General features: G+C 55.4%; 55 protein-coding genes, 1 tRNA gene and 2 pseudogenes (1 of these 58 cut by a window edge). 29 read left to right on the top strand and 29 right to left on the bottom strand.

Annotated features, from left to right (window positions below):
• Positions 1–3: 3 nt before the first annotated feature.
• Positions 4–498 (bottom strand): peptidylprolyl isomerase B, encoded by a 495-nt coding sequence (ppiB, locus tag AC236I_RS18740; RefSeq protein WP_004858873.1) that lies wholly within the window; start codon positions 496–498, stop codon positions 4–6.
• A gap of 174 nt (positions 499–672) precedes the next feature.
• On the opposite strand from ppiB, the gene cysS reads away from it, so the two are divergent.
• Positions 673–2,058 carry a cysteine--tRNA ligase gene (gene cysS, locus AC236I_RS18735; RefSeq protein WP_004858875.1) on the top strand — a complete coding sequence of 462 codons (1,386 nt, stop codon included), beginning with the start codon at positions 673–675 and terminating at the stop codon, positions 2,056–2,058.
• 89 nt (positions 2,059–2,147) lie between these two features.
• Here cysS and ybcJ read toward each other — a convergent pair whose 3' ends face one another.
• Positions 2,148–2,360 carry a ribosome-associated protein YbcJ gene (ybcJ, locus tag AC236I_RS18730; RefSeq protein WP_004858878.1) on the bottom strand — a complete coding sequence of 71 codons (213 nt, stop codon included), beginning with the start codon at positions 2,358–2,360 and terminating at the stop codon, positions 2,148–2,150.
• Position 2,361: 1 nt separating this feature from the next.
• Entirely contained in the window at positions 2,362–3,228 is an 867-nt protein-coding gene (folD, locus tag AC236I_RS18725) for a bifunctional methylenetetrahydrofolate dehydrogenase/methenyltetrahydrofolate cyclohydrolase FolD (RefSeq protein WP_004858880.1), read from the bottom strand.
• Positions 3,229–3,584: 356 nt separating this feature from the next.
• On the opposite strand from folD, the gene AC236I_RS18720 reads away from it, so the two are divergent.
• Positions 3,585–3,661, top strand: a tRNA-Arg gene (locus AC236I_RS18720).
• A 17-nt stretch (positions 3,662–3,678) separates the two neighbouring features.
• Here AC236I_RS18720 and AC236I_RS18715 read toward each other — a convergent pair.
• Positions 3,679–3,869 (bottom strand): annotated as a pseudogene (locus tag AC236I_RS18715) (integrase); the annotation flags it as partial.
• 42 nt (positions 3,870–3,911) lie between these two features.
• Between AC236I_RS18715 and AC236I_RS18710 the strand changes: the two are divergent.
• On the top strand, positions 3,912–4,097 hold the full coding sequence (locus AC236I_RS18710; protein ID WP_015585000.1) for a hypothetical protein: 186 nt from the start codon (positions 3,912–3,914) through the stop codon (positions 4,095–4,097).
• A gap of 152 nt (positions 4,098–4,249) precedes the next feature.
• Here the strand turns inward: AC236I_RS18710 and AC236I_RS18705 are convergent, their stop codons facing one another.
• A complete protein-coding gene (locus tag AC236I_RS18705) occupies positions 4,250–4,528 on the bottom strand; it encodes a hypothetical protein (protein WP_050545420.1) in 279 nt (92 codons plus the stop codon).
• A gap of 294 nt (positions 4,529–4,822) precedes the next feature.
• Positions 4,823–5,173 carry a DUF1304 domain-containing protein gene (locus AC236I_RS18700; protein ID WP_004858886.1) on the bottom strand — a complete coding sequence of 117 codons (351 nt, stop codon included), beginning with the start codon at positions 5,171–5,173 and terminating at the stop codon, positions 4,823–4,825.
• 172 nt (positions 5,174–5,345) lie between these two features.
• Here AC236I_RS18700 and AC236I_RS18695 point away from each other — a divergent pair, with 172 nt between their 5' ends.
• Positions 5,346–6,632 (top strand): citrate synthase, encoded by a 1,287-nt coding sequence (locus AC236I_RS18695; RefSeq protein ID WP_064359652.1) that lies wholly within the window; start codon positions 5,346–5,348, stop codon positions 6,630–6,632.
• 189 nt (positions 6,633–6,821) lie between these two features.
• Here AC236I_RS18695 and AC236I_RS18690 read toward each other — a convergent pair whose 3' ends face one another.
• From AC236I_RS18690 to AC236I_RS18680, 3 genes are all read right to left on the bottom strand, one after another.
• Positions 6,822–6,935, bottom strand: a complete 114-nt coding sequence (locus tag AC236I_RS18690) for a YnaM/YnfT family protein (protein WP_350340430.1) — start codon at positions 6,933–6,935, stop codon at positions 6,822–6,824.
• 39 nt (positions 6,936–6,974) lie between these two features.
• Positions 6,975–7,211, bottom strand: coding sequence for a hypothetical protein (locus AC236I_RS18685; RefSeq protein WP_004858894.1), 237 nt, complete (start codon positions 7,209–7,211; stop codon positions 6,975–6,977).
• Between the two features lie 210 nt (positions 7,212–7,421).
• The gene (locus AC236I_RS18680; protein ID WP_032716782.1) at positions 7,422–7,655 is read right to left on the bottom strand and encodes a hypothetical protein; all 234 of its coding nucleotides are present in this window, start codon (positions 7,653–7,655) and stop codon (positions 7,422–7,424) included.
• Between the two features lie 553 nt (positions 7,656–8,208).
• Between AC236I_RS18680 and ymcF the strand changes: the two genes are divergently transcribed.
• From ymcF to AC236I_RS18665, 3 genes are all read left to right on the top strand, one after another.
• Positions 8,209–8,397, top strand: a complete 189-nt coding sequence (gene ymcF, locus AC236I_RS18675) for a cold shock small protein YmcF (RefSeq protein WP_071824640.1) — start codon at positions 8,209–8,211, stop codon at positions 8,395–8,397.
• 87 nt (positions 8,398–8,484) lie between these two features.
• The gene (locus AC236I_RS18670; protein ID WP_004858901.1) at positions 8,485–8,715 is read left to right on the top strand and encodes a hypothetical protein; all 231 of its coding nucleotides are present in this window, start codon (positions 8,485–8,487) and stop codon (positions 8,713–8,715) included.
• A 141-nt stretch (positions 8,716–8,856) separates the two neighbouring features.
• Positions 8,857–9,069: a hypothetical protein gene (locus AC236I_RS18665; RefSeq protein WP_004858906.1), complete on the top strand. Its 213-nt coding sequence runs from the start codon at positions 8,857–8,859 to the stop codon at positions 9,067–9,069.
• A gap of 9 nt (positions 9,070–9,078) precedes the next feature.
• On the opposite strand, the gene AC236I_RS18660 is transcribed toward AC236I_RS18665, so the two are convergent.
• Positions 9,079–9,351, bottom strand: coding sequence for a hypothetical protein (locus tag AC236I_RS18660; RefSeq protein WP_004858909.1), 273 nt, complete (start codon positions 9,349–9,351; stop codon positions 9,079–9,081).
• A 471-nt stretch (positions 9,352–9,822) separates the two neighbouring features.
• Here AC236I_RS18660 and AC236I_RS18655 point away from each other — a divergent pair, with 471 nt between their 5' ends.
• Positions 9,823–9,987 (top strand): YnfU family zinc-binding protein, encoded by a 165-nt coding sequence (locus AC236I_RS18655; protein ID WP_213672526.1) that lies wholly within the window; start codon positions 9,823–9,825, stop codon positions 9,985–9,987.
• 110 nt (positions 9,988–10,097) lie between these two features.
• Here AC236I_RS18655 and AC236I_RS18650 read toward each other — a convergent pair whose 3' ends face one another.
• Positions 10,098–10,964, bottom strand: coding sequence for a GNAT family N-acetyltransferase (locus AC236I_RS18650; protein ID WP_004858913.1), 867 nt, complete (start codon positions 10,962–10,964; stop codon positions 10,098–10,100).
• A 396-nt stretch (positions 10,965–11,360) separates the two neighbouring features.
• Between AC236I_RS18650 and AC236I_RS18645 the strand changes: the two genes are divergently transcribed.
• Genes AC236I_RS18645 through AC236I_RS18630 form a run of 4 tightly spaced genes read left to right on the top strand, consistent with a single transcriptional unit; the run spans position 11,361 to position 15,192 of the window.
• On the top strand, positions 11,361–12,164 hold the full coding sequence (locus tag AC236I_RS18645; RefSeq protein ID WP_004858915.1) for an alpha/beta hydrolase: 804 nt from the start codon (positions 11,361–11,363) through the stop codon (positions 12,162–12,164).
• Positions 12,152–12,523 carry a RidA family protein gene (locus AC236I_RS18640; RefSeq protein ID WP_004858918.1) on the top strand — a complete coding sequence of 124 codons (372 nt, stop codon included), beginning with the start codon at positions 12,152–12,154 and terminating at the stop codon, positions 12,521–12,523. The genes AC236I_RS18645 and AC236I_RS18640 overlap by 13 nt, the downstream gene beginning before the upstream one ends.
• Before the next feature lie 54 nt (positions 12,524–12,577).
• The gene (locus AC236I_RS18635) at positions 12,578–13,771 is read left to right on the top strand and encodes an amino acid aminotransferase (RefSeq protein ID WP_487608585.1); all 1,194 of its coding nucleotides are present in this window, start codon (positions 12,578–12,580) and stop codon (positions 13,769–13,771) included.
• Between the two features lie 11 nt (positions 13,772–13,782).
• Positions 13,783–15,192 carry an amino acid permease gene (locus AC236I_RS18630; RefSeq protein ID WP_015584989.1) on the top strand — a complete coding sequence of 470 codons (1,410 nt, stop codon included), beginning with the start codon at positions 13,783–13,785 and terminating at the stop codon, positions 15,190–15,192.
• 40 nt (positions 15,193–15,232) lie between these two features.
• Here the strand turns inward: AC236I_RS18630 and AC236I_RS18625 are convergent, their stop codons facing one another.
• The gene (locus AC236I_RS18625; RefSeq protein ID WP_155075085.1) at positions 15,233–15,400 is read right to left on the bottom strand and encodes a hypothetical protein; all 168 of its coding nucleotides are present in this window, start codon (positions 15,398–15,400) and stop codon (positions 15,233–15,235) included.
• Between the two features lie 261 nt (positions 15,401–15,661).
• On the opposite strand from AC236I_RS18625, the gene AC236I_RS18620 reads away from it, so the two are divergent.
• The 7 genes and pseudogenes from AC236I_RS18620 (at position 15,662) to lysS (ending at position 25,754) form a co-directional block, all read left to right on the top strand.
• Entirely contained in the window at positions 15,662–16,300 is a 639-nt protein-coding gene (locus AC236I_RS18620) for a CatB-related O-acetyltransferase (protein WP_015584988.1), read from the top strand.
• 546 nt (positions 16,301–16,846) lie between these two features.
• On the top strand, positions 16,847–18,379 hold the full coding sequence (gene cadC, locus AC236I_RS18615) for a lysine decarboxylation/transport transcriptional activator CadC (protein ID WP_015584987.1): 1,533 nt from the start codon (positions 16,847–16,849) through the stop codon (positions 18,377–18,379).
• A 365-nt stretch (positions 18,380–18,744) separates the two neighbouring features.
• Entirely contained in the window at positions 18,745–20,082 is a 1,338-nt protein-coding gene (gene cadB / locus AC236I_RS18610; RefSeq protein ID WP_004858934.1) for a cadaverine/lysine antiporter, read from the top strand.
• Between the two features lie 82 nt (positions 20,083–20,164).
• A complete protein-coding gene (cadA, locus tag AC236I_RS18605; protein ID WP_004858936.1) occupies positions 20,165–22,312 on the top strand; it encodes a lysine decarboxylase CadA in 2,148 nt (715 codons plus the stop codon).
• A gap of 57 nt (positions 22,313–22,369) precedes the next feature.
• Positions 22,370–23,845 carry a dipeptide permease DtpD gene (dtpD, locus tag AC236I_RS18600; RefSeq protein ID WP_487608584.1) on the top strand — a complete coding sequence of 492 codons (1,476 nt, stop codon included), beginning with the start codon at positions 22,370–22,372 and terminating at the stop codon, positions 23,843–23,845.
• Positions 23,846–24,137: 292 nt separating this feature from the next.
• A pseudogene (locus AC236I_RS18595) lies at positions 24,138–24,227 on the top strand (hypothetical protein); the annotation flags it as partial.
• 9 nt (positions 24,228–24,236) lie between these two features.
• Positions 24,237–25,754 (top strand): lysine--tRNA ligase, encoded by a 1,518-nt coding sequence (gene lysS / locus AC236I_RS18590; protein ID WP_004858943.1) that lies wholly within the window; start codon positions 24,237–24,239, stop codon positions 25,752–25,754.
• A gap of 173 nt (positions 25,755–25,927) precedes the next feature.
• Here the strand turns inward: lysS and AC236I_RS18585 are convergent, their stop codons facing one another.
• The 6 genes from AC236I_RS18585 to AC236I_RS18560 form a co-directional block, all read right to left on the bottom strand.
• Positions 25,928–27,316 carry an amidohydrolase family protein gene (locus tag AC236I_RS18585; RefSeq protein ID WP_341799268.1) on the bottom strand — a complete coding sequence of 463 codons (1,389 nt, stop codon included), beginning with the start codon at positions 27,314–27,316 and terminating at the stop codon, positions 25,928–25,930.
• Between the two features lie 30 nt (positions 27,317–27,346).
• Entirely contained in the window at positions 27,347–28,297 is a 951-nt protein-coding gene (locus tag AC236I_RS18580) for a carbamate kinase family protein (RefSeq protein ID WP_032716789.1), read from the bottom strand.
• Positions 28,298–28,388: 91 nt separating this feature from the next.
• Positions 28,389–29,807, bottom strand: coding sequence for a YlbE family protein (locus tag AC236I_RS18575; protein WP_004858953.1), 1,419 nt, complete (start codon positions 29,805–29,807; stop codon positions 28,389–28,391).
• Positions 29,807–31,354 carry an acyl-CoA synthetase FdrA gene (gene fdrA / locus AC236I_RS18570; protein WP_487608583.1) on the bottom strand — a complete coding sequence of 516 codons (1,548 nt, stop codon included), beginning with the start codon at positions 31,352–31,354 and terminating at the stop codon, positions 29,807–29,809. Before fdrA ends, AC236I_RS18575 begins: the two co-directional genes overlap by 1 nt.
• Positions 31,344–32,207 (bottom strand): oxamate carbamoyltransferase subunit AllH family protein, encoded by an 864-nt coding sequence (locus tag AC236I_RS18565; RefSeq protein WP_487608582.1) that lies wholly within the window; start codon positions 32,205–32,207, stop codon positions 31,344–31,346. Before AC236I_RS18565 ends, fdrA begins: the two co-directional genes overlap by 11 nt.
• 39 nt (positions 32,208–32,246) lie before the next feature.
• Entirely contained in the window at positions 32,247–32,852 is a 606-nt protein-coding gene (locus AC236I_RS18560; RefSeq protein ID WP_004858963.1) for an ankyrin repeat domain-containing protein, read from the bottom strand.
• Between the two features lie 257 nt (positions 32,853–33,109).
• On the opposite strand from AC236I_RS18560, the gene AC236I_RS18555 reads away from it, so the two are divergent.
• The 3 genes from AC236I_RS18555 to AC236I_RS18545 all read left to right on the top strand — a co-directional run bounded on the left by AC236I_RS18555 (position 33,110) and on the right by AC236I_RS18545 (position 35,195).
• Positions 33,110–33,604: a DUF1097 domain-containing protein gene (locus AC236I_RS18555; protein ID WP_487608581.1), complete on the top strand. Its 495-nt coding sequence runs from the start codon at positions 33,110–33,112 to the stop codon at positions 33,602–33,604.
• Positions 33,605–33,759: 155 nt separating this feature from the next.
• Positions 33,760–34,719, top strand: coding sequence for a LysR substrate-binding domain-containing protein (locus AC236I_RS18550; RefSeq protein WP_004858969.1), 960 nt, complete (start codon positions 33,760–33,762; stop codon positions 34,717–34,719).
• Between the two features lie 62 nt (positions 34,720–34,781).
• Positions 34,782–35,195: a hypothetical protein gene (locus AC236I_RS18545; RefSeq protein WP_004858972.1), complete on the top strand. Its 414-nt coding sequence runs from the start codon at positions 34,782–34,784 to the stop codon at positions 35,193–35,195.
• A 72-nt stretch (positions 35,196–35,267) separates the two neighbouring features.
• Here the strand turns inward: AC236I_RS18545 and AC236I_RS18540 are convergent, their stop codons facing one another.
• Complete coding sequence (locus AC236I_RS18540) at positions 35,268–35,798, bottom strand: phospholipase D family nuclease (protein WP_004858974.1); 531 nt, start codon at positions 35,796–35,798, stop codon at positions 35,268–35,270.
• Positions 35,799–36,498: 700 nt separating this feature from the next.
• On the opposite strand from AC236I_RS18540, the gene AC236I_RS18535 reads away from it, so the two are divergent.
• The 3 genes from AC236I_RS18535 to AC236I_RS18525 are packed head-to-tail and all read left to right on the top strand — an operon-like array spanning position 36,499 to position 39,982.
• A complete protein-coding gene (locus tag AC236I_RS18535) occupies positions 36,499–37,422 on the top strand; it encodes a sugar ABC transporter substrate-binding protein (RefSeq protein WP_004858977.1) in 924 nt (307 codons plus the stop codon).
• A gap of 33 nt (positions 37,423–37,455) precedes the next feature.
• The gene (locus AC236I_RS18530) at positions 37,456–38,940 is read left to right on the top strand and encodes a sugar ABC transporter ATP-binding protein (protein ID WP_004858981.1); all 1,485 of its coding nucleotides are present in this window, start codon (positions 37,456–37,458) and stop codon (positions 38,938–38,940) included.
• 19 nt (positions 38,941–38,959) lie between these two features.
• Positions 38,960–39,982 carry an ABC transporter permease gene (locus AC236I_RS18525; protein WP_172418225.1) on the top strand — a complete coding sequence of 341 codons (1,023 nt, stop codon included), beginning with the start codon at positions 38,960–38,962 and terminating at the stop codon, positions 39,980–39,982.
• 100 nt (positions 39,983–40,082) lie between these two features.
• Here the strand turns inward: AC236I_RS18525 and AC236I_RS18520 are convergent, their stop codons facing one another.
• From AC236I_RS18520 to AC236I_RS18485, 8 genes are all read right to left on the bottom strand, one after another.
• Complete coding sequence (locus tag AC236I_RS18520) at positions 40,083–41,780, bottom strand: GGDEF domain-containing protein (protein WP_064357317.1); 1,698 nt, start codon at positions 41,778–41,780, stop codon at positions 40,083–40,085.
• A gap of 304 nt (positions 41,781–42,084) precedes the next feature.
• Complete coding sequence (locus AC236I_RS18515) at positions 42,085–43,311, bottom strand: Zn-dependent hydrolase (RefSeq protein ID WP_487608580.1); 1,227 nt, start codon at positions 43,309–43,311, stop codon at positions 42,085–42,087.
• Positions 43,308–43,790 (bottom strand): L-2-amino-thiazoline-4-carboxylic acid hydrolase, encoded by a 483-nt coding sequence (locus AC236I_RS18510; protein ID WP_004858992.1) that lies wholly within the window; start codon positions 43,788–43,790, stop codon positions 43,308–43,310. Before AC236I_RS18510 ends, AC236I_RS18515 begins: the two co-directional genes overlap by 4 nt.
• 17 nt (positions 43,791–43,807) lie before the next feature.
• Positions 43,808–44,965, bottom strand: coding sequence for a branched-chain amino acid ABC transporter substrate-binding protein (locus tag AC236I_RS18505; protein WP_064357315.1), 1,158 nt, complete (start codon positions 44,963–44,965; stop codon positions 43,808–43,810).
• 25 nt (positions 44,966–44,990) lie between these two features.
• On the bottom strand, positions 44,991–45,710 hold the full coding sequence (locus AC236I_RS18500) for an ABC transporter ATP-binding protein (protein ID WP_015584977.1): 720 nt from the start codon (positions 45,708–45,710) through the stop codon (positions 44,991–44,993).
• Positions 45,703–46,470, bottom strand: coding sequence for an ABC transporter ATP-binding protein (locus AC236I_RS18495; protein WP_015584976.1), 768 nt, complete (start codon positions 46,468–46,470; stop codon positions 45,703–45,705). The genes AC236I_RS18500 and AC236I_RS18495 overlap by 8 nt, the downstream gene beginning before the upstream one ends.
• Complete coding sequence (locus tag AC236I_RS18490) at positions 46,467–47,573, bottom strand: branched-chain amino acid ABC transporter permease (RefSeq protein WP_064357314.1); 1,107 nt, start codon at positions 47,571–47,573, stop codon at positions 46,467–46,469. Before AC236I_RS18490 ends, AC236I_RS18495 begins: the two co-directional genes overlap by 4 nt.
• 10 nt (positions 47,574–47,583) lie before the next feature.
• Positions 47,584–48,534, bottom strand: a complete 951-nt coding sequence (locus AC236I_RS18485) for a branched-chain amino acid ABC transporter permease (protein WP_048022953.1) — start codon at positions 48,532–48,534, stop codon at positions 47,584–47,586.
• Between the two features lie 171 nt (positions 48,535–48,705).
• Here AC236I_RS18485 and AC236I_RS18480 point away from each other — a divergent pair, with 171 nt between their 5' ends.
• The 4 genes from AC236I_RS18480 to licT all read left to right on the top strand — a co-directional run bounded on the left by AC236I_RS18480 (position 48,706) and on the right by licT (position 53,984).
• Positions 48,706–49,635, top strand: coding sequence for a LysR substrate-binding domain-containing protein (locus AC236I_RS18480; protein ID WP_004859015.1), 930 nt, complete (start codon positions 48,706–48,708; stop codon positions 49,633–49,635).
• Positions 49,636–49,846: 211 nt separating this feature from the next.
• Positions 49,847–51,727 carry a beta-glucoside-specific PTS transporter subunit IIABC gene (locus AC236I_RS18475; protein ID WP_015584973.1) on the top strand — a complete coding sequence of 627 codons (1,881 nt, stop codon included), beginning with the start codon at positions 49,847–49,849 and terminating at the stop codon, positions 51,725–51,727.
• Positions 51,724–53,148, top strand: coding sequence for a glycoside hydrolase family 1 protein (locus tag AC236I_RS18470; protein ID WP_004859020.1), 1,425 nt, complete (start codon positions 51,724–51,726; stop codon positions 53,146–53,148). Before AC236I_RS18475 ends, AC236I_RS18470 begins: the two co-directional genes overlap by 4 nt.
• Complete coding sequence (gene licT, locus AC236I_RS18465; RefSeq protein ID WP_487608579.1) at positions 53,145–53,984, top strand: BglG family transcription antiterminator LicT; 840 nt, start codon at positions 53,145–53,147, stop codon at positions 53,982–53,984. Before AC236I_RS18470 ends, licT begins: the two co-directional genes overlap by 4 nt.
• Before the next feature lie 195 nt (positions 53,985–54,179).
• On the opposite strand, the gene AC236I_RS18460 is transcribed toward licT, so the two are convergent.
• Together AC236I_RS18460 and AC236I_RS18455 are read right to left on the bottom strand one after the other, a co-directional pair.
• Complete coding sequence (locus AC236I_RS18460; RefSeq protein ID WP_004859026.1) at positions 54,180–55,184, bottom strand: LacI family DNA-binding transcriptional regulator; 1,005 nt, start codon at positions 55,182–55,184, stop codon at positions 54,180–54,182.
• Between the two features lie 30 nt (positions 55,185–55,214).
• Positions 55,215–55,549, bottom strand: the end of a protein-coding gene (locus AC236I_RS18455; RefSeq protein WP_032716808.1) for a sucrose-6-phosphate hydrolase. The gene runs 1,066 nt beyond the window's last position; 335 of the gene's 1,401 nt are visible here — the last part of the coding sequence; its start codon lies off the right edge, out of view; the stop codon is at positions 55,215–55,217.

The raw sequence follows: 55,549 nt of genomic DNA, 5'->3' as shown, positions 1-55,549 counted from the left end.
GAATTACTCGCTGACGGTGACGCTTTTGATCACCACATCTTCTTTCGGCACATCCTGATGCATGCCGCTGCGGCCGGTAGCCACCGCTTTGATTTTGTCGACCACGTCCATACCTTCAACCACTTCGGCAAAGACGCAGTAGCCCCAACCCTGCAGGTTTTCACCGGAGAAGTTCAGGAAGTCGTTATCGACAACGTTAATGAAGAACTGCGCGGTGGCGGAGTGAGGTGCCTGAGTACGGGCCATGGCCAGAGTACCGCGGGTGTTTTTCAGACCGTTGTTGGCTTCGTTCTGGATCGGGGATTTGGTGGTTTTCTGCTCCATGCCTGGCTCAAAGCCGCCGCCCTGGATCATGAAACCGTTGATAACACGGTGGAAAATGGTGTTGTTGTAGAAACCTTCGCGGCAGTAATCCAGGAAGTTTTTAACTGTTTCCGGCGCTTTGTCGTCAAAGGTTTTGATGACGATATCGCCATGATTAGTGTGGAAAGTAACCATTTTTGCATCCTGTTCCGATGATTGTGGTGCTTAAACCCAAAGTTGGGCGTGACATAGGGGGCTGTTATAGCATAACCGCCGGGTTCGATCACCTTGCATTGTGTGCTGCTTCGGGGTTGAATTAAGGTTAGAATACGCGACCTGATATTCACACACGTCTACACGGAATCTTCGATGTTAAAAATTTTTAATACACTGACGCGCCAAAAAGAAGAGTTTAAGCCTATCCATGCCGGGGAAGTGGGCATGTACGTGTGTGGAATTACCGTTTACGATCTCTGTCACATCGGCCATGGCCGTACTTTCGTCTCTTTTGACGTGGTTGCCCGCTACCTGCGTTTTCTCGGCTATAAGCTGAAGTACGTGCGCAACATTACCGATATCGACGATAAAATCATTAAGCGTGCTAATGAGAACGGCGAAAGCTTTGTCGCGCTGGTCGATCGCATGATTGCCGAAATGCACAATGATTTCGATGCGCTGAATATTCTGCGTCCGGATATGGAGCCTCGCGCCACCCATCATATTCCCGAGATCATTGAAATCACTGAACAACTGATCGCCCGCGGTCATGCGTACGTGGCGGACAACGGGGATGTGATGTTCTCGGTACCGACCGATCCGAATTACGGGCAGCTGTCGCGCCAGGATCTGGACCAGCTGCAGGCCGGCGCCCGCGTGGATGTCGTTGACGTCAAGCGTAACCCGATGGACTTCGTGCTGTGGAAAATGTCGAAAGAGGGCGAGCCAAGCTGGCCGTCGCCGTGGGGCAACGGTCGTCCTGGCTGGCACATTGAATGTTCGGCGATGAACTGCAAACAGCTGGGCAACCATTTTGATATCCATGGCGGCGGTTCGGATCTGATGTTCCCGCATCATGAAAACGAAATAGCCCAGTCCACCTGTGCTCACGACGGGGAATACGTTAACTACTGGATGCACTCCGGGATGGTGATGGTTGACCGCGAGAAAATGTCAAAATCGCTGGGCAATTTCTTTACCGTACGCGACGTGCTGAAGTACTACGATGCGGAGACCATTCGCTATTTCCTGATGTCCGGCCACTATCGTAGCCAGCTGAACTACAGCGAAGAAAACCTCAAGCAGGCTCGTTCTGCGCTGGAGCGTCTGTATACCGCGCTGCGCGGTACCGACAAATCGGTAGAGCCGGCCGGCGGCGACGCCTTCGAAGCGCGCTTTATTGAAGCGATGGATGACGATTTCAATACCCCGGAAGCCTATTCCGTGCTGTTCGATATGGCGCGTGAGGTCAACCGCCTGAAGACGGAAGATGTCGCCGCGGCTAACGCCATGGCCGCACATATGCGCAAGCTCTCCGGCGTGCTGGGGCTGCTTGAGCAGGAGCCGGATGTCTTCCTGCAAAGCGGTGCGCAGGCTGACGACGGTGAAGTTGCGGAAATCGAGCGGCTGATTCAGCAGCGTCTGGATGCGCGTAAAGCGAAAGACTGGGCCGCTGCGGATGCGGCGCGTGACCGTCTCAATGAGATGGGGATCGTGCTGGAGGACGGCCCGCAGGGAACCACCTGGCGCCGGAAGTAAGCAATAAAAAAACGCCCGGCTTGCCGGGCGTTTTTATGATCAATCTTAAACCACCTCCTGTGGAGGTGGCGATCGTTCATTAAGCAGGATCAGGCGGTAACGGTGACGCTCTGGCCTTCAAAACTCACCGTCTGACCGGCGACGATTTTGCAGCGTTTACGGGTTTCTACCGCGCCATCCACCTTCACCAGGCCATCGGCAATCGCTATTTTTGCCTGCGCGCCGCTCTCACTCCAGCCTTCCAGCTTCAGCAGATCGCACAGTTCAACGTGTGGGTGTTTGCCCAGAGAAAAATTCGCCATCTCAGGCCTCCTGAATGTCGTGATATTCTTCGCACGCCTGTAGCGTGTTTTGAATCAGTGTAGCAACGGTCATCGGGCCAACGCCGCCCGGGACTGGCGTAATGTATGACGCGCGTTCTGCGGCATCTTCAAAGACGACGTCTCCGACCACTTTGCCGCTTTCCAGACGGTTAATACCGACATCCACAACGATGGCGCCTTCTTTGATCCACTCGCCCGGAATAAAGCCCGGTTTACCGACCGCAACAATCAGCAGGTCAGCATTTTCGACATGCTGACGTAAATTCCGGGTGAAGCGGTGGGTCACGGTAGTCGTGCAGCCCGCCAGCAGCAGTTCCATGCTCATCGGACGGCCGACGATGTTCGATGCGCCAATCACCACGGCGTTCAGGCCATAGGTGTCGATATTGTAACGCTCAAGCAGAGTGACGATTCCGCGCGGTGTGCACGGGCGCAGACGCGGGGCGCGCTGGCACAGGCGGCCGACGTTGTAGGGGTGGAAACCGTCAACATCTTTGTCCGGGGCGATACGCTCCAGTACTTTCACGTTATCAATTCCGGCAGGCAGCGGCAGCTGTACCAGAATACCGTCGATAGTGGTATCGGCATTCAGCGTATCAATAAGCTCCAGTAATTCCGCCTCGCTGGTGGTTTCCGGGAGATCGTATGAGCGGGAGACAAATCCCACCTCTTCACACGCTTTGCGCTTGCTGCCGACATAAATCTGCGACGCCGGGTTACTGCCGACCAGTACAACGGCTAACCCTGGGGCGCGTTTTCCGGCCGCAGTGCGGGCCTTCACTTTTTCCGCAACCTCAGAGCGTACCTGCTGCGCAATCGTTTTACCGTCAATAATTTTTGCTGCCATCAGAGAGAGGATTCCATCTGTATCGTATCGAAAGGGGGATGCGGATATTTTGTCAGAAGCCAGCCTCGCTGTCAGTCCTCGTTTGAGTTTTTATCCCTCTTTGAGCAAACTCAGGGCTAAAAACACCGCTGTTTAAAGGGCTATTGGGGGCATTTTGGGGGCGTTAGGACTCTTTATTGTTATCGCCGATGTATCAGTACTGAAAACCGGCGCCGGGCGATCTTTGCACAACCTTTGTTTTATATGTAGGCAAGTTAGTTATGCTGCCGCAGTTTGATGGCAAAATGCATTGACTCACTGAGCGTTGACCGTATAATTCCAGGCGGTTTCACTCGTCGAAGCATCCGCATTTCAGTGCGCCCTTAGCTCAGCTGGATAGAGCAACGGCCTTCTAAGCCGTAGGTCACAGGTTCGAACCCTGTAGGGCGTACCATTCAAAATCAACAGTTATCAACTTCCTCCAGTCGCTGATTTTTCCCCGTGGGACATATTTGGGACATCTTCTGCAAAAATGGCGTCAATTTGTCGCTCAGATCCGTGAAATGGTGAGGTGTCAGGTGGCATCTTTGCGTATCATCTCTACGTGTTCCCACTGCCTGTAGAACAGAAAGCGGAACGCCAGACTGAATTAGCCAACTGGCGGCCATCGGTTCGACCAGACAATCTAGTTAGAGGAAAGTGAATTGATAAAGGACTACCTGATTGTGGCCTACCTGACGGCAATTGCTGGCTGGCCCGTCACGCTGACATTACTTGGTCTTTCTGCAGGGGTGGCTCTCTGTTTGAGACGCAGGGTGCTGGGCGTTGTCCTCATCGTTTTGTGCATGCTGGTGGCCATCGCAGCGTGGCAGTTTGAACGTTATATGTAGAATCATACCCCCCTCATCAGTAGGCCAGTAGATGAGGTCGGACGGATTGGCATCAACCTTGTTCTCCAGCAATCCAGAGCCTGGCTGTGTTCAGATTCCTTACCTTCAGCACTGTACATGAAATTGATTATCTGAATGAGCTCACCCCAGATTTAATCCGTAATGAATTTTTCCTGATTAAATGCCATCCGGGTAAAGTTATTTGCACTGGTCCATGAGGAAAAATCCCGGAAATCAGAGAATGTTTGTGGGTGGATAACCCGGCTGTTCCAGTCGCCGATCATCGGTTTTAGCCCTTCATCGCCTTCTTCAGCGCCGTTATCAATTTGCGACAATATCTCTTCGGCCATGTCCGTTAGTTGTGTAAGTTTCTGGCGGTTTATTTTGCCTGCCTTTGGCGCCAACGTCGTCAGCCTGATCTTCGGGGCCATTATCGTTGTACTGGTAGGCTGCCTGTCGATGATTGAACGACATAAGCCGGCACTACATTCCGTGCGCAACGATGAGGAATCACCGAGATGAAGAGAAAAGGAGTGTATCTGCTGTTACTTATGGCTTCGCTGCTGAGTATCGGGCCAGCGATGTCCGATGCGCGGGTCCATAAAGTGGCGAGCATATGGGTGCTTTCGCCAATGGCCTGGGAAGCATCCCGGCACTTACCGCCTGGGGATTGATTAACGTCCCGCCGCCGTCAATGCCGGCGGCGGTCTTTTCCGGGCTCTCGGTTAACTGACGTACAGCGCTATCAGCGCCACCGTTGCCGGGAGTGCCTGCACATACAGTATTTTTCGACTGGCGGTTGCGGCGCCAAACAGCCCGGCGATCACCACGCAGATCAGAAAGAACGCTTTAAACTCAAACCCGCTCTCTGGACTCCACAGTCCCCACAGCAAACCGGCGGCCAGAAAACCGTTATACAGACCCTGATTGGCTGCCATCACCCGGGTCTCACGGGCAAAACTGGCGCTAAGGCCGAATGCCCGGCGCCCGGTTTTACTCTCCCACAAAAACATCTCCAGAATCAGAATGTAGATATGGATGGCGGCGACGACAAAAATAAGCGTATTGGCTAACACGGTAGTCCTTAGTCAGGTTAGAGCACAGGAAGCCCTGGTAAAACCCGCTTTTTATCGCGTGTTTAACCGTTTATATCAAAGAATAGCCGCATCACCCTGGCTATGTTGGAAATTCGGCCTGGAGAATGTCTTCAGGGTGATCATGCGTTGGCTGTTGAGGGGAATTTACAGGATGGGAACGAAACCGTTAATACTTTCTTTGGATGGACAAGAGGCCATCCCTCTGAATACGGTGTCCGGGACGCTGGGTCACCTCGGTATTGATCTCCGCGCGCTCGCGAATTCAGGAATGTGCAGTTTTGATCCGGGCTTCAGCAATACCGCCGGGTGTGAGTCGGCGATTTCCTATATCGATACGGAAAATAGCGTCCTGCTGCACCGTGGCTACCCGGTTGACCAGCTGGCCCGGCAGTGTGAGTTCCTGGAGGTGGCGTACATTATGCTGCACGGCGAGGCGCCCGATGAGGAGCGTTATCAGGTCTTCCGGGAAAAAATTACCCGCCATACCCTGGTGCATGAGCAGATGTCGAAAATGTGCAGCGGATTTCGGCGCGACTCCCATCCGATGGCGCTGATGTGTGCCATGGTGGGCGCACTGGCCGCGTTCTATCACGATGTGCTGGATGTCGAAAACCCCGAGCATCGTGCGCTGGCCGCCACCCGCTTGCTTTCCAAAATGCCTACGCTTGCGGCGATGAGCTATAAGTTTTCCATCGAGCAACCTGCGGTCTACCCGAGAAACGATCTCTCTTATGCCGGGAATTTCCTGCATATGCTGTTTGCGGTTCCAGCGGAAAAGTACCAGGTGAACCCGGTTATTGAGCAGGCGTTGAACCAGATTATGGTGCTCCATGCCGATCACGGGCAGTGCGCATCGACCACAACGGTGCGTGCGGCCGGCTCCTCCGGGGCGAATCTCTTCGCCTGCGTGGCGGCCGGTCTGGCGTCGATGTGGGGGCCGATGCACGGTGGCGCCAACGAGGCCAGTATGCAAATGCTGGGGGATATTGAGAGCATCGAACAGATCCCGGCGTTTATCAGTAAGGTGAAAAGGGATCCTTTGGCTTTCCGCCGGCTGGGCTTTGGCAACTCGCGCTACAAATATCTCGATCCCCGGGCGGCCATTCTGCGCGAAACCTGCCATAAGGTGCTGGCAGAGCTGGGCATGTCGGACCGACTGCTTCAGGTGGCAATGGCTCTGGAAGAGGTGGCGCTCAACGATCCCTACTTTGTGGAGAATGGACTTTCGCCGAGCGTCGATTTCTATACCGCCGTGATCCTGAAAGCGATGGGGCTACCTTCGTCGATGTTTGTCGTTATGACCGCGGTGGGACGTACGCTGGGGTGGGTCGCGCACTGGAATGAAATGCACGAGTCGCCGCTGAATATTTACCGTCCACGTCAGATTTACACCGGACAAGCGGCGCGGGATTACGTTTCGCGTCGCGGGATAAAATAAGCGCATGCCCGGTCCGGTGATGAAAGGCATTGCCGGACTTTCCACATGCGGGGCAGGACAGGGAGCGGTTGGCCGGAGATACGTCGTTATGCTATCTGAAACGCAGCCGGTAGCGATGCAACAGGATGTCTGAGGAAGAGATAGCGTCGAGGGGCTGGCCTTTATCGGAAGAGTAAATTGCGCTGAAGTTTATATATCCGTGTTATCCGGGTTATTTGAAACGGCAATCCATAGCAGGGACAGGGAAAATAAAGCCAGCGCGGCGACGGAACCGATAATTCCGAGATAAATAAATAGTGTCATAAACATAGTGTGACCTTCGGTGTGGTTAATCTGTGTGGGTTATATTTTTTTGAAATCAATCGATAAGCTCTCTTCCAGAGCATCAATCGCAATCTGCAAGAGGGGGCCTTCATCGGACCAGTTCTTCCTGGCTCCCGGGCTTTTCAGCAGCGTCAGCAGTCCTGCAGCACCCACAGGCGCACCGCTTCTGATAATTTCAAGCACGGCGTCCCCGATAATCGCTCTGACCGTCGGTAGCTCGGATGGAAGGCAAAAAAAAGTGTTTGCCGCTTTCATGTTGAAACCTCGAAGGACGCGTTCGGCGCGAGTTGCTGGCTCTTACGTTGGCTCAGGCAAATGACTCTGCATATCATTGTGGGCCACCTACGACGATGCACCTTTTTACAGGCGAAAGATACAAATTAATTCCCTTCAGAGAACATTTTAAAAAAACTTAAGTTATTGAAGGGGATAGTGAGTCTTACAGCGGTGCAGCCGCCGTGACCATTATAATTTTCCGTTTACGCGTTGATTATCCGACAAAACGTCGATTGCGGTTTGCAGGGCGATTTTATCATCGCGGCTTTTTTGCGTGCGCTGAAGCACCTGCAGATACTCACGTAGCGTTCTGGCGTTGATCGGGCGGCCAAGCTTTCCGACTTCAAGCACGGCATTACCCAGAATGATTTTAACGGGCGGGAGCTGGGCTGGGTACCAGTCGAGGATGTCTTCCGATTTCATAGCAAAAATCTCCGGGAGAGACAGAATACCACAAAATAAGCGTAACATGGGCGCCGGCAGGAATAAGCGCCTGATAAAGTTGTCAGTTATAGTCAGTTTGTGCATAGTTTTACTGGCAAAAAATACTGTTAAAAAGCTGTGAAAAATAATGCTTGCCAAAGGCTGGTTTACGTGCGTTAATGGCTTCAACGGTTTGAGTCTTAAAAATTATCTGCAACAGTTCCTGGAATTTTCTCATCGCATTTATCTTCTGATATCTCCTTTTGGGTATTTTTCTCTTCGATAAGTTTTTTTGCAGACCAGATATGCCCAAGGGCAAATTAAAAAAACGAACAACATATCTTAGACAATCACTAAAATAAGTCATGATTAAGTTGGTGAAAAACCTCAGATTAATCATGCAGAGAACGGTCGCAAAAGAAAGCGTATTCTTGGCCTGCTGTTCAGCACGGTGATTTCTGCACTATCCTTGAAAACCACAGATGAGTTTTCGCCAGAGTATAACCTCTAGTCCCTGCGGTAGTGAATGTTGTCACACATAAAGGTTAACATTATGACTGAATACATTCATTTCAGATGCCCGTGTTGTCATGGGTCACAATACAGAACATCGAATTACGATGTGACGGAAAAAAATCCCTTTGGCGCAAAATGTATCTTTTGTAAAACATCAATGATTACATTTGATAATATTGCTCCTTACATTTCCAACGGCGCGGCGACAATGGCGTGTCGGAAATAACGAAAGGGCCCCGGACGGGGCCTTTTCTTTTTCATCACCCAATGGATGGCATCGCCATCATTATGCTTTCAGCCAGGTGGTAGACTCATGAAGAAAGTTATTGTTTTTTTCAATGCATTACCGGCAGTTGTCGCGAAAATAGTGCCGGGGGTAACAACAATATTACGTGAGTATCCTAACGGTGAACAAAAACAGCTGCAGATCATGTCTGCTGAATTTCCTTCCTTGACGGGCGATCATCGCATTGTGCATGTTGCCTCCGATCGCGATTTAACCTCAGCCGAGATTCAAAACGCGGCGATAAAACTGTTGTCATAGCGCGGCGATAGCCGGTCGCCCGCGGCAGGATGAGTCCACTTCTATGCCGCGCCGACAGGGGCGACAGCATGATTTAATGGGTGAATGTCCGGTGAGCGCCTATAATTTAAAGGCGTGTGTTGCTATTCGAGGTAAAGTTGTATGATTACGCACCCGGAAGTTCGGCGCTGGGCATCGGTGATGCTGACCTCCGCTTTACGCGGAGAGATGTCCCAGGAAGAAATATTGAAACAGGTTCATATGATTTGTGAGAATCATGGTTCGGCGTGCCTGGAAGATGTTATCGATGAAATCTTAATTGAAGCGGGCCGTATTGGCTCAGGGCATAGCGACGGCACGTTTTATCGACATTGAACCTGAACATTAAAAGGCTATTGTAAAAGATCCTTTTTCATCGGAGATGGTCAGCTCTTTTCTTTCCGCCGCCCACACCATCTCCTGATTCTTAGAACTAAAATAAGACCCGCGCATAATTTTTTCTTCACCAAAATCAAATGTGATCTCAACAGGATGAACGGTGATGTCAATCATATAGAGATGGCCATCGACGTAACCTTTTACGCTGGCCGTGACCTGTTTCCCAATCCCGATATCGGTACGACAATTTTGAGCGTGAATTGTTGAGTTTTCAGTCATTTCTTATCTCTTGTTTGTCTGTAATCATTCGATATGAATAAACATTACCATATCTCATTCATCATATAAGCGTTAAATTAAGACTCATACTATTTATCTTATTTTTATCGGGATTTCTGCATTTAATAGGGTGATTGTGCTGTTTTTAGTGAAAACACCTGAATTTGCGCATCATGATACCTCAATCCGAGTTTGCCACCAGCGGGATACCTTCCGACAAATAAGTAAAACCGGTGTTATATGGATGCGGTTAATAATATCTGACGATGGATTATCACCATCGCGAGAGATGAACAGAAAATCAGGAATGAAGCATCCTGATTTCAGCGCAACGCGATGCTATCAGGTAAATAGCGGATTAAAACCCGATAAAATCCTCATCATGGTCATTTCCCGATGCGCCCTGAGGTTGTGTGTTTTTTAATCAGTTAGTGGTATGATAGACCACATTCATTCAGCGGGTAAAGGTCTATGTCATTCTTCGACAACGCAGTGAAGCGCTTGAGTTCCACCTCTGATACCACGGTAACCTGTCCGCAATGCGGGCATAAATCACGGCAGCCGGTGAACAAAATTAAAAAAGGGGCGACATTAATGTGTCCGCGCTGCAAGTCCCTGTTTATTGCCACTAAATAATGCTTTCACCTCTTCCGTCACGCCCCGGTGGGGCATGGCGGGAGAGGCGGCTGCCGCCTGGGCTTCAGCGTCGCTACGAGCTTGCGCCAGTGGCGATATGGCCAGGAGAATCAGGCATGCGAGAGCGTCGGGAACATCAGCTTACGCTCTTTAAAGATATTTTCTTTTGCCGCATAGATGAAAAGAAAATCATCAATTTCAATTTTTTCGTATTCACCTGCCCGGTCTTCCCTGGGCGTAAAGCCTAAAATAACCTGGCGGGTATGTTGCGCCGCAAGTTCATTCACGATCCTGGTCATCGAACTGGTGCTGTCACAGAAAATATCAAAACAGAGCAATGCATGATCGTTTTGCATGGCGATCGCCACGGCATTATTTTTCTCCGAGTAATAGACAAAGTGCTTCATAAACGCCGAGCAGTAGAACATCAGCAGACCGAAGTTATTGTGTGCCGAGAGGCGGGAGAACGGGTTGGCTTTCTGATAATAGTACTTGAGGATATTCACATCGCTCTCTTTATCCATATCCAGCTTGCGAAAATCCCCGGCAACGGGCGTAACCGGCAGGGCGTACTGGTATTCGTCGGTCTGTTCAAAGCCGAATTTAGGATAGAAATCAACGGTTGTGGAGTTAGCGAAGAGAAAAATACCGTCAGCCTGATCCTGCCAGTCAGCCAGAATATGGTTAATCAGCTGGCTGGCCAGACCCTTTTCGCGATAATCGGTGGCGGTCATCACGGTCCCAATCTGGATATAGCGCCTGGGCTCCCCCTGCCACATTAGATCGATAATGTTAGCCGACGCATTGGCAATCACTTTATTATGATCAACAAACGCATAAGGAATATAGGACTCGGTCCAGTAGCCTTTTTTGTACCACTCTTTAAAAGAGAGGTCAAAGGTCTTAATTGCCAAATTAATGAAGCTGTTTCTTAACACATCATCATGGACAACCTGCTTGACTAATTTGTATTTCATTGGTCTGTATTCCTTTTTATAAGTTCTGAGACCTGACACGACGACGACCATTTTAATAGCAAAATATTGACTCACTTATAGCGTTGAGTATGAACTTTTCACGATGTTTGTACAGTTTGTCCCTTCAGTGGTTTCTCAGGACGTTGGCTCGGTCACAGTACGCCGGGCAGGAAGGGGGGAGAAGCAGACGAATGCGCGGACAGGTGAGCGCCGATCCTTGACCGCCATCATTTTTGCGAGCGCATTTGCCGATAAAAGTTTCACTGGTAAAACTTATTAGCCCTGAGATTTAATTTCTATTAACTCTCACGCATTCCACTTTGTACAAGCTTGACAACATATTTTCTCATTGCTAATAGTTAAGCCACATCTTAAATAATAAACAAAGTTTAATATATGAAACTCAGCGTCGGGAGTTATGACAACAGCACAACCGTAGATAATGAGGCAGAAATACTGGCTGACTTTCAGCAGCGAAGTCAGCAGGCATATCAGAGCGGCGAAAATATCATGACTTTTTGTTATGGTGAAAGTCCACGGGAACGTATTGACTGGTTTATTTCTGCCGCCAGTAAAATGGGCACGATAATATTTATTCATGGCGGGTACTGGCAATCCTGTAATAAAGAGGATTTTGCTTTTATTACTGCCGGGCCGCTGGCCCGCGGGTTTGATGTGATGTTGGTGGAATATACGTTAGCGCCGCAGACGACGTTAACAGAGATCCATCGGCAGATTGGCGCGGCGCTGGATGCCATTGGCCGCCAGCCGGGTCTGTGCAGCCCGGTTTATCTGAGTGGGCACTCCGCAGGCGGCCATCTGGCAGCCTGCTGGCAGGCGCATCCGGTCGCCGATGCGGTCCTGGCAATCAGCGGGATTTATGAGCTTGAGCCTTTGCTGAGTACGGCGGTCAACCGGTCACTGCAGCTGACGCCCGCGGAGGTGAACGACCTCAGTCCGCTGCGTCATTTAGCGGAGAAGATCTCCCCTCTGACGCTGTTTTACGGCACCGCCGAGCGAACCGAGCTTATCGCGCAGAGTGAAAACTATGCTCAGCGGTTGCGCCAGCGGGGGAGGCCGGTTGACGTAATAGCCCTGCCGGGAGCTAACCACTACACCATCCTTGACGCGCTGTTTGCCACCGATGGCGCACTTTTCAGCCAGCTTTACCACGACGAGAATCCTTTATGCGAGACGTAATTCACACCGGCCTTCCGGATATCGGTCAGCCGTTCTCCTGGGCGACACGCGGCGGCGGGATGCTCTTTACCGCGCATGGCCCGGTTCGGGCTGATGGCACCATTGAAACCGGCCCGGCGGAACAGCAGATCGCCCTGACTTTCGATAATCTCACCCAGGCGCTACAGGCGGCCGGGAGCCATAGCGATAATGTTCTCCAGGTTATTATTTATCTGACTGACGTCAATGATGTTGCACGCCTTGATGATATTTACCAGCGCTATTTCAATGCCCCTTATCCTAATCGTTCGACGGTGATCGTTGATAAATTAGTGGTGCCGGGAATGAAAATAGAAATTACCGTCAGCGCTACGGCCTGAAAATAAAAATAAATATTCACCTGCCAGTCATATTTATTATGGCTAAGGATACCTATGTTCGCAGAAATTAAACCGTCGACTCCCGACCATATTATGTCGTTAATGGAAGCCTATTTGCAGGACCGCAATCCGCGGAAAGTGAATTTGGGCATCGGCTTATATTATGACGAGCGAGGGGAGGTACCGCTGATGCGGGCCGTCGAGCTGGCAGAACAGCGCCTGCTGGCGCAGCAGCTGCCGCACGGCTATCCGCCGATTGAAGGCAGCGTAAGCTTTGCCAGCCAGATACAGACCTTGCTGCTGGGGCCTGCCGCCCCGGAGCATGCGCTGGCGACGGTGCAAACCGTTGGCGGTTCTGGGGCGTTGAAGCTGGCGGCCGATTTTCTCGTTCACTTTTTACAGCGTAAAGAGATTTGGGTCTCTGATCCAACCTGGGCCAACCATCAGGCGATTTTTTCCGGCGCAGGGCTGCAGGTGAACCGCTATCCCTATTTTGACAATCTCCGCGGCGAACTGCGCTTTGCCGACATGCTGGCGACCCTGCAGACGCTACCCGCCGGCACGGCGGTGCTGCTGCACCCATGCTGCCATAACCCAACCGGGACCGATCTGAGCCACAGCCAGTGGCAGACGCTTCTGTGCGTGGTTCAGGCGCAGGGACTGCTGCCATTTTTCGATATCGCCTATCAGGGTTTTGGCGCCGGGCTGGAAGAGGACTGCTATGCGCTGAGGCTGGCGCTGGAAAGCGATCTGGATTTTATCGTCGCCAACTCTTTTTCGAAAAATATCGCCCTGTACGGCCAGCGGGTCGGGGGATTAACCGTGCGCTGCGCCAACGCGCAGACCGCCGCCAACGTCCAGGGGGCCTTAAAGACCTTAATTCGCCGTAGCTATTCCTGTCCGCCGACCCACGGCAGCCGGATCGTCGACATGGTGTTAGCCGACGCGCAGCTCCGCCAGCTGTGGCAGGAAGAGCTGGCGGCCATGCGTCAGAGGATCCAGCAGATGCGCCTGCGTTTGTCCGCCGGCCTGGAGCAGGGCGGTTCTCAGCTGGATTACCGGCGCATCCGCGATCAGCGCGGGATGTTCAGCTATACCGGTCTGGACGAACGGCAGGTGAGCGAGCTGCGCCAGCGCTATGCCATTTATCTGGTGGCACCGGGACGGATGTGTCTACCCGGTCTTAATGGTGACAACATTGATTATGTCACCGCCGCTATTCTCGATGTGACCACCGCCGCTCGCTAAGGCAGGAACGAATGAAAGATCGCAAGCGTTTTGATGAGATTGCACAGCGCCAGGGCGGGCTGAAGAAACAGCTTACCGCCGGGCAAATGTCGATGTTGGCGATCGGCGGCGCGATTGGTACCGGGTTGTTTCTGGGGAGCGCCTACGCCATTCAGATGGCCGGACCGTCGGTGCTGCTGAGCTATCTGATAGGGGGGGTGATTGCGCTGCTGCTGATGGGCTGCCTGGCGGAGATGACTTCAGAGCATCCGACCCCCGGCTCATTCGGTGACTATGCCGAGTTTTATCTCAGTCCGCTGTGTGGATTCCTGGTGCGCTACTCCTACTGGTCCTGCGTGGTGCTGGCGGTGGGTACCGAGGTGACGGCCATTGGAATGTATATGCAGTTCTGGTTCCCGCATACGCCGGTCTGGCCCTGGGTGCTGCTGTTCTCCGCCCTGGTGATGGTGATCAACGTTATTGGCGTGAAATGGTTCGGACAGGTGGAGTATGCGCTATCGACGATCAAGGTTCTGGCGATCGTGGCTTTTATCGTCATCGGCCTGGGGATCCTGGCCTTCTCCGCCAACCCAACCTACGGCCTGCATAATTTTACCGATGGCGGTGGGTTTATGCCGTTTGGGATCAGCGGCATGTGGTTTGCGACCATTGTTTCTATCTTCAGCTATCTGAGTATTGAAATGATCGCCGTGGCGGCAGGCGAGGCGAAAAACCCGGTGGTGGCGGTGAAGTCTGCGTTTAAAGGGACCATCCTGCGCCTGTTTATTTTCTATATGCTGTCGATTGCGCTCATGCTGGCGATTGTGCCGTGGCGTCAGTCCGGCACCAGCGAAAGCCCCTTCCTGGTGGCGATGAACGTGATTCACTTGCCGTATGCCGGCGGTATTTTTAACTTTATCGTCCTGATCGCGGCGCTCTCGGCCATGAACAGCCAGCTGTATATCACCACGCGGATGATGTTCTCGCTATCGCGTGCCGGGCAGGCACCGGCTGCGTTCGGTCGGATCAGCGCGCGCGGGATCCCGGTGAATGCGTTGGCCCTCTCCTGCGTCGGCATCATGGTCTCTATTGTCCTGAGCGTGCTCTACCCGCAGCAGGCGTTTGCCGCGATGATGTCTATTTCGGTCTATGGAGCCTGTTTCACCTGGCTGATGATCTTTATCACCCACCTGTTTTTCCGCCGCCAGCATACGCAAACGGTGCTCAAATTTCGCTTGTGGGGCTATCCCTGGAGCCCGTTGCTGGGGGCTGCTCTGATGCTGGCGCTGCTGATTTCAACAGCGTTTACCGATTTCTTCCGCATGACGCTGTGGTTTGGCATTCCGTTTACGCTGCTGCTGACCGGGCTCTATTTTTATAGCCGCCGTTCCCGGCCCATCTTATCGACGATTCATCCGCCCGAAGCCGATCGGGCGCCATAAGATAACCGCTCGCCTCTGGCCGCAGGCGAGCAGTTATTCGCTACGCTTTCCCCCAGTCGCAGATAATAACGTGGTGACGACTACGACAGTCAGGGAGCGAACTGGACTGTCCGGCGTTGTCACCTTCCGTCTCTTTTGGCGGCGGTGAAAAATACCCCGCGCAGGCGGTCAGCGGTAACACTAAAGTAAGAATAAGAAGTCTGGACACAGAAAAACCTGGCAGCGTGGGGGAAGTGCCCGTTTTTATCATTAAGAATATGATCGGGGTGGAGCTATTTTGTTTAATTATGGATAATGGCGGCGCGAGAAAATAAACATAATGCCTGTCAGTTTATTCTCAACAAAATATTCCCTGAGTCAGCCATCATGATGCCAGCAACGCTTACAGCGGTTGCTCCGGTATTGAGTTTTTCCGGGTTATGATAACGGGTCAGCAAGCGGATATATTAACGCAAGAAGGAATGCCTCGATGGCCGATAAACACTGGTCAATCACCGAACGCCTGCATCTGACGGTAACCAACCCGAATGTGATCATTCGCGGCAGCCACAGCTACTACAGCGACTGCTGGGATCGCGGATTTGAACGTTGCGTGGTGCGCTACCTGCACGGCGATGCCGTCAGCGAAGGGTGGGAGCCCTTAGGTCATGTAGATAAGCTCTTTATTGGTAATTTTGTCTGTATCGCGCCGGAAGTGGTGATCCTGATGGGCGGCAACAGCACGCACCGGATGGACTGGATCAGCCTCTATCCGTTTGTATCATGCGTTAACGAAGCCTATCAGCATCGCGGTGATACCGTGCTCGGAGATGGTTGCTGGATTGGCATGCGGGCGATGATTATGCCGGGCGTCACAATTGGCGAAGGCGCCGTGGTGGCGGCGGGAGCGGTGGTCACCAAAGACGTTCCGCCATATGCCGTCGTCGGCGGAAATCCGGCTACCTTTATTAAGTATCGTTTCCCCGAACCGGACATTGAGCGACTGCTGAAGCTGGATCTCTATCAATTAGAGGAAGAGACATTGTTGAACCTGCAGCCGCTGCTCTCCAGCCCGGATATTAGCGCGCTGGAGCAGGCGGTGGCGCAGCATCGACAGGATCGCGCTTAATCCGCCTGAAAGCCGGGGCTCGTCCCTGCCGGGGCCGCGGCTCTGTTGCGTGGCGACGGCGGGGAGTCCAGATAACCGGCTTTACCGCCGCTGAAGCACGCCACTTTAATGCGCCCGCGCGCGGGTGTTTCCCGGAATAGCCCGCGTCCTGCGGAAAATCAGTCGCTGCGCTGGGCGTAATACTTCTCTGTCTGTGCGGCGACGTAGCTTGTCCCGCCGCATGAGCGGAGCATTGGGCATCATCATCCGCTTTTTCCTGGGCAATGTCGGTAGAGAGCCGGGGGGAATAGCAGCATGTGTCTCCATGAATAGTCTGGCCGCTCGGGGGGCTTCCCGAAACGTCAGAGGCACAACAGGCCTTCATTTTTCTGAAGTAATGACGCAGATGTTAATAAACCATTGCCGGTTTTGTTTAGAAATAAAAACTGGCTAAGCGAAATAAGTGCAGAATGATATAACGCGTTCAAGGTAATGACCCCTATCATAAATAGGGAGGGGAAATGTGTTATCATCGCGCCTTTCCCTTTTCGTTTTGGGCTCTTTTTTATGCAACAACCTGTTGTTCGCGTGGGAGAATGGCTGGTTACACCCTCTGTTAACCAAATCAGCCGGAAGGGGCGCCAGCTTACTCTGGAACCGCGCTTAATCGATCTTTTGGTCTTCTTTGCCCGTCACCCTGGTGAAGTGCTCAGCAGGGACGAGCTTATTGATAATGTCTGGACACGTAACGTGGTCACCAGCCACGTCGTCACGCAGAGTATTTCCGAGCTACGTAAGTCGTTGAAAGATGGCAATGATAGTAGCCTCGAATATATTGCGACGGTACCCAAGCGCGGCTATAAGCTCACGGTGCCGGTCATCTGGTGCACGGAAGAGGGGGAAGAGCCCGCGATGGCGATCTCCCCAGCGGTCCCCGCTGCGACGCCTGACCTGACGACCCCGACGCGCGCTGCCGGCGAGATTGAGCAAGGCCAGACGCCGTCCGCAAAACCGGAGAAGCGACGACGTATTACTACCTTCTGGGTATGGATCCTGTTCCTGCTGGCGCTGGGTTCCTGCGTGGCCCTGGTTGCGCTGTCGTCGATCGAGTCGCGGCCACCGGTGAATAAAGCGCGCCTGCTGCTGAACCCGCGCGATATCGATATCCATCTGCTGAAAGGTAACTCCTGCACCAACTGGGCATCGCAGCATTCGTATGCGGTGGGCCTGGGCAGTCTGGTGACCACGTCGCTCAACACCTTCTCGACCTTTATGGTGCATGACAAAACCAACTACAACATTAATGAGCCAAGCAGTTCAGGTAAAACGCTGACGATTGAGTTCGTCAACCAGCGGCACTATCGCGCGCAGCAGTGCTTTATGTCCGTGCAGATGGTGGATAACGCCGACGGTTCAACGATGATGGACAAACGTTATTTCATTACCAGCGACAACCAGCTGGCGATTCAAAACGATCTGCTGAGCAGCTTATCGGAGGCCTTAAAGCAGCCGTGGTCGGAACGCATGCAGGCGATGCTGAAACAGTATCAACCGTCGCACAGCACGGCGCTGACCCATTTCTACGAGTCGCATCAGTTATTAATGAACGGTGATGTCGATTCCTTAGGTAAGGCCAGCGCGCTGCTTGATGATGTGATTAAAGACTCGCCTGAGTTTGCTTACGCCTATGCGGAAAAAACGCTGGTGGATGTTTTACGTCATTCGCAGCAGCCGTTAAATAAAGAGCAGCTCAACGCGCTGTACGCTGAAATCACTCGGGTTGGCGATATGCCGGGGATCAAAGATACGGCGGTATTTTACCAAATTAAAACAGTGGATTTGCTGGGCCAGGGTAAAGTCGATGAAGCGTATAACGCGATTAATACCGGGATCGACCTTGAGATGTCGTGGATGAATTACGTGCTGCTGGGTAAAGTCTACGAGATGAAAGGGGAGAACCGGGAAGCAGCGGATGCTTATCTGACGGCCTTTAATTTACGCCCGGGCGAGAACACCTTTTACTGGATTGAAAATGCAGTATTCCAGACCTCGGTTACCCGCGTGGTCCCGTACCTCGATAATTTCCTCTCTTCAGAATAAGTAAACCCTCACCATACTCAGGATATTGAGTGTGGTGAGGTTAATTTTATGTTTCTCATGAGCACCCTGATTGTTATATATATTTAACGCCACAATGGCGAAATACAACACAAATTCAACACGCGGAATTGGTTATAACCTACTGTAAAACAACGATGTTTATCTTTTTATGATATCAACATGTCATCCTGATATGTTAATTGAAAAAGGTCAAAATATCATTTGTCTGATGTTTGTTGTTATTTCACTTTATCTTTAGGACTTATCTTCTTTGAATCAGTAATCTTGTTGGCAGTTGGTCGGGTCAATTAAAGGTTCTATATCATGATCTGTACCTCCCAAATAAACTTAGGAGAAAAGCAAACATGAGTTCTGCCAAGAAGATAGGGCTATTTGCCTGTACCGGCGTCGTCGCTGGTAATATGATGGGGAGCGGTATTGCATTATTACCTGCGAACCTCGCCAGCATCGGTGGTATTGCTATCTGGGGATGGGTTATTTCTATTATTGGTGCGATGTCTCTGGCTTATGTTTATGCCCGACTGGCGACCAAGAACCCACAGCAGGGTGGTCCAATTGCCTATGCCGGGGAAATATCTCCCGCGTTCGGTTTCCAGACCGGCGTCCTTTATTATCATGCAAACTGGATTGGTAACCTGGCCATCGGTATTACCGCCGTTTCTTATTTGTCTACTTTCTTCCCGATTCTGAATAACCCCATTCCAGCCGGTATCGCGTGTATTGCGATCGTCTGGATATTCACCTTCGTTAATATGCTCGGCGGGACCTGGGTAAGCCGTCTGACCACCATTGGTCTGGTGCTGGTATTAATTCCGGTAGTGATGACCGCGGTTATCGGCTGGCACTGGTTTGATGCGGCGACCTATCAGGCAAACTGGAACACCTCCAGCACGCCAGACAGCCATGCGGTAATCAAAAGTATTCTGCTCTGCCTGTGGGCATTCGTCGGCGTTGAGTCTGCCGCCGTCAGCACCGGGATGGTGAAAAACCCGAAACGTACCGTTCCGCTGGCAACCATGCTGGGAACCGCGATGGCCGGCGTGGTCTATATCGCTGCGACTCAGGTTATCGCCGGGATGTACCCTGCGGCTCAGATGGCTGCCTCCGGTGCGCCGTTCGCTATCAGCGCCTCAACAATTCTTGGCGGCTGGGCTGCGCCGGTCGTCTCTGCCTTCACCGCATTTGCCTGCCTGACTTCTCTGGGCTCCTGGATGATGCTGGTTGGTCAGGCCGGGGTCCGTGCCGCTAACGATGGCAACTTCCCGAAAGTGTACGGTGAAGTGGATAACAACGGTATTCCGAAAAAAGGCCTGCTGCTGGCGGCGGTGAAAATGACCGCGCTGATGGTGCTGATTACCCTGATGAACTCCAGCGGTGGTAAAGCGTCTGACCTGTTCGGTGAACTGACCGGTATCGCCGTCCTGCTGACCATGCTGCCTTACTTCTACTCCTGCGTTGACCTGATTCGTTTCGAAGGCATTAACATTCGCAACCTTGTCAGCCTGATTTGTTCCGTCCTGGGCTGTGCGTTCTGCTTCATCGCCCTGATGGGGGCAAGCTCCTTCGAACTGGCCGGTACCTTTATCGTCAGCCTGATTATCCTGATGTTCTACGGTCGCAAAATGCATCAACGTCAGCACGAAAACGACACCACTGACAGCTCTGCCGCCAGCGCGCATTAATCCGTAACCCCTTTTCCTGGAGCTCCTTCCTGCACCTGTCACCACGTGACGGGAGGGGCTCTCCATATCTGGAGATTCGACTATGAACGTTATCGCAATCATGAATCACATGGGCGTCTACTTTAAAGAAGAGCCTATCCGTGAACTGCATCGCGCCCTTGAACGCCTGGACTTCCGTATTGTCTATCCGAACGACCGCGAAGATTTACTGAAACTGATCGAAAACAATGCCCGTCTGTGCGGCGTGATCTTCGACTGGGATAAATACAATCTTGAACTGTGCGAAGAGATCAGCAAGCTGAACGAATATATGCCGCTGTACGCTTTCGCCAACACCTACTCGACGCTGGACGTTAGCCTGAACGATCTGCGTATGCAGGTGCGCTTCTTCGAATATGCGCTGGGTGCGGCCGACGACATTGCCGATAAAATCAAACAGAATACCGATGAATACATCGATACCATTCTGCCGCCGCTGACCAAAGCGCTGTTCAAATATGTGCGTGAAGGTAAATACACCTTCTGTACTCCAGGCCATATGGGCGGTACCGCCTTCCAGAAAAGCCCGGTAGGCAGCATCTTCTATGATTTCTTTGGTTCAAATACCATGAAATCCGATATCTCGATTTCCGTTTCTGAACTGGGTTCCCTGCTGGACCACAGCGGCCCGCATAAAGAAGCTGAAGAGTATATTGCGCGTGTCTTTAACGCCGAACGCAGCTACATGGTGACCAACGGCACCTCAACGGCGAACAAAATCGTCGGTATGTACTCTGCGCCTGCTGGCAGCACCGTGCTGATTGACCGTAACTGTCACAAATCGCTGACTCACCTGATGATGATGAGCGATATTACGCCGATTTACTTCCGTCCGACCCGTAACGCCTACGGCATCCTCGGCGGTATTCCGCAGAGCGAATTCCAGCACGCCACTATCGCCAAACGCGTCAAAGAGACGCCGAACGCCACCTGGCCGGTGCACGCGGTTATCACCAACTCCACCTACGATGGTCTGCTGTATAACACCGACTTCATCAAGAAAACGCTGGATGTGAAATCTATCCACTTTGACTCTGCGTGGGTGCCTTACACCAACTTCTCGCCAATCTATGCCGGTAAATGCGGGATGAGCGGTGGCCGTGTGGAAGGGAAGGTGATCTATGAAACCCAGTCCACGCACAAACTGCTGGCGGCGTTCTCTCAGGCTTCGATGATTCACGTTAAAGGCGATGTTAACGAAGAGACCTTTAACGAAGCCTACATGATGCACACTACCACCTCTCCGCACTACGGCGTGGTTGCCTCGACGGAAACGGCCGCGGCGATGATGAAAGGTAATGCCGGTAAGCGTCTGATCGATGGCTCTATCGAACGTTCTATCAAGTTCCGTAAAGAGATCAAACGTCTGAAAGGCGAATCCGAAGGCTGGTTCTTCGACGTCTGGCAGCCGGAACATATCGATGGCCCGGAATGCTGGCCGCTGCGTTCTGATAGCGCATGGCACGGTTTCAAAAACATCGATAACGAACACATGTACCTCGACCCGATCAAAGTCACGCTGCTGACTCCGGGGATGAAGAAAGACGGCACCATGGATGAGTTCGGTATTCCGGCAAGCATCGTGGCGAAATATCTCGACGAACACGGCATCGTGGTAGAGAAAACCGGTCCGTACAACCTGCTGTTCCTGTTCAGCATCGGTATCGACAAAACCAAAGCGCTGAGCCTGCTGCGCGCGCTGACCGACTTTAAACGTGCCTTCGACCTGAACCTGCGCGTGAAAAACATGCTGCCGTCTCTGTATCGTGAAGATCCGGAGTTCTATGAAAACATGCGAGTTCAGGAACTGGCGCAGAATATTCACAAACTGATTGCGCATCACAACCTGCCGGATCTGATGTTCCGCGCTTTCGAAGTGCTGCCGACCATGATGATCACGCCGTACGCTGCGTTCCAGAAAGAGCTGCACGGTCAGACGGAAGAGGTCTATCTCGAAGAGATGGTGGGCCGTGTCAACGCCAACATGATCCTGCCGTATCCTCCGGGAGTTCCGCTGGTGATGCCGGGTGAAATGATCACCGAAGAGAGCCGTCCGGTGCTGGAGTTCCTGCAGATGCTGTGCGAAATCGGCGCCCACTACCCGGGCTTCGAAACCGATATCCACGGCGCATATCGTCAGGCGGATGGTCGCTACACCGTTAAAGTGCTGAAAGAAGAAAACAACAAGTAATTGAAGCTCCAGGGGAAGTGGCGTGCCACTTCCCTTTTTCACGCTGCAGGAGACCTCATGAAAACACCCTCACAACCGCGCGCGATCTATTACATCGTAGCGATCCAAATCTGGGAATATTTCAGCTTTTACGGCATGCGTGCCTTACTTATCCTCTACCTCACCCATCAGCTTGGCTTTGATGACAGCCACGCCATCAGTCTGTTCAGCGCTTACGCTTCCCTGGTTTACGTTACCCCCATTCTCGGCGGCTGGCTTGCCGACCGCCTGCTCGGCAATCGCACGGCGGTCATTGCCGGCGCGCTGTTGATGACGCTCGGCCACGTCGTGCTGGGCGTTGAATCTGATGCAACCTGGAGTCTGTACCTCGCGCTGGCGATCATTATCTGCGGCTACGGCCTGTTCAAATCCAACATCAGCTGCCTGCTGGGCGAGCTTTACGCCGTTGATGACCATCGCCGCGACGGCGGTTTCTCGCTGCTGTACGCCGCCGGCAACGTCGGCTCCATCGCGGCACCCATCGCCTGCGGGCTGGCGGCGCAGTGGTATGGCTGGCATATCGGTTTTGCGCTGGCGGGGATCGGCATGTTTATCGGCCTGCTGATTTTCCTCAGCGGCCATCGTCACTTCAGCCACACCCGCGGCGTCGACAGGCAGGCGCTGTGCGCGGTGAAATTTGTGCTGCCGACCTGGGGCTGGCTGGTGGTCATGCTCTGCGTGGCGCCGGTGTTCTTCACGCTGCTGCTGGAAAATAACTGGTCGGGCTATCTGCTGGCTATTGTCTGCGTCTTCGCCGCCCAAATGGTGGCGCGCATTATGGTGAACTCTCCGCAGCACCGTCGCGCGCTGTGGCAAATCGTACTGCTGATGCTGACCGGCACGCTGTTCTGGGTTCTGGCGCAGCAGGGCGGTAGCTCTATCAGCCTGTTTATCGATCGCTTTGTTAATCGCCGACTGTTCACCATTGAGGTGCCGACGGCTCTCTTCCAGTCGGTGAATGCCGTTGCCGTGATGGCGGCAGGCGTGGCGCTGGCCTGGCTGATGCGCCCGGAAGGCAGCACGCGATCGGTGCTTCGCGTGTGGCTGAAATTTGCTTTTGGCCTGGTGCTGATGGGCTGCGGTTTTATTGTGCTGGCCCTGAACGCACGTCATGGCGCCGTCGATGGCCAGGCATCAATGGGGCTGATGGTCGGCGGACTGGCGCTGATGGGCTTCGCCGAGCTGTTTATCGACCCGGTGGCGATGGCGCAGATCACGCGCCTGAATATGCCGGGCGTGACCGGGGTACTGACCGGAATTTATATGCTGGCGACCGGCGCGGTGGCCAACTGGCTGGCGGGTATCGTCGCGCAGCAGACCACCGAATCACAGATTAGCGAAACGGCGATCGCCGCGTATCAGCATTTCTTCTCCCTGATGGGGGAGTGGACGCTGGGCTGCGTAACGGTGATTGTCATCCTGGCCTTCGCTGCCGCCTGCAGCGTCGGCAAGCGCCGCGCCGCGACCGGTGAACTTCCCGGAGGGGGCGCGTAGCCATGGTTTCCGGGCGGCAAAACCCAGGCGCTACGGGCTCGTCGCCCGCTCAGACGCTGCGCGCCGCCGGGATATGTCGCCGAGTGAAAGGATCAATACATGGCCGACGCAGGTGCGAAAACAGCGCCTTGCATCGTTTGACTGTTAGGAGGAGGATGTTCTGGATAGATGGCAATCCATCGATGAAAAAAACTTTAGTTTTGCTATTGCTGAGTGATATCAGCCTTAAGTAAGGCCAGGTTATTTATGATTCTATCGTTCGGTCTTTGGCGATAACGTCAACGATCGGCCGCGCACTGGTGTAGAGACCCGCACTGACCAGGCCGCGCTGGATAGTGGCCTGGCGCAATTTATCGAAGCAAGTTTGAAAGCAGGGTTATGAGGAACCAACATGTCTGAACAACAAGCACAAAGTGCCGATGAGGCAATTGACCTTAATAATGAACTGAAAACCCGTCGTGAAAAGCTGGCTCAGCTTCGTGAGCAGGGTATCCCGTTCCCGAATGATTTTCGTCGTGACCATACTTCTGACCAGTTGCACACTGAATTCGATGACAAGGATAACGAAGCACTCACCTCCTTGAACGTTGAAGTCTCCGTTGCTGGTCGTATGATGACCCGTCGCATCATGGGGAAAGCCTCTTTCGTCACTCTGCAGGACGTCGGCGGGCGTATTCAGCTGTACGTTGCGCGCGACGATCTGCCGGAAGGCGTCTATAACGAACAGTTCAAAAAGTGGGACCTTGGCGACATTATTGCCGCCCGCGGTAAGCTGTTTAAAACCCAAACCGGCGAGCTGTCTATCCACTGTACTGAGCTGCGTCTGCTGACCAAAGCTCTGCGCCCGCTGCCGGACAAATTTCACGGCCTGCAGGATCAGGAAGTCCGTTACCGTCAGCGCTATCTGGATCTGATCGCCAACGACGAATCCCGCCGCACGTTTAAAGTCCGTTCGCAGATCCTCGCGACGATGCGCCAGTTCATGGTAGGCCGCGGTTTTATGGAAGTCGAAACCCCGATGATGCAGGTGATCCCCGGCGGCGCGTCTGCCCGTCCGTTCATCACCCATCACAACGCGCTGGATATGGACATGTACCTGCGTATCGCGCCGGAACTGTATCTGAAGCGTCTGGTTGTGGGCGGCTTCGAACGCGTATTCGAAATCAACCGTAACTTCCGTAACGAAGGCATCTCCGTGCGTCACAACCCAGAGTTCACCATGATGGAACTCTATATGGCGTACGCGGATTACAAAGATCTGATCGAGCTGACCGAATCCCTGTTCCGCACCCTGGCGCAGACCGTGCTGGGTAAAACAGAAGTTCCATACGGCGACCAGATCTTCGACTTCGGCAAACCGTTTGAAAAGCTGACCATGCGTGAGGCTATCAAGAAATACCGTCCGGAAACCGAGATGGCGGATCTCGATAACTTCGACGCGGCGAAAGCCCTTGCGGAGTCCATCGGTATTCACGTTGAGAAGAGCTGGGGCCTGGGTCGTATCGTCACGGAAATCTTTGATGAAGTGGCGGAAGCGCACCTGATTCAGCCGACCTTTATCACCGAATACCCGGCGGAAGTCTCTCCGCTGGCGCGCCGTAATGACGTGAATCCGGAAATTACCGACCGCTTTGAGTTCTTTATCGGCGGCCGCGAAATCGGTAACGGCTTCAGCGAGCTCAACGACGCGGAAGACCAGGCGCAGCGCTTCCAGGACCAGGTGAATGCGAAAGCCGCCGGGGATGATGAAGCGATGTTCTACGACGAAGACTACGTCACCGCGCTGGAGTATGGTCTGCCGCCGACCGCCGGTCTGGGCATCGGGATTGACCGGATGGTGATGCTGTTTACCAACAGCCACACCATCCGCGACGTGATCCTGTTCCCGGCAATGCGTCCGCAGAAATAACCGCGAGATGTGAAAAATAAAACCCCGGCCCGGTGCCGGGGTTTTGTGTTTATTGGCCGGGTGGCGGCTGCGCCTTGCCCGGCCTGTCGACCGCATTCAGCCTCGAGGCCTGGGTAAGCGTAGCGCCGCCGGGCGAAAGCACCGGTTTACCGGGGCTTTTTATGCGGTCATGTTCAGGCGCCGACGCTGCCCCAAACCATCTTGCCCTTGTGGAAGGTCGCGGTACGCGGTGAAATGCGTGCCACCGCTTCGGCGGAGCAGGAGGCATCGACCAGCACAAAGCTGGCCTCATCCTGCTCTTTCGGCCAGACGCGCTGGCCTTGATCGTTGAGCGGCAGTACGTTGCCGGTGGCAATTGCCAGCGAACGCGAAAGGGTCTGTTCGTTGGGGCGAATATAGAGCTGGGCGTAGAGATTGGCTTTTTCCAGCATGTCGCCCAGGCCGTATGGCGACCAATGGTCAATCACGCTGTCGGTGCCGGTCATTACAAATACCTCTTTATCCCGCAGCTGCTGCAGCGGCATGTGCAGGGTACCGATCGGCACGGTGGAGGCGATGGTGATTTGCTGGGCCGCCATGCGGCTGGCAATGGCCTCAACCTGCTGTTCGTTCAATGTCGCCAGCGCAAAAGCGTGGCTGATAGTCAGCTTGCCTTTTAGCGCCGGGGTTTTCTCTACGGTCTCTACCATATAGTTTATCGCCGCGACGCCCGCCGGGCTGGTTTCGTGGAGATGGATATCGACCCCTTTGTTATAATCCAGCGCTATCTGGAACATGGTATCGAGGGATTTCTCCATCGCTCCATCAACGTTGGTCGGATCGAGGCCACCGACGTAGTGTGCGCCGGCCTGCATGGCTTCACGTACCAGCGGTTCTGATTTTGACAGCAGGAGTCCGTGCTGCGGAAAAGCGACAATCTCGCAGGCGAAACCCGGCTGGCGGTGCGCGAGGACTGCCTGCAGATCTTCGAGGTTTTTCAACCCGGAGGTGGGTTCGATATTGCAGTGGCTGCGGGCTATCGTTGACCCTTTTGACTGGAGCAGGTCGATCAGTTTTTCCGCGTGCTGGCGGGTGTACGGCTGGAGCTCAGGCAACAGCTTCTGCTCAAGCTTAATCATGTCCTGAATCGTGGTGCCCGCCGGGCGGTTGAGTGAACGCCACGGGCCGCCGTAAAAGGTTTTATCCAGATGGATATGCATATCGCGCATCGCCGGGAGCATCAGCTTACCGCCGGCATCATAGCGGGGCAGGGAGGCATCAGGGTGGCTGCGATGGTTGTGGAGCGCGATAATTTTGCCGTCGGCAATCTCGAGGGTTTGCCGTTCGGTACGAGTGTGTACCACTACGTCATTTTCATACTCAAAGCCGCTTTCCAGCAGGACATTATCGAGATAGTAGTGGGTGTCGTCGGGGCTGATAACCTTTTGGTTGTCGCAGGTCGTCGCGGATATCGAGCGCTCATCGGCGTAAACGACGGGTGCGGCGGCGGCAAACAGGGCGGCGGCGGTGACCATTTTTCCGCTCTGGCTGAGAAATTCGCGACGGCTATTGTCTTTATTCATGAATCTTCCTTTTTCTTTCTTTTCATTTGCTCAGTCGTGCACAAGATGGGTACCGGTCTCTCCGCGCAGCGCAGCGGGTAAACACTCCGGCGTGGTGATAATCACCCGCTTGCCGCCATGCTTTAAAAACGCGAGGCTGGCGACGATTTTGGGCAACATGCTGCCGGCCGGAAAGTGGCCTTCCTGCATATAGCGGGTCATATCGCTGATATTGACCGTCCCCAGCGCCTGCTGCCGGGGCTGCCCAAAGTGAATGCACACTTTTTCAACGCCGGTGGTGATGGCCAGGATATCGGCGTGAATCTCCCGTGCCAGTAGCGCGGTTGAGAGATCCTTATCAATCACCGCATCAACGCTCTGATAATCTCCCTGCGCGCTGCGGACTACAGGGATGCCGCCGCCACCGGCGCCGATCACCACGAACCCTTGTCGGGTCAGCGCTTTAATGGCTTCGGCTTCCACGATGCGTTTGGGTTCCGGCGAGGCGACCACCCGCCGATAGCCACGCCCGGCATCTTCGACGAAGTGCCAGTCCGGATGCGTCTGCCGGAGATCATCGCGCTGGGCTTCGCTAAAAAATGCGCCAATCGGTTTCGTCGGGTGGGCAAAGCCGGGGTCATTTTTATCGACTTCGACCTGGGTGACGACGGTCACCGCTTTTTGTTCGCCGCGGTGGGCCAGGCGATTATTGAGCGCCTGCTGAATCAGGTAGCCGATTCCACCCTGGGTGTCGGCAACGCAGTTGGCCAGCGGCGTCAGCGGCAGACCTTCGCACTCATGAGCGATTTCAGCGCGGCGTAAATCCAGTCCGACCTGCGGCCCGTTGCCGTGGGTCAGGACAAGATGGTAGTCCGACGCCAGCATGGCCAGCACCGTATCCGCCACGGCCTTGACCGCTTCAGCCTGATGTTCAATTGACTGGCTGGCGTTATCTTTGATGATACTGTTGCCGCCAATGGCAACGACCACAAGTTCTTTCATCGTGTAGGTTCCCGGTACAGAAGGTAATGGCGTTGTTGTTATCAGATTTATCGCCCGGCCAGGGCGCTTTCGCCCCGGGCCGGGGATGTTTTTAAGCGCCGTAACGTTCGACCCAGCGCAAAATGGCTTTTTCAAAACAGGCAAACGGCGGGTGGACGATGCCGGCGCCGATCATACCGATGCCCGCATCTTTGTGGGCGATGGCGGTATTGATCACCGGCAGAATACCGCTGCTGCCGACGCGGGTAATATCGATAGCGGTCGGCACACCCATAAACCCGAGCAGCGGGATAGTGACGTTGGGGTTTTCACCGAGGGTGATTTCACGCATCTGGCGGGAGAAATCGATGGCCTCGTCCACCGTTCCGCCAACCAGTGCGACGATGGCCGGTGCCGTTGCCATAGCGAAACCGCCAATGCCGTAGGTTTCGGTAATCGCGCTATCGCCGATATCGAGACCGGAATCCTCCGGCTTATAACCGGCAAACATCGGGCCGATCACCTGCTGCGCCGGGCCGGTGAACCACTCTCCCGGCAACCCGCTGACTCGCAGACCGAACTCGACGCCGTTACGCGCCATGGTGGTAACGACGGTGCTGTACTCAATGCCGTGGGCGGCATCCATCGCGGCTTTACACATCGCCATCCACGTCGGGCCGGAGAAATAGTCGCTGCTGGCGACGAATTCAAAGACTTCACGCTGCTGTTCGACCGGATAGCCGGCCTGAATAATGCCCGGCGTCAGCGCCTGGATCAGTAGCGTGGTACCGGCATTGTTGCGGTTGTGGCACTCATCGCCCATATGCAGGGCCTGCGCCAGCATCAGGCGCAGATCGATTTCGCCAATCACCTTCATGGCGTCGCGCAGCATCGGCCCCTGGACGTCACGCATCCAGTTCAGACGGTCGATAACGCTCTGGTCGTTAGCCCCCATGCGCAGGATCTTCGCCATCTGCTCGCTCATGTTGGTATAAGCGATGTTGCCGTAGGTTTTGTTCTCGACAATATGCATAAACATGGAGGCGGAGGTGACGCCGGCCATAGACCCGACGCAGTCATGTTCGTGACATGGCGAGAAGGTGATTTCACCTGAAGCGGCCAGTTCGGCGGCATCAGCCAGATCGTTTGCCAGCCCTTCAAATACCAGCGCGCCGGTGACCGCACCTTTCATCGCTCCGCACATCTTTTCCCACGTTACCGGCGGCCCGGCGTGGAGAATGGTTTTTGCCGTCATCCCAGGCACCACGTTGATGGCCTGGTCGAAGCCCGTCAGCACCGGATGCGACTGGATAATGCGTTCCAGCGCCTGCTGGTTGGCGGCGGCGATTTTATCCGCCAGCGCGGAGTCGGCAAGCGCGTCGAGGGCATTGACCACCCGCATATTGCCCTGGCCTGGCGGCGTCCAGTCGAGCTGGGTCACCGCCGTATGCTGCTTTTTCAGATCATCGCTGAACATCGCGATCCCGACATTAATAACGTTCAGCGGCTGGCTGAATAGTGACTGATTCATCAGGCGTTCTCCCCTTTGCAGATAAGTTCACGCGCCAGCAGGCCGGTCTCGGTACTGCTGTTGGCCAGAATGACGCCCGCCTCGCTAAGCATCAGGCGCTGTTGTTCCCGCGATGGCGTATCGATATCGGTGCCTAAAACGTAAGCGAGGATCGTCAGCCGACGGCCATCGGCGGCGGCAATGGCTTTTGCCTCTTTGATCGCCTCGATCGTCGACCCGACCGGATCTTCATGCGACCCAAAGCCCAGCACGAAGTCCATCACGATCGCCGCAACTTCTGGATCGCGCGCTTCCTGCAGCAGGCGGCTGATGCGGTTGGTTGGGTCGATCATCGGGTGCGGTTTACCATTGGTGAAGTCGTCATCGCCGAAATCGAGGAAGGTGTGCTTGATGCTGTGGTTGATATCGCTCAGGCGATAAGCCGGATCCGGCTGAATGTTACTGTAAACTTCGGCCTGTTTTTCCAGGACGGCGAACATGGTTTCGTCGCACAGCGTGCCGCCGCAGAACAGGCCGCGAATGTATTTCTGCTGCGGCGTGAGCTGTGCACGAATTTCAGCAATCAATGCCGGGTCCAGCGGGGGCAAATCGAGATTTTGTTGCTTAACGCCGCTCAGCAGTACCGCCTTCAGCGCCGCTTCTCTGGTGCCGCGGGCAAACTGCAGACCTTGCTCATCGGCCGGTGGTTCGGCGCGGCCCAGGAAGCACACGACAACCGGTTTACGGCAGGCGCGTGCGCGCTCCAGCACTTTTTTCGCCACGGTCGGGGCGGGCGGCTTGGAGACGAGGGCGATAATTTCCGTTTGCGGATCCGCTTCCAGCATCTGAATGGCATCGAGCATCATCATGCCGCCGATTTTTTCACTCAGGTCGCGACCGCCGGTGCCGATAAGTTGTGATATGCCGCCGCCGAACGCGTGAATACGCACGCTCAGCTCCTGGCTACCGGTGCCAGAGGCGCCGATAATACCGATGTTGCCGCGGCGTACCGCATTTGCGAAGCACAGACCGGTGCCGTTAATGATGGCGGTCCCGCAGTCTGGCCCCATCAGCAGCAAACCTTTCTCATGGGCCAGTTGTTTCAGCGCGCGTTCGTCCTCGAGAGAGACGTTATCGGAAAACAACATCACGTTGAGACCGTTTTGTAACGCCTGTCGTGCTTCGCGGGCGGCGAACAGTCCGTTGACTGAGATAACCGCCATATTGCTGTCCGGAAGATGTTTTTTAGCGCTGGCGAGGGTGGCATAGCGCGCTTCGTGCTGGCCGCTTTGCGCTTTTTGGCTAAATAGCGCTTCGATCCCGGCGAGAATTTGCTCGTTATCGGCGCCGTCCTGGCCATTAATGACGATTATCAGGTCGCCGTTTTTCGCTGCTTCCAGCTCCGGCGTCAGCAGTCCCAGATTCTTCAGGACTCCTTTGTTCATTTCGGTCGCCATCGCTACAAATGCCTGCTCTACGCCGTCGATCTTATTGGCGCGGGTGGATATCGACATTAATGAGACGGAATCAAAATAGGTATTCTTCTTCACGACTATTTTAACTGACATAATTCCCTCCATACGTTTGACTCAGCGCGCAGGCATCCGCCATGCCCAATAGCATGTCGCTGCCGGAACTTGAGCCAATATTTTTAATATCGGCAATTGCCGCAATAGAAAAGATTGTCGGTTGATTAATCATGAGGTTAATCAACCCGGCGATATTTTCGCGATAGCGCTGATTAATAGCTGCCTCCAGCGTAATCGCGCTGAGCGGCGTGGTGTTATGTCTGGCACACTGCAGCGCCGCTAAAAATTCACCCCGGCATTGATTAGCCGGATGTCCGTTAATAAATAAAATAACGCTAAGGCCTACCAGGTAATCATCCGCCGATGGCGTCAGGCCAATACCTAGTCCGAGCATATTAGCGATGGCGGCACTGATATTTTTATTTTGCCGAAGGGCGTTAAATAATGTTTTCCGGCGATGCTGTAATTCACGCCCCATCGCTTTATAAAACGGGTTGTCGCCGCGATAAAGAAATAAGGTATCGTCCTCATGCAGTTGCTCAATGATAATGTTTTGCCAGCGTCGCCAGGCTATCCGGGTCAATGCTGCCGCGCTTAATACGGCCGTTGGCATTTGCCAGCGCTCACAGCGCTGGAGGTCTATCCATTTATCATTGCCAATATACATTCCTGAATCGGTGAACCGGACGCTTTCCCCTGGCCGGAACAGGTTGTCAAAGTAGGTGAGTGCTAACCTACAGCTGTTGGGCGCATTGTCATATGCGGCGCACAGCAGCGTCAGGAGCCCTGGCTTGTCGGGAATCTGCAGGTTGACCGCGCGCGAGAAGACCTGCTCGACCCGTCCGCCGCCGCGTTGAGAGAGAAAGCTCTCATCCGCAGTTAGCGCTTGCACACACCGCCGTAAGGAGGTGTCGATGGCCGTTCTCCTTCCTCAGGCGCCGGCGGCAACCAGCAGGTGGGCGATTTCAGCAAAGCCCTTATCCCACGCCAGTTCCAGCGGCGTTTTGCCATATTTATCGGTCATATGGGGATTGGCGCCGTGGTCCAGCAGCAGCTTAACGATCTCCTGCTGCGTTGCGCCACCATCGTTTAAAACAATCGCTTCCAGCAGCGGCGTCCAGCCGACAAAGTTAGTGTGGTTGACGTTAATATCGGTTTCGGTCAACAGAATTTTTACGATCTCAAGATGACCCTTTTCGCAGGCCGGCGTCAGACCGACGCCGCCGAAACGGCTTAAGCGCGTAAGGTCAGGTTTCGCTGGCAGAATTAAATGCAGCAGCTCGACGTCATTATTCAGGCAGCTCAGTAAGAACGGGTTAAAACAGGTCTGGTCCTGCTTATCAATATCGACACCAGCGGCAATGAGCACAGACACGCAGGCATAATGTTTATTCAGGCTGGCCAGAGTAATAGCGGTTCGCCCCTGGCGATTGCTGGCATTAATATCGACGCCACGGGCTAAACAGGTTTTTAATTGTTCGACATTGCCTTGCTCCGCAGCCAAAAGATATTCAGCAATAATATTTTCCGTGGTCATCATCTTACTCCTGTGGTGGCGGCTGAGACTTTTTGATGACCTGAGCATAGCAACCAAAAATAGATAAAAGAACCCGCTTAAATTTTATTCGCGATAACCCCACTCATTGTTGAATATTTTTTAATAATGGATGCAGACTGTGCGGCAGTGCAATGTTTGTTTCTTGCATGCGATTTCCCGTAATTCAAGAGGGGATTATTTCTATATAGTTCCCGAACGAAACCAATTTCCACGACCACTATCACGAGGGGGAAGAGATGAACGGACTCACCGCAACGGGGATTACTGTCGGCATTTGTGCCGGGATCTGGCAGCTGATCTCCTCGCAGGTTGGGCTTGATCCGCGCTGGGGATTGCTTGGCACGATCGGCTTTGTCGCCTTTTGCAGTTTTTATGCGGCAGGCGGCGGTAAAGAGGGGTTTGTGAAGAGTCTTTTTGTCAACTACACCGGCGCCGCGTGGGCATTTCTGGCGGCGATGGCCGCGGGTGGGCTGACTGCCGCCATCGGGATGTCATCCTTCTGGGCCAGCGTTATCACCACGGTGCCGTTCTCCGCGGTGATTGTCTGGCAGGGGCGCTTTTCCCTCACCGCGTTTATTCCCGGCGGCTTTCTTGGCATGACGCTGTTTTTCGCCTCCGGGATGAACTGGCCGGTGACGCTGCTGGGTTTTTTGGCCGGCAACGGCGTGGGGCTGATTTCCGAATATACCGGTCGTAAACTGAGCGAGGCAACCTCAAAAAGCTCGCGCTGAACCATGACGCCGCGGAGAATTTCGCGGCCCACGCGGGCCGACAATTCGCATGGTGTTAAAAGATATTCAAAAATGATTGCCGATGGCAGGGACAGGAAATAGAGTCGATTGCAGAGTGGGGCTAATGAGCGGTTGACGAAAGCAGGAGCGGGCCAATGAACTCAATTTTTACTGAAGAAAATCTGCTGGCGTTTACCACGGCGGCGCGCTTTGGCAGTTTCAGCAAAGCCGCAGACGAGCTGGGGCTGACGACATCAGCCATCAGCTACACCATCAAGCGCATGGAGACGGGGCTGGACGTGGTGCTGTTTACCCGTAATACCCGTAGCATCGAGCTGACCGAGTCCGGCTACTATCTTTTCCGTAAGGCCACGGATTTGCTCAATGATTTCCATGCCATCAAGCGCAGCATAGATACCATAGCCCAGGGGATTGAGGCCCGGGTCCGTATCTGCATCAACCAGCTGCTTTATACGCCGCGGCACACGGCGCGTCTGTTGCAGGTGCTCAAAAAACAGTTTCCAACCTGCCAGATTACCGTTACCACGGAGGTGTATAACGGCGTCTGGGATGCGATAATTAATCAGCAGGCTAATATCGCGATTGGCGCGCCGGATACGCTGCTCGACGGCGGCGGCATTGACTACACTGAAATTGGTGCCATTCGTTGGGTCTTCGCCATTGCCCCGGATCATCCGCTGGCGTTTATGCCGGAACCCATAGCGGAAAGCCAGCTACGGCTTTACCCCAATATTATGGTGGAGGACACCGCCAGCACCATTAATAAGAAAGTGGGTTGGTTACTGCACGGGCAGGAGGCGATTCTGGTGCCGGACTTTAATACCAAATGCCAGTGCCAGATCCTCGGTGAAGGCATTGGTTTTCTGCCGGATTATATGGTTCGTGAGGCCATGGCGGAAAACCGGCTGATTACCCGCCAGATTCATAACCCGCGCCAGGATTCAGGAATGCTGCTGGCGACCCAGCATGCGGCCAGTGGGCAGGTGACGCAGTGGATAAAGAAAGAGTTTCGCCCCGGTGGGATATTAACTGCTATCTATAGCGATTTACTTCACCGCGAGACGACGATGAAATCGTTTCAATCTATTTCCTGAAATTTTTCTGGAATACCTTATGTGTTATAACACCAGATATAAAAACATAAGGTGTTAATTAAATGAAAAATTTAAAGTTAATTGTTGGTAGCTTGATCTGCGCTGGTTGTTTATTCGCACCATTATCTGTCATGGCGGGTTATAAGATAAATACAATCCCGGTTCATTTCGATAAAGGTACCAGCGGAACCACCATTAAAAATGCCCTGAGCGGCGCCGATGTGAAAGATTACACGCTGGTGGCGAAAGCTGGTCAGCTAATGCACGTCACCATGAAGAGCAAATGGCCCCATCCTTATTTCAACGTGATCAACCCCGCGAACGAAACCATTTTTAATGGCTCGATGACAGAAGGTGCTTTTGAGCAGCGCCTCGAAACCAACGGAAAATATACCGTCCGCGTGTATCAGATGGGCGGCGCGCGCGATGAAGGAAAAACCAGTGCCTATGAGCTGGCCTTGAAAGTCACGGACTGACTTTTCCAGTATGCAACCGCCGTCTTCACGCTGCGCCGCGGGCCGGGTGAAGACGGCGTTTTTTACGCGTATTTACCCCGCATAAGGGACACCCAGCTCCCATCTCGACTGCCAGTGGGCGATATACTGGCAGGCCACGGCTTTCTGATGACGTATCACCACGACGTTTTCACTATTTTTTGTTTCGGCGGACGGAGCATAGTTAAATGACCCGGTTTCAACCGTCGCCCCATCGGCAATAATCGTCTTATCGTGTTGGATGTGATAGTGGCCATCAATACGTAATGCCACCCCGTGCTCCGCAACATACTTCATTATCTTTTGGCTGGCTTCCACCGCGTTGCGTCTTTTATCGACCACGATTTGCACCTTGACGCCGCGGTCATGGGCGGCGACAAGCGCCCGCGCAATATCAGGCGCCTGAAAAGAGTAGGCAATCATCTGGATCGAGGTTTGCGCCTGATTAATGGTCTCTAATACCAGTTGGCGGGCAGAGCCTTCGGGGGAAAAACCTACCTCTATATCGGGCGCCGCCGCAACCTGCGAAGAGAAGGAAAGTGCGAGCGCCGGAAGGGCGAATTTCAGCGAAAGGAGACGCGACATATCGGGTTGCCTTGCGGGGCACGATGAAAGATGTGAGCAGTCTATGCCCCTGCGATGGTCATGGGAATAGACCTGCCGGGCGGTACACGGCGGCGTGTGCGAGCCAGGTGAGCGTGGTCATCACGCTAACATGTTGAAACCGTTAGCCTGATACCGGCAGCGGATGACAAAGCGGGCGCTCTTTTCCTCTCATCATGACGGGAGTGAAAATCGGATCAATTTGTAACGGCCCTCCTGAAAGGATCGCTGACGTTTCAAATCCCCCTCTTCTTTAGGCGGAAAATCTTCTCTGGCGGATTGCCAGCGGCGGGCCTGTGACTTGTCTGCAAACTGCTGGGCGCCTCTCATTTTTTGCGCGTTTATGCCGCAATGTTAGATATCTGTCAAAGTTCTGTTATCAGACGGTTTTAAAATTTTCATTTCAGTTATTTAATTATAAAAGTTTCATATGTGTTGTTAATGAAATAAAACGTCTGAAATTTTCCGGGTGATAAATCGTATGTTTTATGAACTGCTGTTTTAATAATTCACTAAAAAACCACTGAATTAGGTGGTTCTGATAAACATGTGCAAAAACAGCGCGCTCAGAAGTGAAACTTCTGGCTGGCGATCCGGCAGGTATCAGCAACACGCATTTACGAAATGAATCTTTCATTTCATCTCAATGAACTGGCATATCACTGAACCCCAAGGAACAACTATGAACATCAAGAAAACGATTGTTGCCTCTTTGTTAGTCTGTATGTTGCCCGCTGCGGTGATGGCAAAAGATCTCTCCGTCGGCGTTTCCATGGCGCTTTTCGACGATAACTTCCTGACTATCCTGCGTACCGCCATGCAAAAAGAGATGCAAAAAGAGGGGGTGAAGTCGCAGGTAGAGGATGCCAAGGGTGATGTCGCGCAGCAGCTGCAGCAGGTGCAGAACTTTATTGGTCAGGGCGTCGATGCCATCATCGTCAACCCGGTCGATACCAACGCCGTGAAGCCGATTATCGATCAGGCGACCAAAGCCGGCATTCCGCTGGTCTTCGTTAACCGCCGTCCGCAGATTACGCTGACCGACAAAATGGCCTACGTCGGTTCGGATTCGGTGCTGGCCGGCCGTCTGCAGATGGAAGCGCTGGCGAAGGCGATGAACGGCAAAGGCAACGTGGCGATTCTGCTGGGCGACCTGGCGAACGAATCAACTCGCGATCGTACCAAAGGCGTAGAAGAGGTGGTTGCGAAATACCCGGATATCAAGATCGTTCAGAAGCAGACGGCGAAATTCATGCGTAACGATGCCGTAGATGTGGTGAGTAACTGGATGACCAGTGGGGAAGATATTCAGGCGATCGCCTCCAATAACGATGAAATGGCGATTGGCGCGCTGCAGGCGCTGGGGAGCAATCCGAAGCACATTCTGATTGCCGGCGTCGATGGGACCCCTGACGCACTGCAGATGCTGAAAAACGGCAAGATGATCGCCACCATTTTCCAGGATGCTAAAGGCCAGGGGGAAGGGGCGGTGGATGCAGCCGTCAAACTGGCGAACGGGGAAAAAGTCGAAAAAGTCATCGATGTCCCTTACCAGCTGATTACCAAAGAGAATATGTCTGAATTTGTCAGCCGTAATCAAAAATAATCATTTCTGGCTCAGCGGTACGGAGGGGGAGGTATGAACGCTTTTGCACTTGAAGCCGAAGGTATCAGTAAGTTCTTTCCTGGCGTGAAGGCGCTCGATAATGTCTCATTACGCGTGCGCCCGGGGACGGTGCACGCCCTGATGGGGGAGAATGGTGCGGGAAAGTCGACGTTAATGAAGTGCCTTATCGGGATTTACCGTCCCGATAAGGGCGCGATCCGGGTGAAGGGCGAACCGGTGCAGTTCCAGGATACGATGGATGCGCTGCGCGCGGGGATCTCCATGATCCACCAGGAGCTGAATCTGGTGCCGCATATGACGGTGGCAGAAAATATCTGGCTGGGGCGCGAGCCGATGAAATACGGCTTTGTCGACCATCGACAGTTGGCCCGCCAGACGCAGACACTGCTCAATAAACTGAATATCCGTTTATCCGCCGACCGGCTGGTGGGCGAGCTCAGCATTGCCGCCCAGCAAATGGTGGAAATAGCCAAAGCGGTATCGTGGAACGCGGATATTGTCATTATGGATGAACCCACCTCGGCACTGACGGAAAGTGAAGTGGCCCACCTGTTCACCATCATTCGCGATTTACGCGAACAGGGTAAAGCCATTATTTATATCAGCCACAAGATGGATGAGATTTTCGCGATTACCGATGAAATTAGCGTCTTTCGCGACGGGACCTGGGTGGGCAGCCGGCAGACGGGCGAATTTACCCGTCAGTCGCTTATTACCCAGATGGTGGGCCGCGAATTAACTCAGCTGTTCCCGAAATTCAATAATACCATTGGCGAAGAGGTGCTGACGGTCCGTAATCTGTCGCGCAAAGGCTATTTTGAGGAGGTGAATTTCAGCGTCCGCCGTGGCGAAATTCTCGGCGTTGCGGGTCTGGTTGGCGCCGGGCGCAGTGAAGTGATGGAGAGCCTGTTCGGGATGGAGCGCTTTGACAGTGGCGAAGTGTTGATTGACGGCCAGCCGGTGATCATCGACTCGCCTTCCGTGGCCATCGAAAAAGGGATGGCGCTGCTGACCGAAGACCGCAAAAAGTCCGGACTGTTCCTCGTGCTCTCGGTGATGGAAAACATGAGTATCGTCAATATGCCGGAATATATCGGCAAGAGCGGGTTTGTCAAACATATGAAGATGGCACAAGACTGCATGGAACAGATCCGTCGTCTGAATATTAAAACCCCGACCATGGATCAGATTATTAATAACCTGAGCGGCGGTAATCAGCAAAAGGTCTTAATTGCCCGCTGGCTTTTAGCGCAGCCCAAAATATTAATTCTTGATGAGCCAACCCGCGGGATTGACGTGGGGGCGAAAGCTGAAATTTATCACCTGATTAGCGAACTGGCGAATCGCGGCGTTGCGGTGATTATGGTCTCTTCTGAACTGCCGGAAATTCTGGGCATGAGCGATCGCGTTATGGTCATGCACGAAGGACGTATTACCGGCATCCTCGACAAAGACGAGGCCGATCAGGAAACCATTTTGTCGTTGGCATCCCACTGAGGTGTAGAGAATGAGCAATATGAAACTGACCGCAACAGCTGCAAATGCGCGATCCTCTTTCCTTGGTAATTTACGGCATAAATTACCGAAAGATACCGGTATCTTTATTGTTATGGTGGTCATCGCCCTGACCTTTGAAATTGCCGGCTGGTTTGTCCGCGACCAGTCTTTCCTGATGAACACCAACCGCCTGGTGTTGATTGTCCTGCAGGTCGCCATTATCGGGATTATCGCCGTCGGCGTCACGCAGGTCATTATCACTACCGGGATTGACCTCTCCTCCGGCTCGGTCATTGCCCTTGCTGCCGTGGTGGCGGCAAGCCTGGCACAAACCTCGGATAGCCTGTCGCCGATGTTCCCGTCACTGGTTAACCTACCGGCGGTCATTCCCATTTGCGCCGGGATTGGCGTCGGGCTGATCTGCGGATTAACCAACGGCTTTTTGGTCACCCGTACCGGGATTCCGCCGTTTATCGCCACTCTCGGGATGATGGTCTCTGCCCGCGGTCTGGCGCAATATTACACCCAGGGAAATCCCATCAGTTTCTTGTCCGATAGCTTTACGTCGATTGGTCAGGGGGCGATGCCGGTGATTATTTTCTTCGTGATTGCTGCTCTGTTTCACATCGCGCTGAAACACACCCGCTACGGTAAATATGTTTACGCCATCGGCGGCAACATGACCTCGGCAAAAGTATCCGGCATCAATGTGAATAAGTATCTGGTTATCGTCTACACCATCGCCGGCGCGCTGTCGGGGCTGGCCGGGGTTGTGCTGGCGGCGCGCGTCAGCAGCGGGCAGTCCAGTATGGGGATGTCCTACGAACTGGACGCTATCGCCGCGGCCGTTATCGGCGGCAGCAGCCTGATGGGCGGCGTAGGCCGCATCACCGGCACCCTGATTGGGGCGATGATTCTCGGCTTAATCAAAAGCGGCTTCACCTTCGTCGGCGTCGACGCTTACGTTCAGGATATTATCAAAGGGATTATTATTGTTGCGGCGGTGACGATAGACATGCGCCGTAACCGTAAGAAGCACTAAGCGAATGCAGAGAGAGCCCTGAGGTGATATCAGGGTTATCTCTTCGCGCTGTTAAACCAGGGGATGATTAAAATGGCAAGGCACGCAGGCGCCGGTGCGCTCAGGAGAGGCCGCAAATCCGGTCACGCCCGCTGTTCTTGGCGTTATACAGCTCCCTGTCGGCCCGCGACATCAGCTCTTGCAGCGGGCACTGCCAGCCTTTAGCTACCCCGAAACTGGCGGTGATCTTAAAGGTGATATCGCCGGTCGTATGGAGGGTCAGCTTGCGGATTTCCTGCTGAATCCGCGCGGTATAGCTGGCGACTTCGTCTGACGAAGCGGCCAGAAACAGGACCGCGAACTCTTCTCCGCCGAGGCGCCCCACCACGTCTTCCGGGCGGCTCAACTTACTCAGGGTTTTGGCCAGGGCAACCAGCACCTCGTCACCCATCGGGTGTCCCCAGTTATCGTTTATCGACTTAAAGCGGTCAACGTCGAGCATCACTAACCAGGCCGGAAGCGCCTTGCTGGACTGACTTAATAGCGCATCAGCCCGGGCGTTAAATGCCCGGCGATTAAACAGATGGGTCAGCGGATCCTCTTCCGACTGGCGCTGGTACTGGCGGCTGATGCGGGCATCTTCACGGAGTTTTTTCCCGAGGGTCCCGAGGGATGAAAACAGGCTCTGCACCTCTTCTGCCGTATCGTCATCGATTTGGACGTGGAGTTGTTTTCCGGCAATCAGCGCCGCGGCGAGCTCATTTAAGCGCAGAATGGGGCGTAAAACGCGAGAGCGAATATAGAAAATCATCGCAATGGTCAGGGTATACACCAGCCCAAGCACCACCAGCCGTAGCAGGAAATTCTCTAAGGCCCGATGTTCGGCGGCGGTGTAGTGCTCCTTTACTCCGTTCATATAGGTATTGAGGAGATCGTCAAACGAATTGAGGCTGGCGTGATAGTCGACGGCAAACTGTTCGGCGCTCACGCTATAGGGCTTACCGCTGTCGCTCTCAGCGCTTAACTGATTGATTAACGCAATGCCCTGATGTTCAAAGTCCCGGCGCGTGTTTTCCAGCGTTTTCTGGAAGTGGGGAAGATAGGTGGCCTCATTGCCCTGCGTTTGCAGCAGCCACCACGCGGTATTGATCCGTTCGATACCGCGAATCAATCCTTCCCGGTTGGCCCGCGGAATCGGGGTGTGTGTGGCCAGCGGAATCAGCACCTGAGAACCGAGTCGACCCGTTGCATCGCGCAGCTCGCCCAGCGCCTGCGCGCGCAGAATCGGACCCAGCGCGCTGGGCTCCAGCAGCAGAAACTCGGTGGTGCGCTCGAACAGCGCCTTATGATAGAAATCCGTTGCCACCACCATATCGTGAATGGCCAAATCTGCGGACTGCGGGTCGCTCAGCACCTGGGTGCGAAAGCGGTCGGCAATACGACGGGAACGCTCCAGCTGCTGCATCATTTCGCCCATCAGCGCCGGAGAGAGCAGGTTTTTCGGGATCTTTTGCATGTCGCGGTCGGTGATGTCGCGATGGGCGACCAGCGCCTGCCAGCGTGACTCTTTCTCCTCAGGCGAGCTTAATATCAGCTCGTTAACGAAGGCGCGCTCACCGGCCAGGTCATTAGAGACCTGCAGTACCCGGTAGAAAATATCGAACTGGGTAACATTGTTATGCGCGCTTTTCCACGTTCCCCATGAGCCGGAAAGCAGCCAGAAGGAGAGAATGGTGGTTAAAAAAATCGTCGCCAGCGCGGATCCCCAGATATAGCGGAGAATATTGGACGATGCTGAGGATCTCTTTTTCGTTTTCACACGTACCCGGGCGTCAGCAGTAAAAAAGAAGCGATTCGAAAATCATTGAATTGAACTGAAATACAACGGAATGTCATGCCGTTATGTCCGCATACCTGCCTGCTCTATGCGATCTATTGGCTGATTTTAGCAGATAATCCACAAATAAATGGCTTTTTGTCCGCGCGGGTAAACAATCTAAGATATTGTTTTAATTTGGTTATGCCTGCAGTTATCTCCTTCCCGGAAGGAGCCGGCGTACCGTCACGGCGGTGAGCTGTCGTTCTGGCACCGCGCGGCGCCAGAACGACCAGCAGAAGGGCGCTTACTTTTCCCCGGCGGCGAGCAGTACGCTATGCAGCAGTACGTTGGCCCCTTTTTCTGCCCACGTGGGCAGAATATTCTCCGCCTCGTTATGGCTAATTCCCTTCTCGCAGGGGATGAAAATCATGCTGGCGGGCGTGACCTTGCTGATATAGCAGGTATCGTGGCCGGCGCCGGAGACCATGCGTCTGGCGCTGTAGCCGAGCATCTGAACCGCCTGCTCGCTGCGCGCCAGACACTGGGCGTTGAAGGCGATTGGCGCGTAGTCAAAAATGAGCTCGATCTGCGCCTGCACCCCGCGTCTGGCCAGCGTGTCGGCAGCGTGACGCAACGCCTGTTCCATTGCCTCCAGCGCGCTGCTTTGCGGATGGCGGAATTCCACGCTGCATTCGACGCGCCCCGGCACCACGTTGCGCGATCCCGGTATCACCTGCGCCATGCCGATGGTCGCCCGTCCGTCGGGGTTGTGGGCGATCCCGATTTGCTCCACCGCCAGCGCCAGCTCGGCGAAAGCGGTCAATGCATCGCGGCGGCTGCCCATCGGCGTGGTGCCGGCGTGGGCGGAAAAGCCCTCCAGCGTGACGTTGAACCAGCGCTGGCCCATTGCCGCGTGGACGAGGCCGATATCAACGTCGTCTTCTTCCAGAATCGGCCCCTGTTCGATATGCACCTCATAACAGGCATGAACCGGGAACGCGGCGGTCGGACGCTCGCCGCGGTAGCCGATCGCCTCCAGTGCCGCGCCGACGCTGATGCCGTCGCGATCTTTGCGGGCCAGCGCGAAAGCTTCGCTGAACTGCCCGGCCCAGACGCCGGATGCCAGCATCGCCGGGGCAAAGCGCGCCCCTTCTTCATTGGTCCAGTTCACCAGCACGATATCGCGTTCGGTCTCAATGCCGCGTTCGTTCAGCGTGCGTAGCGCCTCCAGCCCGGCGAGCACGCCGTAAATCCCGTCATAGCGGCCGCCGAGCGGCTGGGAGTCGACGTGCGAACCGGTCAATACCGGAGCCAGCTGCGGATTTTTTCCGGCGCGGCGGATAAACATATTGCCCATGCTATCGACTGCGCAGGGAAAACCGGCTTCTTGTGCCCACTGGCGCAGCAGGTCGCGCGCCTGGCGGTCCTCGTCGCTCAGCGTCAGCCGGGTGACGCCGCCGGCCGGCGTCGCCCCAATCCTCGCCATCTCGTTGAGGGTTGACCACAGACGTTCAGCGTTGATGGCTATCATGGCTTGTCCTTCTTCACGCGATAGCGGAAGTCGCAGCACTTTCCGCCCTGCATGATGGTGGTGGTGCGGGTCAGCTCCACCTCCGGCGCGTAGCCGACGATAAACTTGTCGTCGCGGGCGCAGGAGAGCAGGTGGCCAATCTCGCCGAGGCCCATCTCGTGGTACATCTCGGCGTAGCGGCAGCGGTTGACGTTGTAGTTATACTGCTGGTCATCGGCGTCCAGCACCTTGACCTCCAGGGCATTGTCCTTTTCCCACAGATATTGCAGGGCGACAAAGCTCTGGATGTTCGCGCCGTTCGGCTCCTGGCGGGCAAACGTTTTTCCCGCCTCAATCGCGGCGTTTTCAATGGCTTCGCCGATGACCGCCTGGGCACGAGCTTTACCTATCTCGCGCACCAGGATGTCGTAAATCGGCTTAATAATTTCGGCTTCAATTTTGCGGCGGGCGAGAATGCCCAGCTCATTATTATCACTCATCACATTGCCTCACTGCGTTACTTCGTTGTTGCGCCGCCGAGTACGGTTTGCGGCTGCCATTTGCCGTCGACGACTTTGTAGACGGTAAAGGTTGGCGATTTCAGGTTGCCCTCTTTATCAAAGGCGATGTGTCCGGTGACCCCGGAGTAGTTAATGGCGCGTAGCGCGGGCAGATAGTTGGCCGGGTCGACGGAGTCAGCTTTTTCCATCGCCGCCACCAGCACGCGGGTGGCGTCATAGGCGAACGGCGCGTGCAGCTCGATATGGGTGTGATAGCGCGCCTGGTAGGCCTGCTCAAAGGCTTTGCCGCCCGGCATCTGTTCAACCGGCAGTCCCGGCTCCAGCGCCACCACGCCGTCACCCTCTTTTTGCGCCAGCTGCAGGAAGGTCTGGCTGACGAAACCGCCGGCGCCCATCAGGGTGGCGTTCATGCCCAGCTGTTTGATACGACGCGCCAGCGGAGCGGCCTGGCTATCGACGCCGCCGAAGAAAATCAGATCGGCATTTTTACTGCGGATGGCGGTCAGTACGGCGCTGAAGTCCACCGTTTTGTCGTCAACATACTGGCGATCGACGATTTTGATCCCCTGTGCGTCCAGCGACTTAATAAACTCGTCCGCCAGCCCCTGACCAAAAGCGGTACGGTCATCAATCACCGCGATGCGTTTGGCCTTCAGGGTTTGTACCGCGTACTGCCCGGCAAACTGGCCGCCGTCATCGTCGTGGCCCATCACGCGGAAGCTGGTGTCGAAACCCTGTCTGGTATAGGCGTGTCCGGTAGCGACCGGCGCGACCTGGGCGATGCCGGCATCGTGGTAAACCCGTGCGGCGGGAATGCTGGTGCCGGTGTTCCAGTGGCCGACGACGCCGGCGACGCCGCTATCCACCAGACGCTGAGCGACGGCAACGGCGGTACGCGGGTCGGACTGATCGTCTTCAGATTGCAGTTTAAAGGTTACCGCCTTGCCGCCGATGGTCGGGTGTTGCTTGTTGATATCGTCTATCGCCAGCTGCGCGCCGTTTTCGAGATCCTTGCCGATACGCGCGGAAGGGCCGGTCAGCGGGCCCGCCAGGCCGATAATCACGGTTTCGCCGGCCGCAGACCATGCGGCGGATGAGGCAAAGCCACTGAGCAGAATAGCGGCGCTGAGCGCACTGATTTTGACTGTTTTCATTGTTTTTCCCTGATGCTGGTTAGTGTTATGCGGGCACTTCGCCCAAATAAATCTGTGCGATACGGTCGTCGGCCAGCAGCGCCTGCGAGGCACCACGTTCCACAATGCTGCCGCTGTCCATCACCCACGCGCTGTCGGTGGCCTCCAGCGCCAGACGCGCGTTCTGCTCAATCAGCAGCAGCGCCACGCCGCGCTGACGGAGAGTGGCGATCACGCGGAAAACGTTCTCGACCATCAGCGGCGCCAGCCCCATCGAGGGCTCATCGAGGATCAGCAGGCGCGGCTGGCTGAGCAGGGCGCGGTTGAGCGCCAGCAGCTGCTGTTCGCCACCGGAGAGCAGCCCGGCCAGCTGGTGCTGGCGTTCGGCGAGGCGCGGGAAGTTGGCGAAGATCTCGTCCATCTCCTGTCGGACCGCCGCGCTATCACGACGCAGCCAGGCGCCCATCTGCAGGTTTTCCAGTACCGTCATGCGGGTAAAGATGCCGCGGCCTTCCGGTACCATCACCAGCCCTTCGCGCAGCAGCGACTCCGCTTTGCGTCGACGAACCGGTTGACCGTTGAAAATAATCTCGCCGCTAAAGGGTTCCAGCCCGGTAATGGCGCGGACGGTGGAGCTTTTTCCCGCGCCGTTGGCGCCGATCAACGTCGTCTGCTCACCCGCATTAACGCTGAATGAGACGTCGCGTACCGCCTGGATGCCGCCGTAGTGCACGCTGAGGCCGGTTACGGTTAACAGATCAGACATGGACATTGCCTCCCAGCCAGGCGGCAATCACCGCCGGATCGCGGCGCACGGTCTCCGGCGTGCCGCTGGTTAATGTTTTGCCGTAATCCAGCACCATCAGGCGATCGCAGATCCCCATCACCAGCTTGACGTCATGCTCAATCATCAGCAGCGTTCTGCCGTCATCGCGAATGCGCAGCAGCAGTTCGCCCAGCGCCATCTTCTCGGCGGCGTTCATCCCGGCCGCCGGTTCATCCAGCGCCAGCAGGCGCGGATCGGTAGCCAGCGCACGGGCAATCTCCAGCCGCCGCTGGTGGCCGTAAGCGAGGTCGCAGGCGCGGTAGTGGGCGAACTGCGCAATGCCGGTGTAGTCCAGCCAGTGCCATGCCAGCTCGCGGGTCTGCGCCTCTTCGGCGCGGGCGCGTTTATGGCGGGTAAGCGCGGCCCACAGACCGTTGCGGGTGCGCACGTGGCGGCCGACCATCACGTTCTCCAGTACCGACATCTGGTTAAACAGCCGCACGTTCTGGAAGGTGCGGGCGATGCCGGCGGCGGTGACTTTCTCGATATTCTTCGGGAAGTAGGGCTCACCGGCGATAGCGAACTCGCCGCTGTCCGCCGGGTACAGCCCGGTAATCAGGTTAAAGCAGGTGGTTTTCCCCGCGCCGTTGGGGCCGATCAGGCCGTAGATTTCACCTTCATTAATGGTCAGCGATACGTCATCGACCGCCGTCAGGCCACCAAAGCGTTTTGACATGTGGCGTACGCTTAACAGACTCATGCTTTGACTCCCTGATGACGCGCGGGCCAGATGCCCTGAGGGCGCAGGAGCATGACCAGCACCAGCGCCAGGCCGTAGAACAGCTGGCGCAGCACTTCCGGGTCAATCAGCACTTCGCCAAACAGCGCCTGCTGCAGCGGCGCCGCCTGGCTGCGCAGCAGCTCTGGCAGCGCGGTCAGCAGCACCGCGCCGAGGATCACCCCGGGGATATGACCCATCCCGCCCAGCACCACCATCGCCAGTACCGCAATTGACTCCTGTAGCGTGAAGGATTCCGGCGAAACGAAGCCCTGAAATGCGCCGAACAGCGCCCCCGCCACGCCGCCGAACGAGGCGCCGATAGCGAAAGCCAGCAGTTTGTAGTTACGCAGATTGATGCCCATTGCGCGGGCGACGTCTTCATCCTCGCGGATGGCGTGCCAGGCGCGGCCGATGCGCGAATGCTGTAGCCGCAGGCAGACGAAAATAATCGCCACAATCACCAGCATCAGCAGGTAGTACCACAGCCACAGCGCCGGGACTTTAAAACCAAACCAGTGATAGACGCCGCTAAACTTCAGCCCGAACAGGTTCAGCGAGTCGACCCCGGAAATGCCTTTTGCGCCGTTGGTGATGTTGACCGGGCGGTCGAGGTTGCGCATCAGGATGCGGATAATCTCACCAAAACCGAGCGTGACAATGGCCAGGTAGTCGCCGCGCAGCTTCAGCGTCGGCGCCCCCAGCACGATCCCGCAGCCTGCCGCCACCAGCGCGGCAAGCGGAATAATCACCAGCCACGAGGTGTGCAGGCCCTCCGGGAACCGGTTATTTAACAGCGGGAACACCTCCAGCAGATGCGGCGAGGCCAGCAGAGCGGCCAGGTATGCGCCGACGGCATAGAAGGCGATAAAGCCCATATCCAGCAGGCCGGTGTAGCCGACCACGATATTCAGCCCCAGCGCCAGCATGATGTAGAGCAGGGCGAAGTCGATGACCCGCACCCAGTAGTTGCCGCCGAGCTGGCTGGCGACCATCGGCGCCACCAGCAGCGCGCAGACGAACAGGGTCATCCCGGACCAGAAGCGGCGGGAGACGACGGGCGTATCGAGTTGTGCCGTTGTCATAATATTTCTCCTAGGCCCGGTGCGCGACGCGTTCGCCGAGTAAACCGGCAGGGCGGAAGACCAGCACCAGAATCAGCACCATAAAGGCGAAGATATCCTGGTAGTTGCTGCCAAAGACGCCGTTGGTCAGGTCGCCGAGATAGCCGGCCCCCAGGGATTCGATCAGGCCCAGTAGCAGGCCGCCGACCATCGCGCCGCGAATATTGCCGATGCCGCCGAGCACCGCGGCGGTGAAAGCTTTAATGCCGGGCAGAAAGCCCATGGAGAAGCTGGCGCTGCCGTAGTTGCTGGCCATCATCACGCCAGCCAGCGCGGCGAATACGCCGCCGATGGCGAAAGTGAGGATGATAATCGCGTTGGGGTTCACCCCCATCAGCGTGGCGATGCGCGGATTTTCCGCCACCGCGCGCATACCGCGACCTAAGCGGGTGTACTCCACCAGCAGCCACAGGCCGAGCATTACCGCGAGAGCCAGCGTGACGGTGACGATACCGGTGACGGTAATGAGCGCCGGAGGATGCGCTTCGCTGCCGTGGGTCACTGCGATCGGATCCATCGGCAGGATCTGCGGGAACATCAGCGGATTGCGCGACCAGACGATCATCGCTACGGTTTGCAGCAGTACCGAGACGCCGATCCCGGAGATCAGCGGCGCCAGGCGCGGAGCGTTACGCAGGCGGCGGTAGGCAAAGCGCTCGACCGCCATCGCCAGCAGGGCGCAGACCGCCATGGCCAGCAGCAGCGCCAGCCCCAGCTGCGCCAGCGGCGGCAGAGTGGGGAAATGGGCATTCAGCGCGTTCATCCCGGAAAGGGTGGTTAACGCGCCGACCATCAGAATATCGCCGTGGGCAAAGTTAATAATGCGCAGAATGCCGTACACCATGGTGTAGCCGAGCGCGATCAGGGCGTAGATGCTGCCGAGCATGACCCCGTTGATGATTTGTTGTATGAGTGTGTCCAACTGGTTCTTCCGACAAGATGCTCAAATAATAGCTACCATCCAACAAATGAATTAAATTGTAAAATACGCATATATTCTTTCTTATGATAAATGCGTTGTTAACTATCTTTATGATTTTTAATATAATTAAATAAAGCATCGAGTAGTGAAATACGCTAAGAAAATCAATATATGAAAAAAACAGAACAGTCAGAGGGGCCGGTTAGCTGGTCTGAGAGTACGTTAGCCAACGATCCGCCGCTGCGGGCGGTGCGCGCCTTCGAGGCGATCGCCCGCCTGGGCAGCGTGACCCTGGCGGCGCAGGAGCTGGCGATTTCACCCTCGGCGGTAAGCCACCAGCTGAAGGTGCTGGAAGGCTATCTGCAGATCCCGCTTACCGAACGCCAGGGGCGGCGGCTGACCCTCAGCCAGCAGGGGCGGGAGTATTACCGCTCGATCCGCGCGGCGTTTAACGTGCTGCGCCAGGCCACCGAACATCTGGTCGATCAGGTGCAAACCCAGCAGGTGACGATCAGCCTGATCCCGCTGTTTGGCATGGGCTGGTTTATTCCCCGTCTGCCGTCGTTCGTGCACGCCAATCCGCATACCGAAATCAACGTGGTTTACGCGAACCACCGCAACTACCTTAGCGATGCTTCCGATATGTCGATTCGCTTTGGCAACGGTCACTGGGTGGGCTATCAAAGCGAAAAGCTGATTTCCGGTAAAATGGTGCCGGTATGCAGTCAGGCCTTTTTGCGTCTGCACGGGCATATCGATACCCCGGAGCAGCTGCTGCAGATGCCGCTGCTGCACGACGAGGAGCGCACGACATGGAACCAGTGGTTTGTGCAGCAGGGGGTTAAACGGCCGCCGCGCTCGACGGGGCCGCTGTTTGAAGATGGCCTGCTGACCCTGGCGGGGGTGCAGGCCGGGCTGGGCTGTGCGCTGATGCGCGAGCCGCTGATCGCCCCCTATCTGAAGAGCGGCGAGCTGGTGAAAATCTTCGATACGGCGATAGATGATGGCCGGGATTACTATCTCTGCGTGCGTCAGGATAGCGATATGACCCCCAACGGTAAGCTATTACAGAGCTGGCTGCGTCAGCAGGCCCTCGGATGAACTTCACTTAAGAATTTACTTAATCCAGCTCACACTTTTGTCCGGTCGCCGTTGTCATTGCGCAGGGACGCTTAGATAATCCGCCGAAATAACCCATTTTTATGATGGCGTGCTACTGCGAAAGCAGGCAAGACCAAAATAGAAATGCTCTCCCGCCAAGGGGAGCGTCTCTGTTTTGGTCTTTTTTTTTGCCCCAACACCAGGGAACACTATGAACTATAACGAAACAGCAGACAAAATCCTCCACGCGGTGGGCGGTGCGGAGAATATCCGCATGCTCACCCATTGCGCGACCCGGCTGCGCATGGAGTTCAACGACCGCGCGAAGGTTAACGATGCGCAGATTGGCACTATCCCCGGCGTGATCAGCGTCGTGGAGAAGGGCGGCCAGTTCCAGATTGTTATCGGCAATGAGGTGCAGCGGGTTTATCGCCTGCTCAATAAGGCCCTGCCTGAGAAGAAAAGCCCGACCGGCGGCGATAAAAACGCCAAACCGACCGGCATCGTTGCGCGGGTTATCAGCGTCATCTCGACCACATTTACCCCGGTGATCCCGGCGATCACCGGCGCGGGGATGATTAAAGCGCTGTTGGCCATTCTCAAGCTTACCGGCGTGATTAGCGAAACCAGCTCGACCTGGCAACTGCTCAATATCATTGCCGACGCCGCCTTCTTCTTCCTGCCGGTGCTGCTGGCCTACGGGGCGTCGCTGAAGTTTGAATGCAACCCGATTCTGGCGATGACTCTCGCGGGCGTGCTGCTGCATCCCGGCATCGGCCAGATGCTGGCGGCCGGTAAAGCGGTCGATTTTGTCGGTATCAACGTCCTGCTTTCCGATTACGCCGGGTCGGTGCTGCCGATCATTCTGACCGTGTGGCTGATGTCGTGGGTGGAGCGTTTTGCCGAAAAAGTGTCGCCATCGATTATCAAGTTTTTCGTCAAGCCGATGCTGATTCTGCTGATTACCGCGCCGCTGGCGCTGGTGGTTGTCGGCCCGGCGGGCATTTTGCTTAACGACCTGGTTGCCGCGGGGGCGGGGGCTATCGATCGCCACGCCAGCTGGTTGATCCCGATGCTGATGGGCACCCTGCAGCCCTTCCTGATCATTACCGGTACCGCATGGGCGATGACGCCGATCGCCACCGGTCAGCTGAGTAAAAGCGGTTACGAGATGATTAACGGGCCGGGGATGCTGGCATCAAACGTGGCGATGGGCGCGGCGACGCTGTGCGTGGCGCTGAAAACCAAAAATAGCAACCTGCGCCAGCTGGCCTCTTCGTCGGGCTTTACCGCGCTGCTGGGGATCACCGAACCGGCGCTGTACGGGGTGCTGCTCAAGTTCCGCCGGGTGCTGATTGCCGCGATGATCGGCGGCGGCTGTGCCGGGGTCTACGCCGGGGTGAGCGGGCTGGTACGCTACGCTTTTGTCTCCCCGGGACTGGCGGCGCTGCCGGCGTTTATCGGCGAAAACCCGATGAATATCGTCCATGCGCTGGTGACCTGCGCGATTTCCATCGTGGTGACCTTTACCTTGACCTGGTTTATCGCCTTCAAAGAGGTTCCGCAGGAGCAAGAGGAGGTGAGCGAGGCGCCGCAGCCCGCGGTCAGCGCGAAAAGCGAGGGCGAGTTTGAAGTATTAAGTCCGCTGCGCGGCCAGGTGGTGGCGCTCAGCGAAGTGAACGACGATGTTTTTTCCGGCGGTCTGCTGGGCGAGGGCGTGGCGATTCGTCCGCAGGAAGGGGTGCTGCGCGCGCCGTTTAGCGGCAAGGTGATGATGTTTCTGCCCTCCTGCCACGCGGTTGGCCTGCAGAGCGACAGCGGTCTTGAGCTGCTGATCCATATTGGTATCGACACCGTCAATCTTAACGGCCAGCACTTTAGCTCGGCGCTGAAGGTGGGCGATAGCGTGGAGGCCGGGCAGGCGCTGATCCGCTTCGATATTTCGGCCATCGAGCAGGCCGGGTACGACCTGATTACCCCGGTGATTGTGGTCAACGGCGATGAGCGGCACTCTCTGCGCCTCACCGCCGCCGCGCAGGTGGATTACGGTGAACCGCTGATGGTGCAATCCGCTAAGGAGGCGCAGGCATGATTTATCAACAGCAGGCCCGGTTCCCGGATGGTTTTCTGTGGGGGGCGTCCACTTCGGCCTATCAGGTTGAGGGCGCGTGGAATGAAGACGGTAAGGGGCCGTCGGTGGTCGATATGCTCAGCCATCCGCCGGGAACGGCGGACTTCCGCATCGCCAGCGACCACTACCATCGCGTGGAGGAAGACGTCGCGCTGATGGCGGAGATGGGGCTGAAGGCCTACCGCTTTTCGGTGGCCTGGTCGCGGGTGATCCCGGACGGCGACGGCCCGGTGAATCCGGGCGGGCTGGCCTTTTATCATCGGCTGATCGACGCCCTGACGCGCCACGGGATCACCCCCATTGTGACGCTGTACCACTTCGACCTGCCGTGGGCGCTGGAGCTCAAAGGCGGCTGGCTGAACCGCAACACCGGGGAGGCCTTCGTGCGCTATGCCCGGCTGCTGTTCAGCGAGTTTGCCGCTAAAGTCCCGCTCTGGCTGACGATTAACGAACAAAACACCATGATCCTCCACCCCGGGGCGATTGGCGTGCCCGCCGATCGCCCACTGCCGGACAAGAAGGCGCTGTACCAGCAAAATCACCATATGATGCTGGCCCAGGCGCAGATCTTCGCCCTGTGCCACCGCGAGTTTCCCGGAGTGCGTATCGGCCCGGCGATAAATACCACCTCGATGTACGCCGAAAGCTGTAAACCGGAGGATGCCATTGCCGCGCATAACTGGGAGACACTGCGCTGCTGGAGCTTTCTGGATGTGGCGGTGCATGGCCGCTACAACGCCCTGGCGTGGGCCTATATGCAGGATCGCGGCCTCGCGCCGCAAGTGCAGCCAGAGGATGCGCTGATTTTGCAGCAGGGGCGGCCGGACTTTATCGCCATTAACTACTACTCCACCGCCACTATTGCCGCCAGTCGGGGCGACGGTGCAGACGTTGCGCCTCGCGCGGGCGACCAGCAAATTATGCTGGGCGAAGAGGGGGTTTATCGCCCGGCGGAAAACCCGTGGGTCGGCAAAACCCCCTACGGCTGGGTCGTCGACCCGGTGGGGCTGCGCCTGACGCTGCGCAAAGTGTGCGAGCGCTACGGTCTGCCAGTTCTGATTAGCGAAAACGGCATGGGCGCGCCGGATAAACTCGAGCATGACGGGACGGTGAATGACGATTACCGCATCGCCTTCTTACAGGCGCATATTGAGCAAATGCGCCTGGCGATTGCCGACGGCGTCGAGCTGATGGGCTACTGCCCGTGGGCGGCAATTGACGTGGTCAGCACCCATCAGGGATATGCCAAGCGCTACGGTTTTATTTATGTCGATCGCGGTGAGGATGACCTGAAGCGTCTGCAAAGGATCCGTAAACGCAGCTTCTGGTGGTATAAGGATGTCATCGCGCAAAACGGCAACCACGATGAGTCGCAGAGATGATTGTTCAGAAGGTGCTCAATAATAGCCTCGTGCTCTCTATGGATGACGATGACCGGGAGGTTATCGTCATGGGGAAAGGCATTGGCTTCAACAGCAGACCCGGGGATGAGATTGATCCGGAGAAGATAGAGAAGCGATTCGTGACCCAGGCGCTTGGCGCGCGCAGCGGCTATCTCGAGGCGCTCTCCGCCATCCCGGACGAGGTCATCGAAATGGCCGCGATGATTATTTCCCGCGCCAATATGCAGCTTGCCAGCAAGGTTCGCGAGCAGATTTTCTTTACCCTCGCCGACCACCTGACCTTCGCCATCGAACGCAGCCGCAAAGGGATCGCCATTCAAAACCGTCTGCTGCCGGAAGTGAGACGTTTTTATCCGCAGCAGTTCCGCGTCGCCAGCGACGCGGTGACGATTATTCGCCAGCAGTACAGGATTGAACTGCCGGAGGAGGAGGCCGGAAATATCGCTTTTCATCTGGTTAACGGCCAGAGCGAGGGTGACGACGTGGCGCAGACCATGCAGTCGGTGAAGATGCTGAAGGATATTTTTAATCTCGTGCAGTACCACTTTAAGCAGCAGATAGACACCGAATCGATTAACTACTCGCGCTTTCTGGTCCATATGCAGTTCTTCCTCCAGCGTTTACAGGAGGGGGAACTGGACGACGCGCGGGACAGTTTTCTGCTGGTGCAGGTGATTAAGGAGTATCCGGAGGCCTACCGCTGCGCGCTGCGGATCCGCGATTACGTCAAGGCCCAGCTCGATATCACCCTCGGCGGCAACGAGCTGCTGTGGCTCACCGTGCATCTGGTGCGGATTAGCGGGCTGGATGCGTGAGCGTGTTCTATTAACGGGAGGTAAAGGCCAGGGATGTTCCATTCAAGAGACCATCTCTGCTATCACCCGGTGGCGCTAATGCCTTGCCGGGTCGGTGTTTGGTTTTCGTCGGCCGGGTCAGGCGTTAGCCGCCACCCGGCAGAGATACGCGCGCACGGTTTCATTCAAGTTGGTCATTTAAAAACGCCTGGCGAATCAACGATGGCGGAACTGCAGCGTCGCGGGCAGGTAGCGCCGTAGCGGCTCAGGCGTGTTGCCGTCGATCAGCTGGCTTATCAGATCGTAGCAGTGCCAGGCCAGCTGACGATTATCCTGCTGGACGGTGTCGATACGCAGCGATAGCGAATCGTAGAGATAGTGATCGTCAAAGCTCGCCAGATGAATATCGGAATCCAGTAGATGGTGCTGGCTCATATAGCGCAGCACCCCTTCCAACAGACCGCAGGCGGCGGTGAACAGCGCCTTTGGCGGCCGCCCGAGACGCGCGCAGAGAGCGGCGAACATCTCGTAGCCGGAGCTCGGATGATAGTTGCCGTTAATCACCCACTCGGGACGCAGTTCAACACCGGCGTTTGCCAGCCCCTGAGTAAACCCTGCCAGACGATCGCGGGAGGGCGACAGACGCGGCTGCCCGCCGAGAAACCAGAACTCGTCGCGATGCTGAGGCGCGATGCGGGAAATCAGATCCGCCGTTGGGCTGATGGAGTCGGTCATCACCAGCGGCAGCGTGCTGTCGCTGGGACAGCGGTCAAACAGTACCACCGGCAGCTGTTCGCTGAGCTTGAGGTAATCGGCGTCGTTGTGCATACAGGAGGCGACGATCAGCCCGTCAACCTGGCGGGCAATCATATTATTGACCACCATGGTTTCCTGGCCGGGGTTTTCGTCGGTACAGGAGATCAGCAGCTGAACGCCCGCCTCGCGGCAGAGCATTTCCAGCTCATGAGAGAAGACGGCAAACCCGTAGTTGGTAATTTCAGGCACCACCAGACCGATGGTGTGGCTACGGTTATCGCGCAGCGAGCGGGCGTGAATACTGGGCTGATAATGTTGTTCGCGCGCGATGGCCAGCACGCGCTCGCGGGTATCCTGCGCCACGCGGAGTTCTTTGCCACGACCGTTCAGCACCAGGCTGGCGGTGGCTTTCGAGACACCCGCCAGCTCGGCGATATCTTTAATGGTAACGCGTTTGGTTTTCATCACGACAACATGCGCCTGAATTTAAAACGCTTATTCTACCATGCATGGCTCCAGCGACCAGTAGCAGAATGTTACCGGCGTCGCGCCGCTGAAAACCAGCTGTGCGGGATAGTCCGGGAAGAGGCGGCTGCTCATCACCCCTTCGCCGTCGTTAATGAAAATCTCCACGCTCGACTGGTCGATGAAGATCCGCAGCGAGCGAACCGTGCCGCGCCAATAGCGATAGAGCATTTCGTCGCTGGCGAGGCTGCGCCGCGCCAGACGAAGGCCGTGGCTATCGCGCTCGAGAGTCAACGCGCCGCCGAAATCGAGGCTAAACGCGTCGTCAGCGGCGGTATCGAGGGCGATTTCCAGCGGGGCCAGCG

This window comes from Klebsiella sp. Sb-30 (genome assembly GCF_057652795.1).
The sequence above is the reverse complement of the archived record's forward strand: the minus strand, read 5'-3'. Positions and strand labels throughout refer to the sequence as shown.

Excerpts from the sequence above, each read along its gene's own strand:
- ppiB (WP_004858873.1), bottom strand. The coding sequence starts at position 498 with ATGGTTACTTTCCACACTAATCATGGCGATATCGTCATCAAAACCTTT.
- cysS (WP_004858875.1), top strand. The coding sequence starts at position 673 with ATGTTAAAAATTTTTAATACACTGACGCGCCAAAAAGAAGAGTTTAAG.
- ybcJ (WP_004858878.1), bottom strand. The coding sequence starts at position 2,360 with ATGGCGAATTTTTCTCTGGGCAAACACCCACACGTTGAACTGTGCGAT.
- folD (WP_004858880.1), bottom strand. The coding sequence starts at position 3,228 with ATGGCAGCAAAAATTATTGACGGTAAAACGATTGCGCAGCAGGTACGC.
- AC236I_RS18705 (WP_050545420.1), bottom strand. The coding sequence starts at position 4,528 with ATGGCCCCGAAGATCAGGCTGACGACGTTGGCGCCAAAGGCAGGCAAA.
- AC236I_RS18695 (WP_064359652.1), top strand. The coding sequence starts at position 5,346 with ATGGGAACGAAACCGTTAATACTTTCTTTGGATGGACAAGAGGCCATC.
- AC236I_RS18690 (WP_350340430.1), bottom strand. The coding sequence starts at position 6,935 with ATGACACTATTTATTTATCTCGGAATTATCGGTTCCGTCGCCGCGCTG.
- AC236I_RS18685 (WP_004858894.1), bottom strand. The coding sequence starts at position 7,211 with ATGAAAGCGGCAAACACTTTTTTTTGCCTTCCATCCGAGCTACCGACG.
- AC236I_RS18680 (WP_032716782.1), bottom strand. The coding sequence starts at position 7,655 with ATGAAATCGGAAGACATCCTCGACTGGTACCCAGCCCAGCTCCCGCCC.
- ymcF (WP_071824640.1), top strand. The coding sequence starts at position 8,209 with ATGACTGAATACATTCATTTCAGATGCCCGTGTTGTCATGGGTCACAA.
- AC236I_RS18670 (WP_004858901.1), top strand. The coding sequence starts at position 8,485 with ATGAAGAAAGTTATTGTTTTTTTCAATGCATTACCGGCAGTTGTCGCG.
- AC236I_RS18665 (WP_004858906.1), top strand. The coding sequence starts at position 8,857 with ATGATTACGCACCCGGAAGTTCGGCGCTGGGCATCGGTGATGCTGACC.
- AC236I_RS18660 (WP_004858909.1), bottom strand. The coding sequence starts at position 9,351 with ATGACTGAAAACTCAACAATTCACGCTCAAAATTGTCGTACCGATATC.
- AC236I_RS18655 (WP_213672526.1), top strand. The coding sequence starts at position 9,823 with ATGTCATTCTTCGACAACGCAGTGAAGCGCTTGAGTTCCACCTCTGAT.
- AC236I_RS18650 (WP_004858913.1), bottom strand. The coding sequence starts at position 10,964 with ATGAAATACAAATTAGTCAAGCAGGTTGTCCATGATGATGTGTTAAGA.
- AC236I_RS18645 (WP_004858915.1), top strand. The coding sequence starts at position 11,361 with ATGAAACTCAGCGTCGGGAGTTATGACAACAGCACAACCGTAGATAAT.
- AC236I_RS18640 (WP_004858918.1), top strand. The coding sequence starts at position 12,152 with ATGCGAGACGTAATTCACACCGGCCTTCCGGATATCGGTCAGCCGTTC.
- AC236I_RS18635 (WP_487608585.1), top strand. The coding sequence starts at position 12,578 with ATGTTCGCAGAAATTAAACCGTCGACTCCCGACCATATTATGTCGTTA.
- AC236I_RS18630 (WP_015584989.1), top strand. The coding sequence starts at position 13,783 with ATGAAAGATCGCAAGCGTTTTGATGAGATTGCACAGCGCCAGGGCGGG.
- AC236I_RS18620 (WP_015584988.1), top strand. The coding sequence starts at position 15,662 with ATGGCCGATAAACACTGGTCAATCACCGAACGCCTGCATCTGACGGTA.
- cadC (WP_015584987.1), top strand. The coding sequence starts at position 16,847 with ATGCAACAACCTGTTGTTCGCGTGGGAGAATGGCTGGTTACACCCTCT.
- cadB (WP_004858934.1), top strand. The coding sequence starts at position 18,745 with ATGAGTTCTGCCAAGAAGATAGGGCTATTTGCCTGTACCGGCGTCGTC.
- cadA (WP_004858936.1), top strand. The coding sequence starts at position 20,165 with ATGAACGTTATCGCAATCATGAATCACATGGGCGTCTACTTTAAAGAA.
- dtpD (WP_487608584.1), top strand. The coding sequence starts at position 22,370 with ATGAAAACACCCTCACAACCGCGCGCGATCTATTACATCGTAGCGATC.
- lysS (WP_004858943.1), top strand. The coding sequence starts at position 24,237 with ATGTCTGAACAACAAGCACAAAGTGCCGATGAGGCAATTGACCTTAAT.
- AC236I_RS18585 (WP_341799268.1), bottom strand. The coding sequence starts at position 27,316 with ATGAATAAAGACAATAGCCGTCGCGAATTTCTCAGCCAGAGCGGAAAA.
- AC236I_RS18580 (WP_032716789.1), bottom strand. The coding sequence starts at position 28,297 with ATGAAAGAACTTGTGGTCGTTGCCATTGGCGGCAACAGTATCATCAAA.
- AC236I_RS18575 (WP_004858953.1), bottom strand. The coding sequence starts at position 29,807 with ATGAATCAGTCACTATTCAGCCAGCCGCTGAACGTTATTAATGTCGGG.
- fdrA (WP_487608583.1), bottom strand. The coding sequence starts at position 31,354 with ATGTCAGTTAAAATAGTCGTGAAGAAGAATACCTATTTTGATTCCGTC.
- AC236I_RS18560 (WP_004858963.1), bottom strand. The coding sequence starts at position 32,852 with ATGACCACGGAAAATATTATTGCTGAATATCTTTTGGCTGCGGAGCAA.
- AC236I_RS18555 (WP_487608581.1), top strand. The coding sequence starts at position 33,110 with ATGAACGGACTCACCGCAACGGGGATTACTGTCGGCATTTGTGCCGGG.
- AC236I_RS18550 (WP_004858969.1), top strand. The coding sequence starts at position 33,760 with ATGAACTCAATTTTTACTGAAGAAAATCTGCTGGCGTTTACCACGGCG.
- AC236I_RS18545 (WP_004858972.1), top strand. The coding sequence starts at position 34,782 with ATGAAAAATTTAAAGTTAATTGTTGGTAGCTTGATCTGCGCTGGTTGT.
- AC236I_RS18540 (WP_004858974.1), bottom strand. The coding sequence starts at position 35,798 with ATGTCGCGTCTCCTTTCGCTGAAATTCGCCCTTCCGGCGCTCGCACTT.
- AC236I_RS18535 (WP_004858977.1), top strand. The coding sequence starts at position 36,499 with ATGAACATCAAGAAAACGATTGTTGCCTCTTTGTTAGTCTGTATGTTG.
- AC236I_RS18530 (WP_004858981.1), top strand. The coding sequence starts at position 37,456 with ATGAACGCTTTTGCACTTGAAGCCGAAGGTATCAGTAAGTTCTTTCCT.
- AC236I_RS18525 (WP_172418225.1), top strand. The coding sequence starts at position 38,960 with ATGAAACTGACCGCAACAGCTGCAAATGCGCGATCCTCTTTCCTTGGT.
- AC236I_RS18515 (WP_487608580.1), bottom strand. The coding sequence starts at position 43,311 with ATGATAGCCATCAACGCTGAACGTCTGTGGTCAACCCTCAACGAGATG.
- AC236I_RS18510 (WP_004858992.1), bottom strand. The coding sequence starts at position 43,790 with ATGAGTGATAATAATGAGCTGGGCATTCTCGCCCGCCGCAAAATTGAA.
- AC236I_RS18505 (WP_064357315.1), bottom strand. The coding sequence starts at position 44,965 with ATGAAAACAGTCAAAATCAGTGCGCTCAGCGCCGCTATTCTGCTCAGT.
- AC236I_RS18500 (WP_015584977.1), bottom strand. The coding sequence starts at position 45,710 with ATGTCTGATCTGTTAACCGTAACCGGCCTCAGCGTGCACTACGGCGGC.
- AC236I_RS18495 (WP_015584976.1), bottom strand. The coding sequence starts at position 46,470 with ATGAGTCTGTTAAGCGTACGCCACATGTCAAAACGCTTTGGTGGCCTG.
- AC236I_RS18490 (WP_064357314.1), bottom strand. The coding sequence starts at position 47,573 with ATGACAACGGCACAACTCGATACGCCCGTCGTCTCCCGCCGCTTCTGG.
- AC236I_RS18480 (WP_004859015.1), top strand. The coding sequence starts at position 48,706 with ATGAAAAAAACAGAACAGTCAGAGGGGCCGGTTAGCTGGTCTGAGAGT.
- AC236I_RS18475 (WP_015584973.1), top strand. The coding sequence starts at position 49,847 with ATGAACTATAACGAAACAGCAGACAAAATCCTCCACGCGGTGGGCGGT.
- AC236I_RS18470 (WP_004859020.1), top strand. The coding sequence starts at position 51,724 with ATGATTTATCAACAGCAGGCCCGGTTCCCGGATGGTTTTCTGTGGGGG.
- licT (WP_487608579.1), top strand. The coding sequence starts at position 53,145 with ATGATTGTTCAGAAGGTGCTCAATAATAGCCTCGTGCTCTCTATGGAT.
- AC236I_RS18460 (WP_004859026.1), bottom strand. The coding sequence starts at position 55,184 with ATGAAAACCAAACGCGTTACCATTAAAGATATCGCCGAGCTGGCGGGT.